Source organism: Marinigracilibium pacificum (assembly GCF_012926615.1).
GTDB lineage: Bacteria > Bacteroidota > Bacteroidia > Cytophagales > Cyclobacteriaceae > Mangrovivirga > Mangrovivirga pacifica.
Genome location: NZ_JABBNU010000010.1, coordinates 57672 through 115342, shown reverse-complemented (window position 1 = coordinate 115342; position 57671 = coordinate 57672). Strand labels below are relative to the sequence as shown.

Below are 57671 nucleotides of genomic sequence, written 5' to 3'. Positions count from 1 at the left end.
GATGGCATTCAAACTAAAGAAAAAGAGAATAATAAAAATTGAATTATGTATTATCATTGGTTGGTAGATATAAGCTAATAGAGTAATAGTCATCCAAATTATACATTATCGTAGACACTTGATTAATATAAATCGAATTTTTGCTGGTTGAATTTTAAATGAGTTTAAGAAAGATTGGATAAATTTTAATCCGGTAGAGTCTTTATTGCAATCCAAGGAAAATTTAATATACTAAGATGTAAAAATGTAAAACTAATAATCTGTTAATATTAGCTTTTTGTATTATAAGTGTAGGTTGAAATTAAATGTAAAGAAATTAATTGGTATTTTGCATTAAAAAATTTCCTTAACCAGGAGTAACTGATTTTTTTGGTATGTTTTTTTAGATTTATACTTTAGTTTATAAGTATTTAAGCTATGTATATAGTATATCACAATAGCATTTATTGGATACATGAAAACTTTTAGTATGAAATCAAAATTATTTCTTCGTCCGGATAAATTATTATTTAAGGGTTTACAAAATATTACGGGTATAGGTCAAGATTTCTACACTAATCAGAAATCAGAAGCGAAGGCAAAGGCAGAACTTACTTTTATAGGTAAAAAGAAAGTTCAAAAGGTAAATTCCCAGATATATACTTATTCATTAGAGAATTTTAATGTTAATAATGAATTGAATGATTATTCGTTACTAAAGGAAATAAACTCTAGTGAAAATATTTGGTTGAACTTTCATGGGCTTCATGAGGTTTCAAAAATTGAAAAGATAGGAGAAGTATATGGGCTGGAAAGGTTAGTTATACGCCAGATATTAGATACCACACAACGACCTAAAATTGAGATCGATGATAACTATTTGTTTCTCAATGTTAAATCGCCCTTAAAAGGTGAAAATGGCGAGGTATTAATTGAACATATGTCATTTGTAATGGGAGATAAATATCTTATTTCATTTCAGGAGGAAAAAAGTGATCATTTTGGAAGTATTAGAAATAAGATTATAGAAGGGGTAGGCTATATTCGAAAGCGGAGTATAGACTATTTGCTCGTCCAGATGCTTGATGCTATTCTTGATCACTATTTTATTACTATAGATGAAATGAATAAAGAATGCTCTTTATTAGAAAAGGAGATATTAAGAAAGCCTTCAGAAGAAACAACTTTGGCATTGGAAAATCTCAAAGGGGTTGCTCAAATTATTAAAAAAGCCCTAGGGCCATTAAAAGAGGTATTACTAAATATTCTTAATGAAGAAACCGAATTGATACGTCGGGAAAATGTAAGGTATTTTAAAGACCTTATTAATACAGCATCTTCCGCAATTGATGAGATTGACAATACTCAAAAGACACTTGAGAGTCTTACAAATATATATTTTGCTTCCTTAAGTCAAAAGATGAATGAGATAATGAAAGTATTGACTACAGTGGCAACAATATTTATTCCCTTAACATTTGTTGCTGGAATTTATGGAATGAATTTCGAAAACATGCCTGAGCTGAGTTATAAAAACGGGTATTTTATCATTTTGGGGATTATGTTGTTCATTTCAATTCTTATGGTTATTTACTTTAAGAGGAAAAGATGGATATGAAAAACGCATTTAAAAATCAATTTAGACTTAGACTTAGAAATAATTCTAACTGATATAAAGTACTTGAATCAAAAAACAATAAATATGACTAATCGTTTATTAATGTCGATACTTGTTTTATTGTTCGTAACTGCCTGTTTCAAAAATGAAAAGACTATTTATCTTAAAACAAGTAAGGTAAATGGATTAACCACAGAATCTATTGTTACGGTTAAGGACTTTCAAATTGGAGAGGTTGATGATATAAGCATGAATAATGAGGGAGAGATCATTATCAAGTTAAACCTGGACGAAACTCCTAGATTAGCAACAGATACCAGGTTTAATGTTGAGAGCAGGGATTTATTGGGTACCAAAGGAATTTCGGTAACATTGGGAAAAGGCGATGAATACTATCAATCCGGTGATACAATTAATCTTATTGAAACAGAAAATAGCTTTCAACTAGATTCAATGATTGAAAAAGGGAAGAATTACATTAAGGATTTGATTGGTGAATAAATTTTGTTGCGAGGGTACAATTTGAACAGTGTATTAATATAGATAATGAATCCACATTTTTATTGAAATAATAATATAAATAACTTATAAAAATTTAAAATGCCTAAGCTTGGGAATTGAGTGGCACACTTTTTAAGCCTATATTATAAATACAAAATTTGTCAGTATTTAAAATTTTATGGTCATGGCTACTCCAATCGAAAATTTCATTATTCACAAGGAAAGAGCGGGTAAAATGAATATCCAGTTTGACTATGCAAGCGTAGCTGAATCTTTTGATACAGCTATGGTTTTATTAGTAGAACAAGATCACCATCCGGATCATTGGTCATTGCGTTACAGAAATTCCAAAATCTGGACCAGTGGAGGCTGGATGGATTTCCTGGAACTTGATTTCTATAATGAATCATATCATAAATGGTGGAATGAAGGAAGTTCTGCAGGAAATGAAGATGATACCGGAAACAGAAAAAGAATTCGGAAATTACCAACTCCACTTGGTTATAGTACTGTTTCTTTCGGTATTATGTATTATCAATATCAAATTGATGAAAACAATACTTCAACAACACCTGAAGGATTAGAGTTTTATGCAATGGCAGGTATAGTCTCCACTGTTGCAGGAAGACCAGTATCACTACTCGGTGAAATAACTCATTCTAACCAAATTGCCGGAGCCTAACTATAAAGTTTTATAAAACCCATTTCATTATTTCATTTCTAAAAAGCCATAAATAGCCTTGTTGATGTCTTTATCAGGAATGAAAGAAGACTATTATATATTTTTCACATTTAGTTTACCAGTAATTTTACTAATAATCATTATTTTTTTATATTGTATTAGAGCCATTGAAAGCCAGATACATAAATGCAAATAGTCATTTTTAGTTGAGATGAGTATGAGTTTATTAAACTTGTTAGACCTGATAATAGGTCTGGTATTTATATTTTTTATACTAAGTATAGTTGTTTCTTCAATTCAGGAGTTTCTATCCTCAGCCCTTAAATTTAGATCCGAAAATTTGGAATCCTGGGTAAAGGATACCCTAAATAATAAGGGAAAAGGCATTGATTTAGGGGATAAGATACTTAAGCATTCCTTAATTGAACGACTGGTCAAAAAGAGTAGAAAACCTTCCTACATTCCTACAAAGCATTTTGTCGAAGCATTTCTTGAGAATATCCAAATGGAGACTCATGGATTCTCACCCTACACTCATCATTCTTTAAAGACCGCGGTAGAAAAATCTCAACAGCTTCCTGATGATTTAAAGTTTAGTCTTTTACAAAGCATTTCTGAATCTAAAGGCGAGCTTCAAAAGGTTAGGAGTGATATCGGAAACTGGTTTGATAACTGTATGGAACGTGTTTCTGGCACGTATAAAAGTAAGTTACGTCCATGGATAATTGGAATATCTGTAGGAGTTTGTTTAGTAGCAAATGCAGATCTATTTATGGTTTCAAAATATCTATATGAGAATGATACTCTTAGAGAAAGGTTAGTGCTGGCGGCAGAAAGATCAGTAGAAAACGAGTCTTATATTTCACTTGTTAATAAATTAAAATCTCTCCCTAATGAAAATGGTGATTCAACTAATGTTGATATTAAAGAATTGGAGACAAAGCTTAATGCTATTAAGGCATATACTGATTCAGTAAATGTTTATCAACTACCTCTGGGATGGGAGTTTAATAATTCCAAACATGTAAATTCAATATCTTCAGTATATAGTTTTGGAGGCTTTATTATTAAACTAATAGGCATACTATTAAGTGGATTTGCTGTTTCTTTAGGAGCCCCATTTTGGTTTGACTTACTTAATAAACTGGTGAATATCAGAGGAGTAGGGAAACGGCCTGGAGCAAATGAATAAGAAAATATGAATAATTAAAAATATTATATAACCTGATTTGGTCTTCAAAATATTACTCTTATGGACATAACTTCAAAATTACCGGAACTGCCTGATATTGGTCATCCACTTAATAATCAGGACCTTGATTTTCAACTTGTTACTGTTGAGATGAAAAGTAAAGATTTGAGTCTACCAATGGGTAGTGATGTGATTTTCAATGTGAGCGCCACAGGAGGTATAAAAATTCATTTATACAATCATATTGAAGACCATGAAATTGATGATGATAAAATTGATAATCCGGGGAAAAACCTATTCAAGCATTGGCCTGATCATGAAAAGATTTATTTAGATAAAGCCTTATTAGCATACACTCTTGAAGGTAAGTTAAAAGCTAACTTACCAACTGTTGAACTAGGTAGTTTGGGGTTTGGTGTTGATGTTTCAAGATATTTTCAATTTCAAAGTTATCGACTGCATTCTTCTGATAAAAAAGTTTCTGAGTCAATAATAGATGATTTAAAAAATTTCAGACATCTGTTTAGTAAAGAACATCTGGATAAACTTGAAGTAAACGAAGCAATGGTTATGAAGGTAGGAGGCAGCCTTTCATTGGATGCTAAGGTGACCTACGCACAAGCTCTTACAGGATCTGTAGATGTAATTTCGAAGATTCTGAATGTTACAGGGCAGTTAAATATTAAAGCGGATGTTGGTGCTTCTGTAAAATTGGGAGTAGATCTTAAAGATGATTTTGAATTGTTTATTATCAAAATTAGCAAGGATAAGTACAAAGTTTGCCTCACAAAAAGTATCAATAGAAGTGTCGAGTTAGGGATAAAGGCTGGAATTGAAGCTTCTATTGATGATAATAGTCAAATTGACTCTTTAGTTAATCAGTTTTTTGTAGGGATTGATGATAAAGTATTTGAACCGTTAATTAAAAAGATTGATTCAGGATTATCAGATAAAGATCAGGAGTTAATTGCAAAAGCCTCTAATCTTTTAAAGTTCAAAACAGAATTAAGTATTGAAGGATTTACAAAAGAGTTTGAAAAGTTAAAGGAAAAGGCAAAATCCAAATTTGTTGAAATATTAAAGCAAAAACTGGCATTAGGAATTGCATATGATTATAGCAGAATTAACAATGGCGAAGCAATTCTTCAGATTGAAATAGACTCAAAAAATCTTCAAAAACATCATAGACATCTTATTGGACTTAAAATTAATAAGTTAATCGAAGCTTATGAGAAGGATAATAAGTCTTTTAACGTATTAGAGTATTTAAAAAGAGATGTTAAAAAGGAAAACATTTCTTTGGGAATACAATTGAGTTTTGGCGATTTTAATATTGGTAGTAGAATAACCCGGGAGTTTAATGAAGAGAAAATTGAAACTATTAAGAATACAAAAAGGCAATTTAAAGTCAATGCGTATGGTAATAAAGTGACTAAGAAGACAACATTTGGAGGGAATTCTGATTTATACCGCATAAATTTTGATGCCTCAATGCCCAATTTTCTAAATAATGAGGCCGATCTTAAGGTTAAGGAGTTTGATTATACGCTAGGCTTATTTTTTGAATCTGTAGAAAGAAAAACCAGAGAAGAAGAGCTGTACGATATGCTAGATTGGGCTGCAACCTGGGATATAATTCCTTTTAGTTCAATTGAACAAAACTTTAAACGTATTTCAGATGAGGTATTAAAAGGTAATGGCAAAGATGTAAAATATTCTCTAAGTCTAAATGTTGGTATGGGTGATTTTGATGAATTCATTCCATATTTTAAAAACGCATTAAATAATCTGGTACCTCTTGCTTTAGCAGGTGCAATGCATCAAATTAGACATAAAGGCTCTGAATTTGATACTAGAAATCAAATTGAAAAAAGAAGAATATTATACAAATTATTCTGGATGACATACCTTAAAAATGATTGGAGGTCTGAAGTTTTTGCTGCAGAACAATTAATGGATATGTTAATAAAGAATGGTTTTGAAGATTTAGCCGATTTTGAAGACCCAAAAACTAATTATGAATATTATTCCAGGTATAAAGTGTCGAAAATATTGGGAATCAGTAATTTGAATAAGACAATTCATAGTTTAGTTGCTGATTTCGAAGATATTATAAAGTTTTCTGATACCTATTATGATAAAGCTAAGTTTAAAAGAATCATGAAAGGAATAGCCCAGACTCCTTTAAAAACCCCGTTTGGGTTACGATTTTTTGGCAGATTACTTCTTGACATGGAGTCGCTAATGACATTTGATGAAAAGGTAATTCAGAAAAGTTTTAGTATTGATTACAAAGAAGGTGGGAAGGATAAGAAGTTAATCATTGGGTAAATTTTAATTAGAATTATTATAAAAATATATAATAATTTGAAGCGAATTCATAATTGAAAGATCTATTATAAGTGGTATAATATAATGTCCATGATAATGATTATGGACTTTTTTTATTTGAATAATTGGAATTGGTAATTAAGTTTAGATTTATTTTTTAAAGTTTTTATGGAATTTATTTTTTTCTGCATCATCTAAAAAAAGAATCTTTTATGAAAAAACATTTTAATATATCCATCTCAAATCCATGTGCAGAGAAATTTGAAAACTTTACACCAACTAATAATGGTGGTTTTTGCCAGTCCTGTCAAAAAAATGTAATCGACTTTACCAATATGTCTGATACAGAGATTGTTCGGTATTTTAAATCAAATTCAACTAAGACATGTGGTCGATTTTCATCAAAACAATTAAGAACTTATGAAAATCCTTCTAAGCAGTTTCGGTTTCCTGATATTGGATTTTTGAAAACTGGTTTTCTGGGACTTTCACTTATGCTCCTGAGTAAACCATTAACTGCAAATGAAAATAATAAGCTAAAATCTAAGATTGAACTTATTCAAAGTAACAATCTTGAAATTAAAAGTACTGTAGATTGTTCAGAACAAGAATTTATCGTTTATGGTATTGTAAAGGATAATAGTGGTGAGGGTATACCTGCAGTTAATGTTCTTATTAAAGGAACGAGTAGGGGTACAGTGACCGATATAGAAGGTAAGTTTGAGTTATCAGGAGTTAAAGAAGGAGATGTTTTGGTTTTTAGTACCGTCGGTTATTTATCCAGTGAACGCAAAATTGATAATCCTTCCAATTCATCTTCTATAGAAATTGAAATAAAGGAGATGGAATATGATATAACAGGTGAAGTGGATGTAAATATGGTGTATGAATCAAAAGCATCTTTTTGGGATAGAGTTAAAAACTTATTTTAATGCTGAGAATAGGATTATTATTTGCCGTTATTATTTGCGGGCATCATTTATTTGCTCAGAATTTTGAGTCTTCTAAATTTGATTATACTAAAGCTGACAGCATTGCAGCTATATATAACGGGGATGATATCGATAATTTACCTTTGTTGGCATTCAATTTGACAAATCATTTATCTGAAGAACATGAAAAATTCAGATCTATATATACCTGGGTTTGTCAGAATATCGAGAATGATTATGGATATTATCTTTTAAATAAAAGAAAGCGGGAAAAATTAATAAGTAAGCCAGGTGAATTAGAAGTTTGGAATGATGAATTCAGGGTGAAAGTCCTGAAAAGACTTCAAAAAGATAAAATAACTGTTTGTACCGGTTATGCATATCTTGTTAGTGAATTAGCAAAATTAGCAGATATTGACTGTAGAGTCATAAATGGATTTGGCCGAACTGTAGGTGCAAATATTGGGGGAGAAGGCATTCCGAATCACTCATGGAATGCTGTAAAATTAAATGGCAATTGGTATCTCTGTGATGCAACCTGGTCAAGCGGAAGTATTAATCCTCAGAAAAAAGAATTTATAAAAGAATATAATGACGGTTATTTTCTTGCCGATCCGGATTTGTTTGCAAAGAGTCATTTTCCACTAGATTCAACGTGGCTTCTAACTGACAATTATCTCACTTTGGAATCATTTTTAAATGGTCCGCTGGTTTACAAAAATGCTTTTAGTTATAAAATAAAGCCTGTGAATCCCTCCAGATTTGAAAACAGTTGTGAAAAGGGGGAGAAGTTCTCAGTTTCAATTAAATGGGAGTCAAACAAAAAGCTTGATGATCTAAGTATTGAGTTAGTTAGAGGAAGTAAGATAATATCTGTAACACCTGTAATATCAGATCATGGGAATGACAATTTTACTTTATCAGTGCCATTGAAAAGTAAAGGAAAGTATGATTTTCATTTGAAAGCAGGAAAAGATTATATTGTCACCTGGGTGGTTGATGTAATTTAAGATTAGTAGAAACTTATGATTATGTATCATATATAGCTGTACATCGTTAAGTATATTTCCTGATTTAAATTAAAACCATTGGAAAAACTCATCCATATATTTAAAGTAGATGAATCTGATGCAGATAAAATATCTTCTTCACCTGATGACCCTCATAACCACGATTTCGAGGAATTACTGATTGGCATTGAGGGAGAACTTGAGCACTTCATTGATTTTCAATCAGAAGTTATTAAAGCACCGTATGTGAGCTTTGTAACCAAAGGGAAAGTACATAGAGTGGTACCTCGAAAAGTTAATGGCAAATGTTTGCTTTGGGGAATACGCTTCAAAAGTGAACTACTTCCTGACCTTACATTTTATTTATATTCTCTTTTTCATAATTCGGCAAATATTGAAGTAAATGACACTCGTTGTTTTAAAAGATTCGTCAATATTTGTGAGTTGATCGATGAAGAATTAAAGCAGGAAAACCCTGAATTAAGCATTGTTCAGCATTTGCTCAGAGCTTTATTTATGATGGTAGAGACAGAAAAGAATAAATCTCAGGATATAAATCAGAATGATTCTGATCATAATGTCACATTTTCAAATTTTTTACAAATACTTGAAGAGAATTATCGTAGGCAGGAAGGGGTTGAGTTTTATGCTGAAAAACTCTTTATGTCATCAAGAAATCTAAACATTATAAGCCAGAAAATTCTGCAACAAAGCGTTTCTGAAATAATTGAAACCCGAAAGTTAATAGAAGCCAAAAACCTGTTGGCTAGTACAGATATGAATATTTCAGAAATAGCTTATGAAATTGGTTATAATGAAAAAGCGTACTTCTCTAAAGTATTTAAGAAGAAATCGGGGCAGACCCCATCAGAATTTAGAAAGGAAATGAGGAAACTTATTTAAATGATCGTTCCTCTGATGTTAATAAGCATTTCATAATTTCTTAAAAGTACAATTACTCTTCCGATTTGTATTACCGGGACTCTATGGTTTTAATAGACCTTTGTAATATCAAAAAATCAATAAGAGATAATTGAACTAAAATTTAGAAAATGAAAAAGTTAATGACTTTAACGGGAGTATTGATCTTTACTATTGGATCATTTGCTCAAACACAGTGGAAGGTTGATCCTTACCATTCTTCAATAAATTTTAATATAGAACATTCTGGAATTAGCATTGTAAATGGAAAATTTACTGAATATTCCGGAAGCTTAGTGAAAGATGATGATAAATTAAATGGTGCCAAGTTCGATTTTACTGTAAATGCAGCAAGTATCAACACCAGTGTTGAGCCTAGAGATAATCATTTGAAGAGCCCGGATTTCTTCGATACTGAGAAATTTCCGGAGATAAAATTTAAAAGCACCAAAATATTAGCCACGGGAAATCCAGATCACTACCTATTGTATGAAAGCTGACTATAAAAGATGTTACTAAGGATGTAATAGTTGATGCATATTATGGAGGAGAGGTCGAAACTAAACAGGGTACAAAGTTGGGACTAAAAGCTCAAACTACCATTAATAGATTCGACTATAATGTGGATTATGATCCGACTTCATCAACAATAGCCGAAAATGTTAATTTAATAGTTCATTTACAATTTGCAAAACAATAATAATATGTTGACAATTTCAAAAGATTAAAGTATTGATAATGGCTTATTGATTCTTCGATTAGCTTTAGGTGTTATGATGCTATTGCATGGTATTGCGAAACTACAACATGGAGTAGATGGTCTTCAAGGATTGCTGACTCAATTTAGTATACCTGTTTTTTTTGCATACGGTGTCTATTTAGGGGAAGTCGTTGCTCCAATAATGCTTATAATAGGATATCGTACACGTATTGCCTCTTTACTGTTTATTTCTACTATGATCGTGGCCATTTTGACCGCTCATTCAAGTGATATAGCCAGCCTGACAAAAAGTGGAGGGTGGGCCATCGAACTTCCTGCATTGTATTTATTTGGAGCATTATCATTGTTTTTTACCGGAGGTGGAAATAGAGCTTTGTCTACCGGCAATAAGTGGGATTAAAATTAAAGTTGTTTATAAACTATAATTGATGATCTTATGAGAATCGGAATAACAGGTGCTACCGGTCAACTAGGTCAATTGGTGGTACAAAAATTAAAAGAAAAGAAGGTGAATGCTGATTTTGTTGCTTTAGTCCGCAATCCTGAAAAGGCTAAGTCATTAGGTATTGAGGCAAGACAGTTTGATTACGATCAACCTGAAAACCTTTCCAAAGCATTGATTGGAATTGACAGACTGTTGTTGATTTCAGGAAATGAAATTGGTAAGAGGGCAGAGCAACATGCTAATGTAATCGATGCGGCAAAAGAAGCAGGTGTAAAATGGATTATATATACCAGCTTACTTCATGCAGATCAATCTTCAATTAGTCTGGCAACTGAGCACCTTGCAACTGAACAGAAGTTACATGAATCAGGTATTCCATTTACATTGTTGAGAAATGGTTGGTATACAGAGAATTATACAGGTAATCTAAAACTATCAGTTGAAGCCGGAGGATTAATAGGTAGTGCCGGAAATGGTAAAATTTCTTCCGCTAGTAGAGAAGATTATGCAGAAGCTGCAGCGGTAGTAATTTCTGATGATAGCCATAAAGGTAAAACTTATGAATTAGCTGGTGATCAATCGTTTACTCTAAACGATTTAGCTGAAGAGGTATCAAAAGTTACTGGTAAGCAGATTAGTTATACCAATTTGTCTGAATCGGAATATACTGAGGAACTTAAAAAAATGGGTTTACCTGAAGAATTAGCCAAAGTGTATGCTGGTTTTGATGTTAGTGCTTCAAAAAATGATCTTTTTGATGATAAAATGGATTTATCAAAAATTATAGGAAGACCAACAACTCCTTTATTCAAGAATGTAGATGCAGCATTAGCTTAATAGCTAATTAATTTATTTGATAGTATGGTATCATTTAATTTTGATGCCATACTTTATTCTGATTCATAGGTATGTTTTGGCCAATGTAGATAGAAATTTTATTAATTAATGGATCGCAAAAATTTTCTGAAATTATTGGCTCTGATGCCATTTACGGGGGTAGCAATGAAATTAAAAAATTTAAATAGACTGACTGAATCATTTGATCCGACTGATAAAATGCCGGTGTTGTTTTTAGGACATGGAAGCCCGATGAATGCTATTGAAGAAAATGAATTTGTCAGGGGATTCAGACGGGTTTCTAATGAAATTCAAAAGCCGACTGCAATATTATGCGTATCAGCTCATTGGGAAACACGTGGTACAATGGTCACAGCAATGCAGAATCCACCAACCATTCATGATTTTGGAGGGTTTCCCAGAGAATTATTTGAAGTTCAGTATCCGGCTCCTGGTAATCCGGATTTAGCCAGGGAAACAAGAGAAATGATTAAAACTACTAAGGTAGAATTAGATCATAACTGGGGACTAGACCACGGTGCCTGGTCAGTGATAAGGCATATGTACCCAGATGCAAATATACCGGTAATTCAAATGAGCCTTGATTACACTAAAGATGCTCAATACCATTATAATTTAGCTAAAGAATTAGCAAAACTCCGGGAAAAAGGTGTTTTGATTGTTGGTAGTGGTAATATGGTTCATAATCTTAGGCAAGTCGACTGGAGAAGGTTAAATGATAATTTTGGCTATGACTGGGCTATTGAAGCAAATGAGAAAATGAAAAGATATATCCTGGATGGAGATCACGAAAAACTGATTAACTACCATAAACAGGGAGGTTCTTTTAATCTGTCAATACCTTCACCAGATCATTATTTACCATTGCTGTATTCTTTAGCCCTGGCAGATAAAAATGAGTCAATAGATATCTTCAATGATGCACCTGTGGGAGGTTCATTGACAATGACATCTGTAAGGATCGGGAGCAATTAATGTTTGAATTAATAGTAAACTCAATACACATTTAAATCAGATCTAAGCATTTTATATAGTAGAAAACACATAAATATTCCTGGCATTAAAGAATGAATATTGTCACTATGAACAGATAAATAAAAGGAAATGTATTTTCTTTATCATCAATTAATCATGGATGATTATATTTGATTTAAGATTTTTTACTTTTAGCCAGACATTTATGTATTTACTTTTTCCGGGAAGACACCATTTATTAACAACATTTCAATACAAATACGTTTCAAATATTCTGATTTCACAACTCAAAGGCCTAAAAGATGTCAATGGGGGCGAATTAGAAATGGTCGAGAAAATAGAAGGTGTTGTGTTTGCTGTTACATCTGCAAATCATTCAGGTACAAAAAGAAACCCGATACCATTTTATTTAAGAGCTATGATGATCCAGGAGTTTAGTAAAGACCTGAACCTGCCTGTTTACGTCTATGGAATTGATGATGTTGGTATTCTTGAAAACTTTGCTGAATACACATTAAAGCAAATAAAGCATCAAAGCGATCAGCAATTGATCTTAACTCCTGAAAATACAGCAGTTATCTGTTCAACACCGGTATTGGATATGTATTTGAAACTAGGGTTTACTGTATTGCCTGCAGAACTGGAAGATTATTCTAAACAATCATATAGCCATAAATTGCCATGGGATTTAATCGAGGAATTGTCAAACTCGGAAACCGAACTTCAATCTGATGTTATTCATACATCATCAAGAAAGATCTGGTTAACATATTCATTAGCTGATAAAGTGAAAACAATTCTTTTAGATCCAATTATCGGAGAAGACGGAGATATCACAGAGTCAAGAGATTACAATACCTATGTGCGGCAAATGGACGAAATCGCAGAGATAAAATTCAAAGATACCAGTCCGTTTATAGTAGCTGGAAGAATAGGTGATATTGGTTGTGCCGTCGGATCCTGGATTAAGCAAGCTAGCGAAGAACAAGCATTAAGAGAATCTGATTTTTATGGAATAGAGGTTGCACGGCAGCTGTTTGATATTTGTACTCAGCGAAAACATAATGGTGAGTTTAAAAATCCAAACGTGTTTTTTGCACAAAAGAATGCTGTCACTTCATTGGTATTTGAAAAAGAATCAATGAATACAATACATACGTCCTCGTTAACTCATGAGATTGAGTCGTATGGAAGCCGGGAAGATTTATTGAAGTTTATCAAAAATCGGTATGAAGAACTTGCTCCTGGTGGTGTTTGGATAAATCGGGATGTGGTTGGTCCTGTTGATGGCGATCAGGAAGTTTTAATGCTTTTAAATAAAGAAGATGGCATAAATGATGATTTTGATAAGGAGTTTTCTAATCACACAGAGTTGACTGAATACTTAAATCAATTGTCAACATATTCTAGATTTTTGCGATTTGCCAAGGATTTTAGGAAGCAGGAGAATGATCAAATTCAATATTCTGTAATTAATGCCAAGGGCAAGAAGTATATCAAATTGAGGTATATGGATGCTGCTGATTTCATGCTTACCAAAGATTATACGGATAACTGGATGAGTGAAATGCATGAACGGTTTTGTTTCTGGAGTATTAATGATTGGAAGGAGGCCTTAGAGGACGTCGGATTTACAATAGGGAAGGAGACTCATGCTTACACCAATCAGTGGATTGTTGATAATCGATTTGATAATAAGGTTCAGCTTTTTAATTCTTCATTTGAAAAAGTTGATAACCCACCAACTAACGTATTGATCGTGGCCAGAAAGATATCATAATTAGCGTATTATTTACGTAAATTATTATCTTTGTTTTTATGGCAACATCTCAAAATATTAAGGTCGCAGTTGATGCGGTTGTTTTTGGTTATACATCTAATGAAGGACTTTCCGTATTGTTAATTAAAAGAAAGGGCAATACATTTAAAGGGAAATGGGCATTACCAGGTGGTCTTGTTAAGGATGATGAATCGTTAGAAGAAGCGGTGAGCCGGGAACTTAATGAAGAAACCGGAGTAAAAATAAACTATCTGGAACAGCTTTATACCTTTGGAGAGTTAGATAGAGATCCCAGAAACAGGGTAGTATCAGTTGCTTATTATGGATTAGTTAAGCCTGATGTATTTGAACTTGATGCCGATACAGATGCCAGTGATGCGGCATGGTTTAATATAAAGTCACTACCGGAACTTGCTTTCGATCATAATCATATCTTAGAGGTGGCAATTCAACGCCTTAAAGGAAAGATAACTTACGAACCAATCGGGTTTGAATTGCTAGATATGAAATTTCCGTTTTCTGAACTGGAAAAGTTATATCAAACTGTGTTAGATCGTCCTATTGATAGAAGGAATTTTAAGAAAAAGATTATGAAATTTGGTTTTCTTGAAGAAACCGATGAAAAACAGCAATTATCAGGAGCCGGGAGGCCAGGAAATCTGTTTAAATTCAATAAACCAAAATACGATAAACTAAAAAAAGAAGGAATTAACTTCGAAATCTAGGCTCTTTGAGCCTTTTTTTATGTTTTTACTGCTATTAGTGTAAAAATAACACAAATTATTTTGTGTTTTAATTACGCATATTTATATTTGCGTATAAGTAACGCAATTATTGATGAAAACAGCAGTAATAATCGCCCGATTTCAAAGTCCATATTTACATGATGGACATACAACCTTAATTGAAAAGGTAAAGTCAGCCCATTCTAAGTTGGTAATAATTTTAGGAGTCGCTCCGGTTTGCGGTAGCAGGAGAAACCCTCTTGATTATCATTCCAGAGAGAAGATGATCAAATCAATCTATCCGGATATCGTGGTATTACCATTACGAGATCAACCTAATGATCAAAATTGGTCAGAGCTATTGGATGAGTTATTATCTACCACATTTCCTACAGAACAATTTTTACTATATGGCAGCAGAGACAGTTTTATTCCTTACTACAGTGGTAGGTTTGAGACTATAGAACTTCCAGAACATGGTAAAATAAATGCTACTGAATTGCGAGGGGAGTATGGAGATCGGGCATTATGCTCAGAAGATTTTAGGGCTGGTATAATTTACGCTTACCATAATCAATATCCTAAAACGTATGCCACAGTAGATATTGCAATTTTCAGAAATAATAAAACAGAAATACTACTCGGCTGGAAAGCCAGTGAGAAGAAGTGGTGTTTTGTCGGGGGTTTTTCTGATCCTTCAGATGATAGTTTTGAAGAAACAGCTAAAAGAGAATTACAGGAAGAGTGCGGTCAGATTGAAGTTGGACCTATGAAATATGAGACATCATCAAAAATCAATGACTGGAGGTACAAAAATGAGACAGATAAAATTATAACCACGCTTTTTAGCTGTGATTACATGTTTGGAAAGCCTGTACCACAAGATGATATAGATCGACTTAAGTGGTTCTCTATCAGTGATATACCGCAAATGATTATTAGCAATGAAATAAGTAAAGAGCATGAACATTTATTTAAGCTGCTTTTGAATAAATATTTCCAGGTTGAAACCTTAAAACTAAATGGATATGAGACAAAATAACCTAATATTACTCGCCGATGCTTATAAATATTCTCACCACAAACTTTACTATCCAGGAACTACCAAAGTGTATAGTTACCTGGAGAGCAGAGGGGGGAAGTTTGATAATACAGTTTTTTATGGTCTTCAGTATTTTTTGAAAGAATATTTGGAAGGTATGGCATTTACTCAGCAAGATCTTGATGAAGCTGAGCCATTTCTAAAAGATGTCTTTGGAAGAGATGATGTGTTTGATAAAGATAAGTTTCAATATATTTTAGATAAGCACAATGGAAAGCTTCCTGTCCGTATAAAGGCAGTTCCGGAAGGCACAGCTGTTGGTGTAAAAAATGTGTTGATGACCATTGAAAATACAGACCCAAACTGTTATTGGTTAACAAATTTTCTAGAGACTATATTAATGCAGGTTTGGTATCCAAGTACTGTAGCAACCATTAGTCGCGAAGTAAAAAAAGTCATCTCTCAGTTTTTCAATGATACAGCATCTGAAGGTTCAGAAGCGGGGATTGAGTATGTGCTTAATGACTTTGGGTTTAGAGGGGTTAGTAGTGTTGAAAGCGCAGGACTGGGAGGTAGTGCCCACCTGATAAATTTCAGAGGTAGCGATACCCTTGCTGGTTCTGTTTTGGCCAGGCGATTTTATAATACAGATCAGGTTTATGGAAATAGTATTCCGGCTACAGAGCATAGTATTTGTACACTTTTAGGAGAATCTGGTGAACTGGAATTGTTTAAGCATGTTTTAAACACCTTTCCAACCGGATTGGTGGCTTGTGTATCAGATAGTTATGATATTTTTAGGGCTTGTGATCAATATTGGGGAGAAAACCTGAAAGCGGAAATATTGGATAGGGAAGGGGTATTGGTTATTCGACCTGACAGTGGTGATCCTATTATGACCTTGTTGCGAATTTTTGATATCCTGTTTGAAAAATTCGGATTTACAGTAAATGAGAAAGGATACAAAGTGCTCCCATCACAAATTCGTGTTATCCAGGGCGATGGTGTAAACTATGAGGCTATTATTGACATATATGCTGCGCTTAAAAATAATGGGATTAGTGCTGAAAATCTTGTTCTTGGAATGGGAGGAGCACTTCTTCAAAAGCTGGATCGGGACACACAAAAATATGCCTTAAAATGTAGTTATGCTGAAATAAATGGAGAAGAGGTAATTGTACAGAAAAGGCCTGTTGAAATGGATGAGAACGGGAAGATTACCTCTAGTTTTAAACGAAGTAAAGGAGGCCGGTTGAAACTGATCAAACAAGGTGATGAATTCATTACAGTTTCTTCAGAAGATTATCCATTAATAAAAGACGAACTGGTGACAGTTTTCGAGGATGGCCAGGTTGTGAAAGAATATACTTTCGAAGAAGTCAGGGAAAATGCCAAAGTTTTAAATAAAGCCTTAGTACTATGATAACAAAAGCAATAATCAAGGCATTTGATAATGCTAAAAAGAAAAACTGGGATAAAACATTTTGGGCATTTGATATTCATGAAACAATCATAAAGCCCAATTGGTCAGCTGATGAAATTCCAACCGAATTTTATCCACGAGCAAAAGAAGCAATGCAAATGATTACACATCGGTCAGATGTGACGAGTATCCTTTTTACTTGTTCTCATCCACATGAAATAAGTAAATACCTTGCCTATTTTGAACAAAACGGAATTCATTTTGACCATGTAAATGAAAATCCGGAGGTAAAGAGTAAGAAGTATGGCTATTATGAAAAGAAGCCCTATTTCAATGTGCTATTTGAGGATAAGGCAGGTTTCGACCCAAATTCAGACTGGGATCAGGTAATTGAATTGTTAAGTAAAAATTAAAGGGATCATGTTCGGTATAAATTATATAAAATTCGATTCGATGACCTATGTCATTCAGTATAAAAATGGGATTAAACTCAAGGAGGGAAGAGGATTATCATTTTTTTACTTTGCTCCGAATACTTCTATCGTGGCAATTCCATTAGGTAGTAGCGATGTGAATTTCATCTTTACTGAAACAACCAATGATTTTCAGGAAATATCTATTCAAGGTCAAATCACTTATAAAATTAAAGACCCTATACAACTGGCCGAGTTACTCGATTTTACAGTTGATGATAAAGGAAAATATAAAAAGGATGATTTTGAAAAACTTAATGAACGCATAATAAATGAGGCCCAAACGGCTACAGCCGGATTTATCAGGGAAATTGGGCTTGTGAAATCAATAAGTAGTTCAAAAGAAATAGAAAATGTGATCACTCAAGGTTTAAATCAATCAAATACTATTAATCAGTTGGGCATTCAACCGTTGAGTGTTAGCATCTTGGCGATAAAGCCCAGTCCGGAAACAAAGCGGGCATTAGAAGCTAAAACCAGAGAATCTTTACTAAAAGAAGCAGATTCGGCGATATACGAGCGAAGAAATTTTTCTGTAGAGCAAGAGAGAATGATAAAGCAAAGTGAACTTAATACAGAAATTGCAGTCGAGGAGAAGAAAAAAGAAATCGCTGAGAAGCAAATGGAAAGAGCAGTTGCCGAGGCGAAAAATGAACGTCAAATCAGGGAGATGAAAGTGGATGCTGATATTTCGGTGGAAACTAAAAAGCAAGACCTGATAGACAAACAGGTTAGTAATGAAAAGAAAACTGCTGAAGCAAATGGCTATGCCATTGAGGCGATGGTAAAGCCATACAAAGATATGGATTGGAGATTGATTAATGCCTTGACGAGTAATTCTACTGATTCAGGTTCACAAATTGCCTTGGCATTTCGGGAATTGGCAGAGAATGCAGGCAAAATCGGTACATTAAATATTAGTCCGGAATTATTAGAAACCCTTGTAAATAATGGAGTTCGAAAGAATAGTAGTCGTAAGTGATAAAACCAGGCTTGATGCTTTAGTAGAACGCTTTAATTCTAAAGCACAGGCCATGTTTTATATTATTCACAACGGAGGTGATTTCAGCGATTTTGAAGAAGAGCATAAAACCTATTATGAATGTCTTTCTCAGATTCAAAAATCAGCGACAAAGATGCTTAAAACTATGGTTTTGAGTAAAAGGTATATACCATCGTTTATATTTAACGCATCAGATATTATTGTTGTAGTGGGTCGTGATGGATTGGTCGCCAATGTTGCAAAATATGTAGGAACATGTCCTATAATAGCAGTGAATCCGGATACAGATCGATATTCTGGAGTTTTGCTTTCATTTGATAACAATACATTTCAAAGTGCCTTAACCATGATGTTGAAAAATGAAAAGAAAATTAACAAGGTGACCTTGGCGAAGGCATTATTAAATGATGGTCAGGAACTACTAGCGTTTAATGATTTCTTTATCGGGAAGAAAGATCATACGTCTGCTGGTTATGTTATAAACTATTGTGGAAAATCAGAATTTCAATCATCAAGTGGACTGATTATTTCTACCGGAGCTGGTTCTTCTGGATGGCTAAGTTCTGTTTTTAACGAGTTGAATGGGCTTAATAAGTTATTTGGAGGTAATCAATCAGAATTGAGCTATCAAATGAATTGGGATGATGATGATTTGTGTTTTGTTGTTCGAGAACCATATAAAAGCCCAAAATCACCGGCTAATATTGTCGCAGGGATAGTTAATAAAGAAAATCAATTGTTGATTGAGTCAGCGATGCCTGAAAATGGGGTGATTTTTAGTGATGGGATGCTGGATGATTATATCTCATTTAATGCCGGAAGTACGATTGAAGTTTCTACATCAGTCATTAAAGCACATTTGGTAGCGGAATAGTTCAATAAATGTTTTATAGTTGTATTGCGATAAATTAATGTTGCGTTTCGCTATTCTATTATGCCATTGCTAAATAAATGATTATCTTAAATTATGATAGAAACAATTAGCATTAAAGATGATTAAAATAGTAGCATTTGCCGGAAGTAATAGTTCAACATCGATAAATATGCAGCTTGTGAATTGTGTTTTAAGCATGTTGGATAGGGATCAATATGAAATTATACGGCTGAATCTCAATGATTTTGAAATGCCTTTGTATTCAATTGATCGAGAGAAGGCAAATGGCATTCCTGATGAAGCCCATGAGTTTAGGGCTTACTTTGCTGATGCAGATGCAATCATTTGTTCGATGGCAGAGCATAACCGGAGCTATACGGTAGCTTTTAAAAATATTTTTGATTGGTCATCCAGGGTCGATCTGAATATTTTCGGTGGAAAGAAAATGTTATTAATGAGTACCTCCCCCGGAGGATATGGCGGTGGAAATGTGATGAGTGCAGCAAGTGGATTCTTTCCAAAGTGTGGAGCCGAAGTGGTGGATACTTTTTCACTTCCTAAGTTCTATGATAATTTTAAAGAAGGAAAGGTTGTTAACGAAGAGCTTGATAGTGAATTGAAGGGAAAAGTTGATGCGTTTTTAAAGCATATAAAATAACGCAAGTAAAATTCATGTTGAATAATTAATAATCTTAATTTACATCCAAATGCTTGATATAATCATTGAAGCTCGAAAAGCCGAAATTACCTCTGGTTTTACGGTCAGGCGAATATTGCCATACCGAATAAGAAGAATGATCGGTCCATTTATTTTTATGGATCATGGTGGGCCTGTCAGTATGCCAAAAAACGAAGCTTCAAAGTATGATGTATTACCACATCCTCATATTGGATTATCTACGGTGAGCTATTTATTTAGTGGAAAGATCACACACCGGGATAGCCTGGGAATAGAACAGATCATCAAACCCGGAGAGGTAAACTGGATGACTGCCGGAAAAGGTATTGTGCATAGCGAGCGGTTCGAAGACCCGGCAATTCGCGCAGGAGGGAAGCTCGAAATGTTACAGACCTGGGTAGCATTACCCGAAAAAGATGAGGAAGGAGATCCGTCTTTCATTAATTATACATCAGATCAATTACCAATATTTAATGACAAGGGTATCTGGATGCGACTTATTGCTGGTGAGGCATATGGATTAAAGAGTAACCTGAAGACAACTTCACCATTATTTTATATTCATGTCGAACTAGAGCCGGGTGCTCATTTTGGAATACCAACTGGTTATAGCGAGCGTGGTGTTTATATAGTGAAAGGAAGTGTAGATATCAAGGGGGTATCTTATCCTGAGGGAAACCTTCTAGTATTTTCTAAAGGTAAAGATCCTGTAATTAAAGCGAATGAAGTGACCACATTAATGATGCTGGGCGGCGAGCATCTTGGAGATAGGTACATCTGGTGGAATTTTGTTTCGAGTAGTAAAGACCGGATAGAACAGGCAAAAGAAGACTGGAAACAAGGGCGAATATTAATGCCACCAAATGATAACAAGGAATTCGTTCCATTGCCCGAAGACCGATCAAGACCTGCCGGAGGACCACAACCGGAAGCACTTTCTTAATATATTATTTGAAAAACCATGACCACTTTGACTAAAATTGAATCAACCGGACAAAAAAGGTTAATTTTTGTCATTTAATGATTCATTTATGTTTTTGATCAACTGCTGATTAAGATTCATTGTTTTTGATAACATATTGTTTTGGTAATCCAGGATATATAATATTCCATGTAAATTCGAAAATAGGCGTTGATTTTTATGAATTTCCAAATCTTTAATTTCAGGTAATTCAGTGCTCAATTTTAATGATCTTTGAACCATTTCTCTAGTGGTGAATTCAGGGAAAAATTCATCTACTACATAACGATTCATCATTATTATTCTTTCCTGTACACCATGCTTATAATCATGACCATAGTATTCAGAAAGAAGCTTTTTCAAATCATTATCTCTAATTATTGCGATTGATTCAGCAGATAGCATGTTTGAATATGTAGTACTAATTGGTTCAAATACCCTGTAATCTGTAAATACCTGAGTGTTTTGAGCAAATATTTGAATTCTATCATAATTTGTTAGTGTGTCATTAAATATTTGTAATAAAGAGTAGATAGATTTTTTTTTGATTTTATTAAAATTTTTTACTTCTGTTAATGAAAGTGAATCTTGGATCAGGTTAGCTTTTAATTCGAGTAAATAAGCTTGTTCCTTTTCACGGTCTATTCGTTGAGAATTCATGTTGTTGATCTGTAAAGCGATAAGAATTCCAATCACAACAAGAATAATCTCACCAAGAGCATATATCAGGTACCTTGTAAAACGGTTTTCATGTAGAAGCTTCTGTCTGATTTTTCTAAATACTGTAATCATAATTTAATAGAAGGGAAGACATAAATAATATAAGCCATTAATCTATAAATCTAAAAATTAATTGTAAAGGTAATCTTAGGCTTTTTGTGTTAAAGAATGATCCAAACAGGAAAAGCCAATAATATTAGAGGTTTAGAGATGACAGAATTAATATGAAATGATGGATTGAAAATATTAATAGAACTTATCATAAATGTTGGAAAGGCAGTAATGTTTTGCTGACTTTTAAAGAATTATATTATATTTTATAAGTTTAAATACATATTTTCAACTTGGATTTTGTAATTTTTAACTTTTAAAATATTTTGAGAATTTTATAATTTAACTATGAGAGCTTTTAGAAATAATTTTTTGATTCTTGTATTTGTAACAGTATTGTGTTTTTCATGCGATGAAGATGATTCTCTTGAACTCCAAGAAAAACCTGATACTTTTAATTCAATTGGGATAGGCGAACAATTATTTAATATTAATTCAGTAATACTAAAAAATAATGGTGTAGATGATTCTGAATCACCTGAATATTTTGGTAATGAATTTGAGTTAATTTTGTTAACTGATGATTTAAAAGTAGATTCTTTAGATGGATTTTCAATTGAAGGGGAAGGTTTATATATGTCATTAAAAATTTATGCTAATGAATTAGCTGAAAGTGACTACAGTAGTTTGAATGGTGAGACACCAATTTCTACAGGTAGATTTAAAGCAAGTTATTCAAAGCAGTGGAATGCTGATGGCAATGAAATATCATGGAGTGATACATATGGTGGCTATATTCGGTATAAAAAATTTGATGACGGGAAACATTCGTTAACCTTTTACGGGTTTGATAGTCCGACAGATACAGTTAGGGCTTCATATTTTGGATCAGTGATTTATCTGGATTAGAAATACAGAATTTAAGGAGCTTTAATGGCTCCTTTTCAATTTTACCATTTATTTACATAATTTACATTATGTTAATTAAAAAAGAATTGATTACCCTCTTATGCGCTATTTTCAACAAACAAGATTAACCCTGTTTCCTGTGGTTTGATTAATTACCAGTAATATTTATTCTGTGGACTTATGGCGATCCCTGAATTTGATAGATAAGAAAATTGTATTAGTCTTGTAGTTGTGTAAAAACTGAGATATTAAATGAGACAACGGATACATTGGGTTTTATTAACTCTGATTTTATTGTGCTATAGCTGTTCGGAAAACTTTTCAATTAATAGTGAAATTTGTAATGAGCAGCATTATATATCCGAATTCGTGATGAATCCTGAAATTTATATCTCTAATAAAAAATTCACATTTAAAGTTGATCATTTTGATAGCTTGAATGAAAAGTATTTAACAGATACCATTCAACTGATCACTTCAAATAAAAAATGGACTTTTGATAGTTTACAATATCGAATTGAATGGGTTATTGACAATATGTCTTCTTCTACTGGTGTTTCAGTAAATGATTCAGCTATTTGGTTACATCCTCCCAGGTCAAATAAACTTTATAAAAAATTAGAATTTAGCCCATTCCCCTATGTTGTTTTTTCAAAAGACAGTTCTTTTACCTGGTCATTTGCTTTTGATGTTCCATCTTCATATTCAATTAAGGAAATTGCTGAATGGCAGGGAATTAGAACATTCTCAAGTCATTACAAAATTTCAGATACGGTCCTTTTGCCAACTCCTTTAGGTGATTTACAATGCTTGAAAATTGTAGGAGAATGTGATAATACACTTAATACCACTATCCTAACCTCCTATTTCAATCATAAATATGTATTTGTCAGGATGGAATACTCAACTGTTGATAATCAAAAGATAGTATTTGATTTGATTGAAATGAGTGATTATGAGGATAAATCAAATATATCTTTATTCCCTGAATTATTAAATGAATGATATAATAAATTTCTTTAAAATTGATTCAAGCAAAAAGCTACCTAAAAGTTAGATAGCTTTATGAATTAAATTAGTTTATACCAAGCCTATAATTCATAGCTTAATATCAAGTTCATTTTTTGGATATTTGAATCGAGGTCTTTTATTACTGAAGGTCCAATACTTCGAAGATATCGAGCTTCAATGTTTACATTTTTGATAGAAAGTCCAAGTCCACCGGTAAATCCTCTCTCTCCTGTTCTTATAGGGTTAATTGCTACTCCTTCGGTCGTTTGAACAGGAATATAAAAGGTGTCTTCTGTAATACTGAAATTTTCATTTTTAATAGAAAGACCTGCCGAAAATCCTCCATTTATAAATATATCAACATTACCTACAGGGATTTTATGTCTTAACAATACATTAAGTGCTAAAGATGTATTTCCGATAGTTGATTTATTTGTAATGGTTCTATTTTCATTCATTACATTTTCATGTTCAAATGAAACAGAATATGTTGATAATAAAAGCTCATTATGAATTATCCAACGTTGATTGTTTCTGGGAAGTAATATGTCAGCTGCAAATCCAAAGATAAAATCAATTGAGTTTTGTTTTCCAGGCTCAACTAAATAAGCATAGTTATCAAGGCTTGAATTAAAAGTTAAGGTAGTTTGGCTCAACCCGGAAAGTATTGAGAATTTGGTAATAATTTTTTCTTCTTTTGAAAAGACTATTACCTCCTGATTATGACACTCATTGTATTTAATAAATAATTTGGTTAGACTTTTTAAAGTATAACTGGAATTAACTATTGAACCATGAATGTCGTCACAGTCATTAAAGTATAATGATAATTGATTCTTGTATTTTGAGTTTTCTATTACTTGTTTACTTCCATTATTACTGTAGTAATACTTTTTTCTTTCCAGCCATTCAATTTTGCCACCATTATCAATATATAGGTTGATTATTCCTGATTTTGTCTTGAAATAAAACAAGTCCCTTTTCCCTTCGATTATTTTTCTTACAAAAACTGTATCTGTAACCGAGACTGGATTTGGACTATCCGAAAGATTTCCGAGATCGTAAGTGCTATTATCTACCTGAACAATTGCACTTTGATAAAGTTCATCATTTACCAAAAATGATTTAATCTCGAAAGGTTTATAAATCGTCCTTTTGTTTTCATTATAAAAATTGATTTTATCAGGATTGCTTCCCCAGTTTTTATAATCAATTTTGCCCGAAATTGTATCTCCTTGAAGGCTTACAATTACAGCCGGAAGGTAGTTATCCTGAGCATTAGCATAGGAAAATGTTAATATAGATATAATAACAATAAAAAAATGTTTATTCATAGTTTTAAAAATTGAAGGGGCAAATATGGGAATCAATTATTATAATCAAAAGCTAATAATTGAATAATTGCTAAACTGATTTACACTTAATCTAAACCTAGTAAAGTTCAATTATTAAAAGACAATACCTTAATATTTAGTAACTATTCGATGCTTTAGTACCCAGCTGCCTGACCATCTTTACGTGATTCCGATGCTCCATAATATACTTTATTATTTTTATCGTACATTATCGCCTGGTAACCACCATACCCTCCATTACTAAATCTTATTCTATGTCCTTTTAAAAGTAATTGTTTGATTTCATCATATTCAATCCCGCTTTCTAAACTTACTTCCCCTCCGTCAGTCATTTCACCTCCGGTCGGTTGAGAAGAACCATCATGCCTAATTCTTGGAGCATCTCCGGCTTCCTGTAAATTCATATCGAAATCAACCAGGTTTACAATAATCTGTGCGTGCCCCTGAGGTTGCATGCTACCTCCCATTAATCCAAAACTGATATATGGTTGACCATCTTTTGTTACAAATGCAGGTATAATTGTATGAAAGGGTCTTTTCATAGGTTCATAAACATTTGCATGCCCTTCTTCCAATGTAAATAGCTCTCCCCTGTCCTGAAGCATAAAACCACATCCTTCAGGAATCAGTCCTGAACCCATTCCTCTAAAGTTACTTTGGATCAACGAAACCATATTTCCATCCTTATCTGCAACAGTTAAATATATTGTATCACCATCTTTTAATTTACCGGCTTCAACACTTGGTTGTGATTTATTAGGATCAATTATTTTTCTTCGTTCTTCTGCATAGCGATCTGAAAGTAATTCTTCTACAGGTATTTTTGTGAAATTTGGATCGGCATAATATTTTGCTCTGTCTGCAAAGGCTAATTTTTTTGCTTCTACAAATGTGTGGATATATTCAGCTGAACCGAAACCCATGGACCTAATATCATATCCCTCTAATATTTGAAGAATTTGCAGTGCAGCGATTCCCTGGCCATTTGGAGGTAATTCCCAAACATCGTAACCTCTATAATTAACTGAAACTGGTTTTACCCATTCAGATTCATGAGCTTTCAGATCATCAAGACTTAAAAAACCTCCCTGGTCTTGTACTATTTCGACGATTTTTTTAGCTATTTCACCTTCATAAAAGGCTTTTTTGCCCTTTTTGGCAATTATCTCATAGGTATTTGCCAGATCAGGGTTCTTAAAGATATCACCTTTCTTTAATGGCTCTCCATTAATCATATAAGTCTCTTCGAAACCAGGATACTTGCTAAAATATGCAGCACTTCTTGTCAGGTAATACCCAATTAATTCAGTTACAGGAAAACCTGATCTCGCATAATTGATCGCTGGCTGAAGAATTTCATTCATTGGTTTACTTCCAAATTTGTCATGAAGTTCATACCACCCATCGACAGCTCCGGGTACTGATACAGGTAATGCTCCTAAAGCCGGGATTTTTTCATAATTATTAGTTTTGAAATATTCAAAAGTCAAGTTTTTTGGAGATCTGCCACTGGCATTTAAACCATGGAGCTTTTGAGTTTTTGAATCCCAAACAATTGCAAAGAGATCACCTCCTATTCCGTTTCCTGTAGGTTCCATTAATCCTAATGTTGCATTCGCTGCAATAGCTGCATCTATGGCATTTCCTCCAGATTTTAATATATCCAATGCAACTTGTGTAGCAAGAGGATGGCTTGTTGCTGCCATACCATTTTGAGCTATTACCTCTGAACGGGTAGCGAAATTCTTGCTACCTATTCTATCCTGGGAAAACCCGGTAAACGTAATAAAGAAAATATAAATAAGGAATGATATCTTTTTCATTGGTGCATTGGTTTGGGTTTGATAATCAGTTATTTCTGGTGTTATGTCATTCACTTAACTTAAAGTGATTCAATAAATTACAAAAGGCTTGTTAATAGTTAAAGTAGGGCTAATTTGGTTGATTTCAAAAACATACCTTTATCTGCTTAAACATTTTTGTTTATAAATGCCTTCTTTCAAATGAGGATATACAATTTTAATTCAACAAAAAAACACAGCCTTTTCTGACTGTGTTTTTAATTAAAGTAATATTTTTTTTAAGCATTTAGTATTATGTATTTAATGCATTTCCATAATATTTCTTCCTGAATCTGAAAGCTACATTTACCAATGCAATCAATGCAGGTACTTCAACCAGTGGCCCAATTACTCCGGCGAATGCCTGTCCACTGTTTAATCCGAAAACCGCTATACCTACTGCAATGGCTAGCTCAAAATTGTTACCTGCTGCTGTAAACGCAATGGCTGCATTTTCATCATACTTCGCTCCCATTGCCTTACTAATGAAAAATCCAATAACGAACATCAATACAAAGTATATCAATAAAGGAACTGCGATCTTAAACACATCCATCGGAATTTCAACTATTAATTCTCCCTTAAGGCTGAACATTAACACGATAGTGGCAAGTAAAGCAATTAATGTAATCGGTGATATCGTTGGAATGAAAACTGTATTGTACCACTCCTCTCCTTTTAGTTTAACTAATATCACTCTTGATAAAATACCAGCTAGAAACGGAATTCCCAGGTAAATCGCCACGCTTTCAGCGACTGTCGCAATTGATATATCAATGACCGCTGAGTCAAAACCAAAGTATGGAGGAAGAACAGTAATGAATATCCAGGCATAAAAACTATATGCAAACACCTGGAAGATACTATTCAATGCGACTAGTCCTGCGCCATACTCTTTTGATCCTTCTGCCAGATCATTCCATACCAAAACCATAGCGATGCATCTTGCAAGTCCGATCAAAATTACTCCCGTCATATACTCAGGACTATCATGAAGGAAGATCAGTGCTAGCACAAACATTAATACCGGTCCAATGATCCAGTTTAATATTAGTGATATAGATAATATTTTAACGTTTTTAAATACTTTAGGCAACAACTTATAGTTGACTTTAGCCAAAGGAGGGTACATCATTAATATTAGTCCTATAGCTAATGGTACGTTGGTTGTACCACTATTCATTGAATTAACATTTTCAGCAAACCCAGGGAAAAAATATCCTAACCCTACCCCAATAATCATCGCTGAAAGTATCCAGGTAGTTAGATTTTTATCTAAAAAATTAAGCTTCTTTTTAGTCATTATTTTCTTATGAAAAAGTTAATGGTGTCTTTTCTACGTTTGAAAACAGATATACCATTTCAAGTGCAATTTGGTCTGACCGTTCAGCATAAACCTGCTTTTGATTATTCGTTCCATCTGAAATTTTCGGATCCTCATATCTTAATGGTATTCTACAAGTTGTACCCGGGATGAACGGGCAGTCATTATCAGCTGAACTACAAGTCATGATTGCAGCAAATTCCTCTTTTGGGTTTGCTTCATCATCATATACCTTACTAAAGCAGATCAAAGGTTGTTCATTTTTGTCATAATAAACCTGATAAATTTCAGGTTCTTCATCTCCTTCAGGAATATGATCTATTTCAAATCCTATATCTTTCAGGGTATTCACTGCGGCAGGATAAAAAGCAGTTACTTCGGTTCCACCTGAAAATGCAGGTATTCTGTCTGCCATGCCTCTATCTGCAGCGGCTACACTTGCCCATACCTGAGCTAGCTGACTGCGACGGCTATTGTGTGTACATACAAAAAGTAATTTTGGCTTCATGCCGGTTATTTCTGTATGATTAATGTAAGCAGATATTTTATTCAATATCTGCTTTCTTTCATCACTGATTTCATCAAACCTTCCTTTCAGGTTATCGATGTAATCTTGAAGTTTTTTATACATAAAGAATGATCTAAATTCGTATTAACAACATCCTGATCCAGGCTCGCAACATGCTTCATTATTTTCTGAAACATCTTTTACATGGAGATTTTGCAATGATCTTTTAATCTTTTTTCCTCCTTTTTCGCCATAAACAGTGATACTGTAAATACCTTTCGTTTTATTAAAGGCTGCAATTTCGTCAGCAGATAAGTATTTTTCAAGAATGTCTCCGGGAATGTTAATAGGCTTTTGTTTTTGTAATGTAATATTTCTGAATCCAGCATTTTTTATCATCTCCAGGTAATCATTTTTTTGAATTGCTCCGGAAACACAGCCCGCATACATTTCCGCATCTTCCTTTAATGCCTCAGGTAAATCTCCATCAAGAACAATATCCGAAATACTAAAGTGCCCGGTATCTTTTAATACCCTGAATATTTCACTAAACACTTTTTGCTTGTCTGGGACTAGATTTAGAACACAGTTACTTACTATCACATCGGCAACACCATCAGATACTGGCATATCTTCAATATCACCTTGTCTGAATTCTACATTATTGAAACTTAACTTTTCAGCATTTATTCTTGCCTTTTCTATCATCTTTGGGGTAAAATCAATACCAATAACTTTTCCTGACTCACCTGTTTCATGTCTTGCTACAAAACAGTCATTACCAGCACCAGAGCCCAGGTCGATAACAGTATCGCCTTTTTGGATGTTTGCAAATTGAGTAGGTAATCCACACCCTAGTCCAAGGTCTGCATCATTATTATAGCCTTCTAATTCAGAATAATCATCAGTCATTATATTATAGACTTCCTTTGAGGCATCTGTGGCACCGCAGCATGATGCCGCATTAAGCATTTGATCATTTTCTGCGATCTCACTATATTTCTCTCTAACGATTTGTTTTAATTCTTCCGGAGTTTTCATAATCTTTCTTGTTAACAACAGTTATTGTGATTGTATTTGTCGAAGAAAGTAGAAAGCATTTCACTTATTACTTTCCACTTTGTAGGGTTTATACAGTAATTCATTGATGTTCCTTCAACGGTTCCCTGAATTATTTCTGCATTTTTTAATTCTTTTAAGTGTTGGCTAATTGAAGCCTGTGCCATACCTAATTCTTTAACCAAATCACTATTTATACAGGCATTAGATTGTAATAAGTGATCTATGATAGCTATCCGGGCCGGATGAGCAAATACCTTCATTAAAGAAGCTATTTCGTTTTGACGTTCGGTAAACAGATCTGTTCTAGTAATCCCCATAATAAAATCATTATATAACAATAATACGATGTTATGATGATAGGGTTTACATTTTAGAATAATATTTTATTTTTTCTTACAGTGGGGTGCTATTGTGAAAAGAATAGAGCTTATTTGCACCAAATTTATTCTGCATGCAGAATTATTATTAAAACAATTAACTCAATATGAAAGTAAAAAACATTTTTAATGGATTCCTTTTAGCGGGATTAATGTTTGCGGGTGTATTTAGTGCAAACGCACAGGATTCTTATGTTAGAGTTGGTGGTGGTTACACTTTTAAAAGTGGAAGCAGCCCTTACAATAATACTGATCCAGTTGGTTTATTACCTGAGTCAGAGGCTTCTATAGGAGTAACTGTAAACAATCAGGGAGAGCAATCTGTTGAATTTTTAAGTGGTACTTTAGGTGTTGGATTCAAAGGTTTCATTGCATACGGCTATATGTTTAATGAGCATATTGGTGTTGATCTTGGAATTAATTACTTCCATGGTAGCGAAACTGAAACTGCATTTATAGATGCTCCAACTTACAAAGAAAGTGCAAAATCATATATAAGAGGTGTTGATGTTATTCCAGCATTAGTTTTATCATTAGGAAAAGAAGGTTTAAATCCTTACTCTAGATTAGGTGTAATTGTACCTGTTGCAGGAAAGATGACAGTAAAAGGTTATGCACTTGATATAGAAAACCAAGAGCGTTATGATCTTGAAGGAGAGGTTAACCCTACTTTCTCATTAGGTTTTTCTGGAGTATTTGGTGTGAGCTATCCAGTATCAAGTAAAATGAAAGTTTTCGTTGAGACTGAAATCAAGGCACTTAGCTTAAAAAGTAAAGATGCTTCAGTTACAAAATATGATTATACTGATATGAGTGCTAACCAGACTCAATCATTAATGGGATTTCTTCCAACAGCTGCAAAAGAGTATGTTTTTGAAGATGTTGCTCCAAATCCTGAAGATCAGAACTTTAATGAGCCACTAGTTCTTCCTACACAATACGTAAATGCATCAGGAATCGGATTTAGTGCCGGAATTATTTTAGGACTTTAATATCCTATATTTTATATAATAAAAAGACCATCACATTAATGTGATGGTCTTTTTCATTATGAACGGTTTTACATTTCAGACATTTCGTCTTTTAAATCTTCCCATCCTTTTTCAATATCACTCATAAGTTCACGGGTTTCATTTTTAAATTCTTCCCATCCTTCCTCAGTAGTATCAGCTAATTTGTCCATAGATTTATCAATCTTGGATCTTTCATCCTTTAGTTCATTTAATTCTTCTTCCAATTCTGCTTTAGTGTCTTCTGAAGCATTCTCAATATCAGCCTCAAGTTTTTCTATTTTACTGTCAATTTCATCTCCCATTTCCTGAAGATCTTTTTTCAGTTCTGCTTTATTAGCTTCGAATTCTTTTTTGGCTTCATTTAAAGCTTCTTCTGTTTGTTCTTGAACAGATTCGCTATTTTCACTGCTTGAACCACATCCCCACATAAACATTGTGGCAATGCATACCATAATAAATGTTTTTTTAATTAACATATCATTAAAATTATTTGGTTCTAAATTTTATTAATTACTTAAGAAAGCGCTCCACATCCAATGATCTTTTTCAAGATCTGCTATATACGTTTTCAGCATATCTTCAAGTGCTGAATCACCTGCTTCAATTGAAGCGTCTACAGCATCATACATGAAGCTATCTAGGATCTCCATATCCTTTTTGATTTCCATTACCATGTCATGAGCTTTCAGATCCGATCCTGTTTCTTTAATTTCACTAATTTCAAGAAATTGTTTCATTGTCGATACAGGTGTCGCTCCATAAACTCTGACCCTTTCCGCTATCTCATCAATGTTTTCTTTAGCTTTGTTATATTGGACTTCAAATTTTTCATGGATATCGAAGAAATCCTCACCTTTAACATTCCAGTGATAGTTTCTTAATTTTTGATAGTGAACATGATAGTTCGCTAGTAATTTGTTTAGTGTAGCCACTAATGGTTTAACATCACTTTCTTTAAATCCTAAATTTTTATATTCTTTTGTGTTTGAAGTTTCCATACCTTATATACAGCAAAAAGCATGACAAAAGCCTCAAAACTAATTTTGAGGCTTTATTTACTGTTTAATAATCAAATTTGTAGAATATATTCCACGTAATTGTGTAGAATATGTAACCGAAACACTAGTGATTTACTGCTGTTTGGTGCTTTTTATTTTGTAGTAACTTTTTGGCTTGAGCTTTATGTCTTAAATAATCAACAGAATATTTACCAGACCCGATAAATAAAAAGATTAATAAGAATACTAATGTAATGATACTCACTTCAAGTTCACTTGAATTTCCAAATAGTTCATTTCTATGCGGGTTATTAACTAAAAATACAGCCCCTAATAAAATTGGGATTTGGATGGCAGCTGCAAATCTGGTAAATAAGCCACAAGCAAGTAAAGGTCCACCAATTAAATGTGCGAATACAATATAGTGTGCTAAAGTAACTCCTGCGAAGCTTAAATCGAGGTTACCTGTTAAGTTTTGGAGTTGATCGATATTAACCATGAATTGAAAACCTTTATAAGTTATAAAGATTCCCAATAGCATGCGAATAAATGATAGCCAGGATGGGCGATGGTCATCTGCCCATTGCTCAAGTTTTTCAAGGGTTGTCATGGCAGAAGGGTTTGATAGTTCTACCACTATATACGAAGTTGGTTTTCAAAAGGTTAAGAGATCAATGATGTCCCGTTTGAAATCCGGGCCTTGTATGCAATCAGTTTCTTACCGAATTTCTTTCGATATGCTTTTTTCATATCGTTAATCATTTCTTCAATATTACTGATTTTGACAAGGGCGATGACACATCCTCCAAAACCTGTACCCATTAATCGGGCACCTTTAATATTATCAAACTTTTTGGAATGCTCTACAAGAAAGTCCAGTTCAGGACAGCTTACTTTATACATGTCTCTCAGTCCATCGTGGGAAGCATACATCTTTCTTCCAAAGGCATCCCAGTTCTTCTTTCTGATATCTCTGGCAGCTTCTTCTACCCTGTCAATTTCATTAACAATAAAGGAAGCTTTTTCATAAAGCGGAGGATACATCTTATTCTTGATCTTGTCAAGTGTTTCCGGTGTCAGGTCTCTTAATGATTTAGCCTGTGGAAGGTATTTTTGTACTGTTTCAAGAGCATCTTCACATGCTTTTCTCCTGGCATTATATTCAGAACTATTAAGGTCTAATTTTATCTGAGTATCAAACAATACAAACCTGAATGAAGACATCTCTAATTCGAGATGTTCATGGTATAAGTTTTTACAATCCAGGTAAATAATATGATTAGCTACACTAAATAGGTTTGCAAATTGATCCATGTAGGTCCGATTAAGCCCCATGAATTCTTTATCTGCTTTGTGAGCCATTATTAAATGATCTCTTTTACTTAATCCTAGGTCAAAAATTTTGTCAAGGCCAAAAGATAACCCACATTCTAAAGCAGTACTTGAAGAAAGTCCGGCACAAACAGGTAAATCACCACCGAATACGAGGTCAAATCCACCGATTTTTTCACCACTTCTCTTAAATTGCTCAATAACTCCCAGCAGGAAATTTGCCCACTCTTTATCTTTACTTTTTTCAACTTTATTTATGTTGAAAGAGATTCTTTCGTTGCGGTCAGCAGCAAAAATATTAACCTCATCTGAATTGTTTTTCCCTATTCCAAACGTAATTCCGAAATCGATTGCAGCAGGCATTACTAAACCTGAATTATAATCAGTGTGGTCACCTAAAAGATTTATTCTGCCTGGTGAGTATAAAAAAATAGCTTTCGATTCGAAATGCTGATAATATAAGTTTCTAATTCTGGAAAGATCTGCCATTTTACCTCTTTAAAAATTTTGGAGCACTAATATATATTAGACCAAGCAATTAAAAAAGGGTGACGAACATTCGCCACCCTCTTTTGAAATATTTATTATGAATGAATTACTGAAGGCTATCAATTTTGCTTTGTATTTTCTCAGCTTTATCATTCTCACCTGTTCTAACGTAGATAGTTTTTAGAGTTTCCAGAGTTGTTAACTCATCCGGATTTAATTCTAACACTTTCTCAAAGTATGGTGCAGCCTTTTCAAACTCAGTTTTTGCCTGAGCTTCAACTTTTGCACCTTCTTTTTGGTAAGTTTTGATGTCCATTTTGTTTGCTTCGTTCAACATTGCAACAGCATCGTTGTAATGTAGTACACCTGCATTATAATAACCTTCAACAAACTCAGGATTAACCTCAACAGCTTTTTCGTAAGCGGCAATTGCTTCAGCTTTACTTCCTTCTTTGTCATAGATATCACCTAAAACATAGTGAAGGATATAGTTGTCTGGCTCTTTTTCTATCGCTTTGATAAGACTTTGCTTTGCTTCTTCTGTCTTACCCATTTTTTTGTAAACATCAATCTGAGTTTTTAACAGATCTAAGTTTTCAGGGTATTTTTCTAAACCTTTGTTGATAACAGCCATTGCAGCTTCATTATCTTCATTGTTAGTCATGTTGATGTTAGCAGCGTAGATATAAACATCTGGCTGTGCATGACCCGTAGCAATTAAACCTGTATATGATTCTAGTGCTTTGTCAAACTGCTGGCTATTTTGTGCAGCATAACCTGAGTAAAGTAATGCTAAGGTATCACCAGGATTTACCAATTCAGCAGTTGAGAAATTATAATATGCAGAATCATAATTGTTAGATTCGAAATTTTTGATTCCTTTATTTATGTAATCTCCATAGATACCTTGTACTTTTTGCTGAGTAACAAAGTAAGTAGGACTTCCTTCTTTCTCTATTTCAAAAACTTTATTGTATGAATCCAAAGCAGTTTGAAATGCAGGACTAGCAGCACCATTCTCAGCTTTAGCAATAGCCATGTAAACTTCACCTCTTACGAACCAAGTTTGTCCATCTTCTTTACTTTTTTCGTCAGTTATAGCCTGATCGATTAAAGTTTTTGCTTCAGATAGATTACCACTTTGTAATTCAGATTCCGCTTTTCTGACGTTTTTCTTTTGAGCAACACCTAGGGAAGCTATTAGAGCAAAAGAAATTAAGAATATTACTTTTTTCATCACTTTTGTTTTTATTCTTTCTGTTCAGTTATTCATTATTTGATTCTTCGTTTGAGTCTTCCTCGGTTGATGAATCTTCATTTGAGTTATTTTCGTTTTCAGTATTTTCAGTTTCATTAACCACCTCTGCATCGGTTAATTCCTCTTCGTCATCCTCAATGTGTTCAATCTTTTCTACTGAAGAGATTTCATCTCCATCGTTTAGTCTGATTAGTTTAACACCTTGAGTAGCTCTACCCATAACTCTTAAATCTTCAACAGCCATACGGATAGTTATACCTGATCTGTTGATAATCATAAGATCATCGGTATCGATTACTTCTTTAATTGCAACTAAAGAACCTGTTTTTTCTGTGACATTTAAGGTTTTTACACCTTTTCCACCACGTTTTGTAATTCTGTATTCATCAATGGAAGATCTTTTTCCATATCCTTTTTCAGAAACAACTAACAGGTTACTCTCTGGTCTATTTACACAAACCATGCCAACAACCAGATCCTTTTTATCCGAATCCAGTGAAATTGCCTTCACACCAGCAGCATTTCTACCCATACTTCTAACATTGCTTTCATGGAAGTGAATTGCCCTTCCACTTTGTGATGCTATAATAATATGGTCATCACCGCTAGTCATTTTCACTTCAAGAAGTCTGTCTCCCTCATTTACTGTTATCGCATTGATACCATTTTGACGAGGTCTTGAATAAGCTTCAAGAGCAGTTTTCTTGATCATTCCTTTTTCTGTACAGAAAATTAGGAATTGATTGTTGATATAATCTTCATCAGTAAGTGTTTTAGCATTAATAACCGCTCTTACTGAATCATCAGGTGTAATTTGAATAAGGTTTTGAATTGCTCTACCTCTTGAGTTTTTACTTCCTTCAGGAATTTCATAAACCTTAATCCAGAATACTTTTCCTTCCTTAGTGAAGATTAATAAGTAATTATGTGTACTGGCAATAAACAAGTGCTCAGTAAAATCTTCATCTTTAGAAACAGCACCACGAGATCCGACTCCTCCCCTGCTTTGAGTTCTATACTCTGTTAAAGGAGTTCTTTTGATGTAACCCTGATGTGAAATAGTTATAACCATTTCTTCATCCGGAATCATATCTTCAACTGTCAGGTCTCCGGCAGCATGGATGATTTCAGTTCTTCGCTCATCACCATATCTTTCTTTTAGTTCAAGCGCTTCATCTTTAATCATCTGCATTCTCTTCTCCTCGCTTGCTAATAATGACTGCAATTCTTCAATTGTCGCCATTACCTCTTTGTATTCAGCTTCGATCTTTTCTCTTTCAAGACCAGTCAAACGCTGAAGTCTCATCTCAAGGATAGCTTTTGCTTGAATTTCAGAAAGCTCGAATCGCTCAATTAATTTTGCTTTTGCAATTTCCGGATCTCTTGAAGCCCTGATTATTTCAATAATCTCATCAATATTATCAAGGGCAATAAGGTATCCTTCAAGAATATGAGCTCTTCTTTCAGCTTCTTTTAATTCATACTCAGCTCGTCTGACTATTACTTCGTGTCTATGCTCGACGTAGTATTTGATCAGTTCCTTAAGGTTAAGCGTATGAGGACGTCCCTTTACAAGAGCAACGTTATTAATACCAAAGCTGCTTTGTAACTGGGTATATTTGTAAAGGTTATTTAATACGATATTTGGAATCGCATCTTTTTTCAGATCATAAACTACTCTAAGACCTGTTCTGTCAGATTCATCTCTGATATCTGCGATACCTTCAATTTTTTTATCATTAACAAGTTGAGCTGTTTTTTCAATCATTGAAGCCTTATTTACCATATAAGGTATTTCGGTAACAATGATTTGCTCTCTTCCTGTTTTAGAAGTTTCAAACGTTGCTTTCGCACGCATGATTACCCTACCTCGACCTGTCTCATAGGCATTCATAACTCCTTGATAACCATAAATCATTCCTCCCGTTGGGAAGTCAGGAGCAGTAACATACTTCATCAACTCACTAATCTCGATATCGTTGTTGTCAATGTATGCACATATACCATCGATTACTTCCGTTAGGTTATGAGGGGCCATGTTGGTAGCCATACCTACTGCAATACCTGATGCTCCGTTTAAAAGGAGGTTAGGGAGTTTTGCAGGAAGAACGATTGGTTCCTTTAATGAATCATCAAAGTTTGGAGCGAAGTCAACAGTGTCTTTGTTAAGGTCGTTAAGTAATTCTTCAGAAATTCTCTTAAGACGAGCCTCAGTATAACGCATTGCTGCCGGAGAGTCACCATCAATTGATCCGAAGTTACCCTGACCATCTACCAATGGATATCGTAACGACCAGTTTTGGGCCATACGAACCATGGTGTCATAGACAGAGGAATCTCCGTGAGGGTGATACTTACCCAGAACTTCTCCAACGATCCTTGCTGATTTTTTATAGGGTCTATTGTAGGATACCCCTAATTCCTGCATTCCATAAAGTACCCGTCTGTGAACAGGCTTTAATCCATCTCTTACATCAGGTAATGCACGACTAATAATAACCGACATCGAATAATCGATGTAGGCTCCACGCATTTCCTCTTCAATGGTTACAGGTATGATTTGCTCATTAGCACCTTCTGCCATAAATATTACATTTCAATGCTTTAAAACTGTTGCGCAAGATAAATAAAATATTCATTAAATGATACCTATTTACGCATTATGAACGCATTAAATAGTTGAAGCATGAGGCTCAACCATTTAACATCTTAATAATCAGTTTTTTTGCAGTCGTTTTTTGTTTTTTCCTTTAAGTCTTGTTGGTTTTCTATGGTTTTGACCATAGTTTGGATTTTGGTATTTGTGAAAAGGATGCCTGTTGCTTCGGTATTCCACACCATTAAGAATATGATTCACCTGAACATGGTCTGCCTTCATCGGAGACTTCTTTAACTCTGGTATCCGGTAACTGATTCCTATGGTTGTGTATAAACCATGTTGGTTAACTCTTACATCATTCCCGTTAATAGCCATTTTATAGCTTTTGAAATCAATCTGAGGTCTCAATATGACTTTAAAATATTCAGAAAGGTTTCTTTCAATATTAAATCCTACGTTTACAAAGAATTTACCCTTTGCATAACTTTTATCAATTATTTTTCCGCGATTAAGAATTCCAACTCTTAAACTAGCAGCCCAGGTATAGTCTAAGAATTCTTTAAATGCATATTCTCCAGAAATATAAAATCGCTTATAAAAACTTGATTTCTTATCTGATTCATAAATCCAGATATCATCATCGGAGAATTTTGGCCTCATTTTAGGGTAAAAATGTAACCCCAAATCAGCACCAAGTCCAAGTCGTAGCCTTTTCCAATTATAATGTATGGTTAATGACATTGGAATAGCGCTACCAACCCCTCTGTATTTAAGGTCTGCGGTGTCAGATGAAACACTTTCTGTACCACCGGTAGCAGTAAAGTCAGGAGTAGTCATCCATGTGCCTATATTTCCAACTGTATCTTCAGGGTTGTTAGAATAAATATAAGGACCTATTGAAGAACCGCTATTTACGGTATAACCGTCAAGTGGATTTTTGTATATATCTACACCATAACCTAAAGAATAGCCAAATGAAAATTTACTGATGAATCTTCTGAAACCAGTGGCGCTACTTTTTATTTCATCCTTTTTATACTTACGGTATAACTGAGCCTCAGGCGGTTCATCAGAAGGTATAGTATCTGCCTGACCGTATGTATTTAATACGGGTAATAATACAAATAAAATGATGATAAATAATTTGTTTGGCATGCCTGGCATTTACTTATCTAACCTCAAAAAGTTGCAATTTATTTTATATTTCTTATTTAAAAGTATTCAATCAATAGATTTGAATTATTCAGGTAAGATTATCCCTGTTATTGTCTGATAATTTGTACTTTTTGAAGCTCTGTCATATTCGGAAAACTGAAAAATTTCTGGTTGACTAAAAACAAATATCCTTATAAACGATTAATACTAATTTGAATTGTACAATCTGATTATTTTTTTAATAAAATCATATCAATTTGCTTATTTCAAATTGTCAGTAAATAAATAATTTACTAAACCTGGATGCAAAATAGTTATTATAAAGAAATAAAAAAAGGGAACATATCTGTTCCCTCTTATTTTTTACAAATTCAGATTAGTTAGACGCAGTTGGCTCTTCTGCAGCTTCTTCTGTTTTTGTAGCATTTTCAATATTAGCAAGGATAGTTGCATATTGTGCCTTGATAGCTTCGTCGCTAGATAACGCAGCTTTGACAGCTTTATATTTTTTACCTCTGTCTCCCATCATTTTTGTGGCAAGAATCTGATTAACTTCTTTTATTGCATCAATTCTTTCAGATTTTTCCTTTTCAAGAAGTTCAATAAACTGAATTTCAAAGTCTTTTGCTCCAACTTCTGCTAATTTAGCCTCATCTCCATAAGCTCCAGCAAGTTCTTTGTACCTTTTACCGTCGATACCTTCCTGATTTTTGATCATTTCATTAATAACATTGCTGATCTCTGCTTTCATTTGATCAACAGTTGTATTTAATAATGCATACTGATAAAGATCTTCAGTTGTAACTTCTTCATCTTGGGCAATCGCACCAAATCCAAAAAATAACGTTAACAATCCAACCGATAAGAAAGTTCTAATATTCATAATTTTAACAGTTAAATAATTTAAACAAGTCTTAAATTTAAGCAAAATTTTATGCCAATATAAATAAATTTTCAATTTTAATAGTTAAAAAATACAAAATGGAGTTACGTAAGGTATATTATTTGGGTACTTGCGATACCTGTAAAAAAATATTTCGTGAACTTGGCTTGGAAAAAGAGTCTGGGAAATTTTTTGATCTGAAAAAATCGATGCCAGATGAAAAAGAAATTGCTAATTGGTTTGAATTATCTGGTCAGGATGCTCAAGATTTTATCAATAAGCGATCTCAGCAATTAAAGGGGAAAGGGATTGAATTTGAAAAATTAAATGATAATCAAATTATTGAATTGATTAAAAGTCATTATTCAATTTTGGCTCGTCCGGTTTTTATCTTTGAAGATGATGTGTTAGCCGGTAATTCAAAATCAATAATTGAAAAAGTGAAAGAAAAATTGGGTTAATTTAATTCAATTCATTCGGTGGAATTCTAATTAGTATTCCACCGAATGAACCGCTTTCAAAGATTCATTAAATTTCTTTTGATAATTCAGTTTACAAACCTCATTAATATTTGTTGGAGAGGTTTTCTGAAGATTAAAACTCTTGTTATTCCACACTCTTGGTTTATACATGATTACACCCTTTAAAATTAAACTCATATTATAGACCCACATTGTTTCAAAAAGGTTGCAATTGATATAAAAAAAAGTCCCGCCTGTGGAAGGCGAGACTAATCTATCAACCAAAACCAATCTGTTGGTAGTAAGGCACCACCCTTACTTCTGCAATGTTAACACGAATTTGGAATCTATGAAAATCTGGTGGCAGAAATTTTGTTTCAATGTAAGATAAATACTGATTTTACAATTTATTGCACCTTAAAATCGTTAAAATGCAGGGTTGTATTAAATTAATGCTATTTTATTGATACGTGATATCCATCGATATCGATAGATTTACTATTCTTCCTGGGAGGTTTTCCGGAACGCCAATATATGACCTGTCTATTTGCTGCACCCATTGATAGTTTATGGTGTTTTGCCTTCCAAAAAGGTTAATAATTTCCAGCATTACTTGCCAGGTCTTTTTATCAGAATCTGTTTTTCCATAAAATTCTTTACCTATTCCTATGTCAGTTCTAATAAAATAGTCTCCAGTAAAAGTGTTTGTACCAAAGGGGTCTCCCGGAGGTCTGAATGGTAAACCAGTTGTGAAATTACCTTTAACGGCAATTTTAAATGAATTATCAAAAGGCATATGGTCCTCAAGGTAAAAGGCCATATTTAATCGTTGATCTGTTGCTCTTCTGCCATAAGACGATTCGCCTTCTTTGCTTCTTTCACGTGTACTTAGTAAACTTATGCTTAACCATGATTCTGTTCCTGGTACAAACTCTCCACTAATTCGACTTTCAATACCTGTCGAATACCCTTCACTAATTCTATCTGCATCATATACTAGCCTGATATCATCAATCACAAATGGCGTAAGAGTGGGCAAATGTTTATAAAAGAATTCGTTTTTTAGTTTGAATAGCTTATCTCCTACTATCAAACGATGATTTGAACCAATAATGAAATGCCAAGATTCCTGTGCAACAACATTGGTTCCCAGGTTTCCTTCCGGATTAAAGTAGGCTCTATATGATGGTGGTTGAACATACCTCCCCGTATTAAAAAAGATGCTGTTTTTTCGATCTATATTATATGAGAATTGTGCCCTTGGCATAATGAAAAAATCATTGCCAAAATCCCAATACAATCCTCTTATACCTATATTATAACTAAACTTCTTATTTTGTCTTCTATAGTCTGCATATAGTGCAACCTTAGAATCTTTTATATCAATATCGCTATTTACAGTCTGAATGTTATTTACATACCCTGCAGAATCTAAAAAGTAATATTCATCTGTATACCCTGAGTAAGATTCAGTTTTATAAGATAAGCCAGTCTTGAAAATGAAATTGTTTTTACTAAATAAATGATTAGTTGTAAATCTGACCTTATCATAAATTAACTTGTTACGGGCATATTCAAACTCTGTACCCAAGCCTCTTATCGCAGTACACTGATTAAATGAATTACTAGCCGGGTTATTGTCAATATCACATAAACGATATCCACTTTCGAGATTAATGAATTCCTGTTCACCTGTATACTGTCCCTCTGCCGTAAAATCATGATACCAATACTCAGTATTCATCGATATTCGATATCCTAATCCAGCAGCTGATGCTTCATATTTTGAGCTGCCATCGAAAGCAACATCAAATCTTACCGGATTACTGAAAGTACCAAATTCAACTTCTTTTTGAGTTGGCTCGGAATTAAAACTGTTATCATAAATATACGGATATAATGTCATCCGATAATTATTATCATTTTTTTTCCATTTATAGTCTATCGATGCTTGCCAGTCTATACTATTAGCTGAGAAATCACCAGCAGTACCAAATCCGGAAATTACAGGTACATTGTTTTTATATCTGAAACCAGTTCTGATTCCAAGTTTGTCGTTTATTAATTCCTTACTTACTGCACCGGAAAAGCCAAGAAAAGATATGTCACCTTTAATAAATTCAGATTCGAATGGGTCGTATCTGGCAATTAATAAGCTTGACAATTTATCGCCATATTTAGCGTTCCATCCACCGGTGCTAAAGTCAACTTGAGATAATAATTGTTGATTGATAGCTCCAAGTCCCTCCTGCTGTCCCTGTCGAGTAATTTGTGGTCTGACTATTTCAAAATCATTGATATATATTAAATTCTCGTCATAATTACCTCCCCTTACTGCATATTGATTACTCAAATCATTATTAACAATAACCCCAGGAATTGTTTGTAGGAATTGACTAAACGATTGGTTAATCAGTGTAAACTGACTGCCTGCAGAGGTTGATAATTCTTCTAGCGATTGATCTTCTTTTTCTTTGTTTGCTCTTATCTCGAACTCTTTCAGATTGGTGTTTTTTGCTTTTAAAAAAATAGTTGACTCCGGAACACGATTAAAGAAGGTGGTGTCAATTAAAATATGCTTAAGATAGGTTCTATTGGGCGGACCAAACCATTTTTCCTTAACGAGCATATCTCCTTTTTCATCAGAGATAGATAATGGAATATCGTTAACAATAAGGACAGCCCCCACCAATGGTAGGCTGTCCTCTTCTAGTAATATTTTAATAACCAGGCGTTCATCCTGAGAAATGGCCTGGAAGCAAAAAATTAGTAAAAAATATAATATTAATGATGCTTTATTTATCAAGAAACCAGGGTGTTATTAATTGATTTTAGTTTTTTTATTGTGTTTTCAGGATCTTCTGAGTTAAAAACAAATGATCCAGCAACCAAGACATCAGCACCAGCTTTAATTAAATCCGGAGCATTTTGTTCGTTTACTCCACCATCTATTTCTATTAAAGCCGAGCTACCACTTTCTTTTATCATTTTAGCTAATTTTTCAATCTTAGCATAAGTATTTGGAATGAATTTTTGTCCACCAAACCCTGGGTTGACAGACATGATGCATACAAGGTCAAGATCAGCAATAATATCTTCAAGAACAGAAACTGGGGTATGAGGATTTAAAGCTACTCCTGCTTTACAACCTAATTCTTTAATTTGACCGATTGTTCTATGTAAATGTGTACAAGCTTCATAGTGTACAGTCAAAATTTCTGCTCCTGCATTTTTAAAATCTTCAAGATATTTTTCAGGCTCAACAATCATCAGGTGTACATCAAGTGGCTTATCTGCATGTTTGTTAATTGCAGCAGTAACCGGTATACCAAATGAAATATTCGGCACAAATCTTCCGTCCATAATATCTATATGAAACCAATCTGCTTCACTTCTGTTGAGCATTTTTGATTCAGACTCCAGATTGGCAAAGTCTGATGCAAGTACTGATGGAGCTATTATTGTATTTTTCATGATACAAAGATAGTGCAATCGATTTATATAGCTAAACTATTGATCTGTAAGAATGACTTTACCTTTAAGATCACCTTTTTTTGTTCTTACTATTATAAAATAATTTCCAGTTGAAAGTCCGGTTAAATCAATTTCACCTTTTCCATCTTGAAGTTTTACAAAAATGTTGATTAGTTCAGAACCAGAATTACTATAAATTAATGTACGAACTTCATTATCTGTCGGAGTATCAAAGATTTGAAATGTCAGGTTACCGGGATTAGAAGGATTTGGATAGATTAATAATCCATTATTCAAGTTTTGATCAGGTACGGAAAGATATTCACCAAGCATGATTGCGAGGTTTGGAATTCCATAGCCTAATTGATTATCAGGTGCTGTGGATTTTGTTCCAGCATTGTGAAAGCTCTTTAATAAATCCTCAGGAGATAAATCAGGAGATTTTTCAAGTACAAGAGCAGCCATTCCTGTAGCTATTGGAGCACTAAAAGAAGTTCCATTCGATGTTGTTACTGTTCCAGAGGAACCAACTAAAACTACCTGAGATCCAGGAGTTGCAATATCAGGTTTTATATAGTTAAGATCAGGATGTCCAATTGAGCTAAAGTTTGATTTTATGCCATTTGGAGTAACAGCTCCAACTGTTAACACTGTTTCTTCATCAGCAGGAAAGGAAGTATATGGCCATGATGAAGACTGTCCGCTATTTCCGGCAGAGACAACTGTAAAGATACCTCTTGAAACTGCAATTTTGGCCCCTTGACTTGCTATCGATCTGTTTTTTCCAATGTCTGAAGTTTGATAATCCATTGTAGCATCTTCAAAAGTTGTGTAGCCAAGAGAACTTGTTATAATGTCAACACCGGCACTATCTGCTCTTTCTGCTGCAATTACCCAATTATACTCTTCTATTCTAAACTCATTACTAAAAGGATAATCTTCTGTGACATATAAACATATTTCAGCATCAGGAGCCAAACCTTGATAAGTGTTTTCCTTTAAACCTGATATTAAAGACAATACTTTTGTTCCATGATCATTGTTATGGTAATATGGGTTGTTTTCATTTTCAATAAAATCATATTTATCTATGATCTGGCCGTTCTGAAAAAGGTGTGAAAAAATTTCAAGCTGATCTACATTATTAAACCCCCCGTCAAGCACTGCAATTCTAACACCCCTACCCGTCTGATTAACATTATCAGGATTGAAATTAATAAGGTTGTTTTGATTATTTTGATTAAGGTTGTTGGGATTGGAAATACTAACTGTGGAATTACCAAATGGATAATTATCTTTTGAAGTTGTTAATCTAAAACCAGGTGCTATATAAATAATGGTATCTATATATATTTTATCCCTTAGATTATTAACTGTAGCTTCAGCTTCCTGGACAACTACTCCATTAAGCCATTTTGATTTATAGTAAACAGTGATATTTTCTTTAGAAAGGCTGTCTAAATAGGCCTTACTAACCGGAAGATCAAGGCTGTCAATTGCGATTCCAAAATTTAATCTTCTATCTATTGATCTCTGAGAAAGAAACTCTTCAGGAGCATTAAAGCTAAACTCTGAATTGCCCTTATCTTTAAATTGAATGAAATAACGATCACTTTGAGCATTCAATAGATTGCCTGAAAAGATCATAATTAAAAATAAAAAGAGAAATCTATTCATACCCAAATGTTACTAATTTTTGTTCCAATAATACGCCTTGTGAGATCACCTGATTACCTACTTCCTGATCCTGTTTGTAATCAACATCTTCAATATATTTGCTTACAAGTCCAATTTTGGGCGCATAAACTTCATATCCGATATCATTACCTATAATTGGATCAATAATATTATCTAATTCAACTACAACCACCTGTTCATATAAGTTATCTGATATTAAAGTATCCTTACTGAAATATACATATTCACTTATTCTCTCTTCTCGAGCATTAAACCCATTTCTATCCCAGGTTGTTTTAGATTTTATAGGGGTAATTAATTTTACTAAAGGAATATTATTTTCATATACTACAACATTAGTATTGTTATAGTAAATATTCCAAAGAGAATCTAATTGCCATTCATTGTTTCTGAACCGATATCTTTCGATTACTTGAAATTCTTCTTCAGCAGAGAATTTAGTAGCAACCTTTTCTTTTAGCCTGTATTTGGAGGTATCTCGGTCTCCATTAGCAAAAAAATCTATTCTGTTTACTTCGTAAACTCTAAACAATGATTCATCATCAGGAAAATAAACTTTTCTTTCATCAAATTGGTCAGGATCCAGAGTAGTTGGATTACAGCCAAAAATTAATGGCGCTAAAAGTAGTCCGATGATTTTAAAAGTATTTATTTTGAAACACATTATCGCTAAGATAATCTAAAACATTAATAAAATAATAGTAAAGATGGCATTACGATGTAAAGTGATAGTCAGGAATATATCAAATCTCAGTGATGCAAGATATTGTGCAGGTATGGGAGTTGATTTTTATGGGTTTTCTACCGATCCTGAATATGATGAACATTTATCACCCGAATCATTTAAAGAAATCAATGAATGGTTAAGTGGTATAGAACCGGTTGCAGAAGCTCCTGGAAGTGATATTGAGGAAGTTAATAATAACTATGGGGTTGATAAATTTCTATTATTGAATCCAAGTAGTGAGGATCTGAAAAAGATGAATTCTTATCAGTTTTTCCTTATCATGGATAGTAAATCTGATCTTACTTCGATACTAACAGCTATAAACCTGGCAGAGTTAAAAGATAATTTATTGGGTGTGATTGTTGAATCTGGTATTGATGATCTACCGGACGTATTGAATAATGAAGCGGTAAAGAAATTTGAAGTTGATATTTATTATGGTGGGGATATAGCTCCTGATCAGGTAAACGAATTAATCGATAGCCATTCGATAGCTGGTATAAGTATGAAGGGTTCACAGGAAATCAGACCCGGATTTAAGGATTACGATCATCTGGCTGACGTATTAGAGGAAATTGAAATAGATTAAAACAAAAAAAAACCGCCTATTGGCGGTTTTTTTTATGAATTGATTAAGATTTTACTCATCGATTCCAACTACCTCAACATCAAAAACTAATGTTTTCCCTGCAAGTGGGTGGTTTGCATCAACAGTAATTTCCTCTTCTGTAACTTTAGTTACTACCACAGGAATTACCTGACCAGTTGATGTTTGAGACTGAAGCTGCTGACCCTCATGTGGGTTAAGGTCTTCAGGTAATTGAGATTTCGGTACAGATTGGATCAAATCATCACGACGCTCACCATAAGCATCTTTTGATTCTATAGTTATAGTCTTTTTTTCGTTCAATTCCATTCCCAAAACACCGTTTTCAAAACCTGGAATCATCTGGCCAGCACCAACAGTAAAGCTCAATGGCTCTCTTCCTTCAGAAGAATCAAAGACTTCACCACTTTCCAATTTTCCAGTGTAATGAACTTTTACTTTGTTGTTTTGTTCTACTTTTTTCATCAGAATTAATTTTGTTTTGAGCATTTGCTCATGTTATTAAACAAGATGTTGAAGTGTTTTATCCTTCAACAATTTAAATTTCAGATGCAAAGGTAAGGATAATCAAAGGCAATGCCTTGAAAATTCTAAACAATTAGGCTAGAGCATTTAATGTGCTTAACCTTGAATAGTGATTAGCTATTATTTTAACTAATACTTTACATGATTAGGAATCAATCATAAAATATTTATATATTTATCCGTGTAAGCTTATATTTTTTAACCATGAGAATGACGATTAAACGGAAGTTACTTTTTATTATTCTGGGTATTTTTTTATTAGCTTTTGTTGGTTCTGTTGCCTATATAATTACCACACTTAGAACAGAAACCGTTAAAGAAGCCAAGAATTTAGCCCGAAGTTATACCAATCAAAATGCCAATGAGATTAAGGCAATATTTAATAAAGATTTTGGAGTTGTAAGAACAGCTGCCGGAACACTTGAAAAGTTTTCTGGTGAAGACCTGTCTTTTTTTCTGGAAGTTAAAGATAAAGTCTTGCGTTCCATGGTAGAAAAAGATAAGAGGTATTATAGTTCCTGGGTTAGTTTTGAGTTATCTCATTACGATACTACTCACTTTACTGATTATGGCCGGGCAAGAAGAACTGCCTACCAAACTGGTGGATGGAAACTAGATACATTAAATACTGAGGGTGATGATAAAGAAAGTGATTATTACTGGTTAAAGGTAAACGGAGTTGAAGAGCTAGCTAACCCATATGTTGATGATGGCTTTTTAATGACTTCTGTTAGTGTGCCTTTAAAAGATGAAAACAAAAAGTTTATTGGTCTTGCCGGTCTTGATATTGGTCTTGATGATTTACAGTTTATTTCAGAATTAAAACCTTATGATGAAGCTCAAACCATTCTGTTTTCAAGTGATGGGACAATCGTTGCTCACGAAAATAATGAGTTTGTAGGAGTAAATGTTGATACTTTGTTTGGAAAATGGTTTACTGAAAATAAAATTCTGGATCATGTTCGTAAAAACGGAATAAGTTCTTATGAGAGAAGGTTAGAAAGTCTAAATGATGATGTTCTGATTAATTTTCAAAGTATTGGATTTGGAGGTACTACTCAACCATGGTATATCGCTACAATTATTCCCGAGTCTGTTATTATTAAAGAAATTAATATTGCAACCAGAAATGGAATTATCATTGCATTATTAGGTTTTTCAGTACTGGCTGTCGTATTATACTATCTTTCAGATAAAATTTCTTCTTCATTAAAAATTGCGTCAAGGACTTTAAATGACTTGTCTAAAGGTAAAGTTTCTTCAGAAGATAAAATGGTGGTTAAAACCAATGATGAATTAAAAGAAATTTCCAATAGCATAAATACATTAATAGACAACTTAAATGACAAGTCTGAATATGCGAGAGCAATTGGAGAAGGAAACCTTGATTATGAATTAGAGAATCTTGATGACGATGACGTGCTTGGAAAGGCATTGGTTGAAATGAAGTATAATCTTAGGAAGGCCCGTGAGGAAGAAGAAAAACGAAACTGGGTTACTAAAGGACAAGCTCATTTCTCTGATATGCTTAGAATTCAAAGTGGTACTGATTTAAAAGAGTTTTTTGCCGGTTTATTGAAGGATTTGGTTGATTATGTAGAGATAAATCAGGTGGGAATATTTCTCTTAAATGATGATGATCCTGATAACAATTATCTTGAATTGGTTAGCGCTTATGCTTTTGATAGAAGAAAGTATTTAAATAAAAAAGTTGAGATAGGCGAAGGGCTTGTAGGTCAGTGCTTTCTGGAACATAAAAAAATATTTATCACTGATGTTCCTGAAGATTATGTAACAATTAAAAGTGGACTTGGTGATGCACCTCCTAGATGTATATTGATCATGCCTCTTGTTGAAAATGAAAAGGTTGTAGGTGTATTGGAAATGGCAAGTTTTACTGTTCTACCTGAACATTACATGGAATTAATTGACAAATTATGTCAAAGTATGGCAGCGACAATTGGTGCTCTTAAGATGAATGAACGTACCAAGCAACTACTTGAGCAAACCAAAGAACAGGCAGAAATGATGAGATCTCAGGAAGAAGAGATGAGACAAAATATGGAAGAACTGCAGGCAACTCAAGAGGAAATGTCTAGAAGACAAAGAGAATCAGACGAACAAAACAAGCAGCTTAAAAAGAAGTTAGAGGAGCAAGAGATGATTTTAAAATCAATGAGTTAGCAGATTTTTAAATAAAAAAAATAAGTAGCCCCGAAAGATTTTTTCAGGGCTACTTTTTTTTTACTGACTATTGTCCCCTTCCCCCTCTAATTGTTAATAGGTAATTTTGAATTGCCCTTTCTATATTGATTAAGTTCATGGTAGGACTATATTAAAATATAAAATTTGGATTACTGGCTAATTAACCTAATAATCTATTTTAATTATAATCTAACATCAGCATTTATATAAAAATGAAAGTTTTTATCTTCGTGGGTTATTAATGACAATTTTTTTAACCTGATGACCCGAATTTTTTAATCATGAGAATGACAATTAAACGAAAGTTACTTTTCGTAATACTTGGGATTTTTTTATTGGCATTTGCAGGGAGTGTGTCCTATATAATTAGTTCCTTAAGGAGTGAGACAGTTGAAGACGCAAAAAATCTTGCAAGAAGCTATACAAAGCAAAATGCAAACGAAATAGAATCTATTTTTAATAAGGATCTTGGCGCATTAAGGGCAGCAGCTGGCACCTTACAGAGCTATGATAAGTATACTCTTAAGGAATTTCTTCCTGTTAGGGATAAAGTATTAACAGCGATTGTTAAGTCAGACCAAAGATATGCAAATGCATGGGCTAATTTTGAATTATTTCATTATGATACGGCCTATTTTAAAGATCATGGTAATGCCTGGAAATATGTTTTTCAATCTGGTGAAGTCAAGGCAGATACGATTAATACAGAGGGTGATAGAGGTGCATATCTTGAAATGAAGCTAAAGAACAAAGAGGAACTTGCTGATCCTTATATAGACCCGGTTTTTGGAGAAGATGTTTTAATTACATCTGTTATTGTACCTCTTAATGATGAGTCTAAAAAATTCATTGGTATTGTAGGTGTAGATGTGGTTTTGTCAGATCTTCAGTTTATTTCAAATTTAAAGCCTTATAAAGAAGCAAGAACGATTTTGTATTCTCATGACGGAACAATAATTGCTCACGAAGATGAATCATATGTAGGTACAAAAGTAGATTCTCTTTTCGGTGAATGGTATGATAGAAATGAGGTTATTCAAAATTTATCCAAAAAAGGAGATCACTCATACGAAAAGTATTTGAGTTCTTTTGACGAAGAAGTGCTAATAGACTTTCAAAAAATTCAGTTAGGATCATCTGATAAAATGTGGTTTATGGCAACATTAATACCTAGATCAGTAATCATTAAAGAAATTAACATAGCAACAAGAAATGGTGTAATTATTGCCTTATTAGGTTTTATTGTTTTGGCAATTCTGGTGTATTATTTATCAAATAGAATCTCAATAGCTTTAAAAAAGGCATCTGATACATTAGATGATTTATCCAGAGGGAAAATTGCAGGTGATGAAAAGTTAATTATTAATACTAATGATGAATTATATGATATTTCTATCAGTATTAATAAACTAATAGAAAATTTAAGTTATAAATCAGATTATGCAAGAGCTATTGGCGAAGGAAATCTTGATTATGAACTGGAGAACCTGGATGAAGATGATGTTCTTGGAAAAGCATTAGTAGAAATGAAATATAACCTTCGTTCAGCTCGTAGTGAGGAAGAAAAGCGAAATTGGGTTACAAAAGGTCAGGCTCACTTTTCTGATATGCTGAGAATTCAAAGTGGAACAGATCTGAAAGAATTTTTTGCCAAATTACTGAAGGATTTTGTTGACTATGTCCAAGTGAATCAAGCGGGAATATTTCTCTTAAATGATGATGATACTGATAACTTGCATTTGGAACTTGTTAGTGCTTATGCTTTTGATAGAAGAAAGTATTTAAATCAAAAGATCGAGCTTGGGGAAGGTCTGGTGGGGCAATGTTTTCTGGAAAAGAAAAACATATATTTAACTGATGTTCCGGATAACTATATAACAATCAAAAGCGGTTTAGGTGATGCTCCCCCACGTTGCATTTTGATAATGCCTTTAATAGAAAATGAAAAGGTAGTTGGGGTATTGGAAATGGCAAGTTTTACAGTTCTTCCTGAACATTACATGGAGTTGATTGACAAATTATGTCAAAGTATGGCGGCTACAATTGGTGCGCTAAAGATGAATGAGCGTACTAAACAGCTTCTTGAACAAACCAAAGAACAGGCTGAAATGATGAGGTCTCAAGAGGAAGAGATGAGGCAAAATATGGAAGAATTACAAGCTACTCAAGAAGAAATGGCTAGGCGTCAAAGGGAGTCTGATGAATTAAATGAAGAACTTATGAGGAAGCTAAATGAAAAAGAAATGCAATAAATAATTAAAATAATAAGTCATTTAATTTAATAATATATAAAGCTCTGGAGTCAAACTCCGGAGCTTTTTTTATTCATAACAACATTAGCTTTGAATGATTAAAGTTAAAAAATAGGCTGTTTAAAATAGGTTACGAATTCCCTTTGAAATGATATTAAATTGTATTTAATAAATGATTTTGAGCATTAGGCAAAATATCATTTTCATAGAAAAATTATAAAAATTGATTTTAGTTTAGAATCTAACATTGGTAGGTAAGACTAATAGAAAGTTAATACCTTTGCGCCGAGCTGTATAATATTTTTTTAACATGAGAATAACAATTAAACGCAAGTTACTTTTTGTAATCCTGGGTATTTTTCTGTTAGCATTTACAAGTAGTGTTACATACATAATTACCACACTTAGGACAGAGACAATTAAAGAAGCTAAGAATTTGGCTCGTAGTTATACTAATCAGAATGCTAATGAAATCAAGGCCATTTTTAATAGTGACTTTGGTGTGGCAAGGACAGCAGCTAGAACTTTGGAGCGTTATTCAAAATATGACTTAGATGTATTACCGGATATTAGAGATAAAATGCTGCTTGGGATGTTACAAAATAATCCAGGATATTATGATTCTTGGGTAAGTTTTGAATTATCACATTATGATACAGCCCATTACTATGATTACGGTAGAGTAAGGACTATTGCATTTCAAGCAGGAGGCTGGCAGGTCGATACGCTCGAATTAGACGGTGATAACAAAGAAAGTGACTATTACTGGCTCAAAACCAATGTAGTTGAAGAACTTTCGAATCCTTATATCGATCAGGGAATATTGATGACATCAGTTTGTATCCCATTAAAAGACCCAAGTGGTAAATTTATTGGGTTGGCAGGTGTAGATGTTGATTTAACAGATCTACAGTTTATTTCTGAATTGAAGCCATATGATGAATCACAAACGATCTTATTCTCAGACAACGGTACAATTGTAGCTCATGAAAACCATGATTATGTAGGTACTAGTGTAGATACTCTGTTTGGTGACTGGTTTAGTAAAAGTAAAGTATTGGATAAAATTGAGGAGAACAAAAACAATACTTTTGAAAAATACATGGCCAGCTTTGATGAAGAAGTTTTAATCAACTTCCAGAAAATAGACTTTGGAGGAACTGCCCAACCATGGTTTTTGGTTACATTGATTCCTAAGTCTGTAATTGTTAAAGAAGTTAATATTGCCACAAGAAATGGTATAATGATAGCTTTGCTAGGCTTTTGTATTTTGGCTGTGGTATTATACTTCTTATCAGATCGAATCTCATCTTCATTGATTAAGGCATCGCAAACATTATTTGATTTATCTAAAGGGATGATTTCCGAGAAAGGCAAATTAAGACTGAATACCAACGATGAACTAAATGAAATATCAACAAGTATCAACACTTTAATTGATAACCTTGCTGAGAAGTCTGATTATGCTAGAGCTATTGGTGAAGGCAATCTTGATTATGAGTTAGATAATCTGGACGAAAATGATGTTTTGGGTAAGGCTCTTGTAGAGATGAAATATAACCTTCGGAAATCAAAAGAAGACGAAGAGAAAAGGAATTGGGTTACTAAAGGTCAGGCACATTTTTCAGATATGCTTAGAATAAAAAGTGGAACTGATTTAAAGGAATTTTTTGCTGGTTTATTAAAAGATCTTGTGAACTATGTGGAAATAAATCAGGCTGGTATATTCCTTCTTAATGATGACGATAATGAAGACCATTATCTGGAGCTAATTAGTGCTTATGCATTTGACAGAAGAAAATATATTAGTAAAAAAGTTGAGCTTGGTGAAGGTTTGGTTGGACAGTGCTATCTGGAAAAAAAGAAAATTTATATCACTGAGGTGCCTGAAAACTATATCAATATTAAGAGTGGTCTTGGTGATGCAACGCCTAGATGTGTATTGATTATGCCATTGGTTGAGAATGAAAAAGTTGTTGGAGTTCTAGAAATGGCAAGCTTTAAGCAATTGCCAGATCATTATATGGAACTAATAGATAAGCTGTGTGAAAGTTTAGCTGCAACAATAGGTGCTCTAAAAATGAATGAAAGAACCAAGGAGTTACTTGAGCAAACAAAAGAACAAGCTGAAATGATGAGGTCTCAGGAAGAAGAAATGAGACAAAATATGGAAGAGCTTCAGGCAACGCAAGAGGAAATGGCCAGAAGACAGCGAGAATCTGACGAACAAAATAAGGTTTTAATGGCCAAACTTAAAGAAAGAGAAATGGAGTTAAACCTCAACTGAAAATATAAATAATCATTTGTATATAGATACCTCGGACTAATTTTTCCGGGGTATTTTTTTTGTAATTTTTTAAGAATTGAATTATTGGGTTAAAATTTTTTAATCCAATAATAAATATTACAAAAGGCTTATTTTTCTTATTGTTTACATAGTCTGAAAGTTGATTAGTTTAATTTAATGGTAGAAAATTCATATTTTAAGTATTAAAATTCTAGTTTTTATAATCTTCATTTTGAATTAAAATCTGACATAATTATGATAGCATCATAAAAAGATAATATCTTTATATGCCTTATAATATTTTTTAATATGAGAATGACGATTAAACGTAAGCTACTTTTTATTATTCTTGGGATATTTCTTTTAGCTTTTGTAGGGAGTGTGACATATATAATTAGCACACTGAGAACTGAAACTATAAAGGAAGCAAAAAATCTTGCCAGAAGTTATACATCTCAAAATGCTAAAGAGATTGAGTCTATTTTTAACACAGACTTGGGGATTTTAAGATCAGCATCAGGAATACTTCAGAAATATGATAAAACAGAGCTTCATGAACTGTTACCTGTTCGGGATAAGGCATTACAATCTATTGTAGATTCGGATATCAGATATGCGAATGCATGGATTAATTTCGAATTATCTCATTATGATACAGCTTACTATAAAGATTATGGTAGAGCTAGAAAAATTGTTTTTCAGTCAGGTGAAGTCTTATATGATACTTTAAGTCTGGATGGAGATCAGGAAGGAAGTTTATACAAAACACTTAAGACTACAGGTAAGGAAGAGTTATCAAATCCGTATATAGATGCAAATGTTGGTGATGACATATTAATTACCTCTGTATGCGTACCGCTCAAAAATGACGCTGAGAAATTTATCGGAGTAATTGGGATTGACGTTATTCTTTCAGATTTACAATTCATATCTGAACTTAAACCTTATGATGAAGCCAGAACTGTTTTGTTTTCTAATGATGGGACTATTATTGCACATGAAGATATTGGATTAGTTGGAACCAAGGTAGATTCGCTTTTGGGTAATTGGTATAATAAAAATGAGGTGTTGGAAATGCTTTCTAAGGATAACAACCACTCATATGAAGAATATCTAAATAGTTTCGATGATGAAGTCTTGATTAATTTTCAAACTATACAACTTGGTACATCTGATAAACCGTGGTTTGTGGCAACATTAATTCCTCGTTCGGTTATTATCAAGGAAATTAATATAGCTACCAGGAATGGTATTATAATAGCCCTTTTAGGATTTGCAATATTAGCTGGAGTTCTTTATTTCCTCGCTGATAGAATCTCTCATTCTTTGGCTAAAGCTTCTAATACATTAGATGACCTTTCAAGAGGGAAAATTTCTGATGATGATAAACTGGATATTCAGACAAATGATGAACTGAACGATATTTCTAATAGTGTTAATAAGTTGATAGATAATTTAAGTCATAAGTCAGAATATGCCAGAGCAATTGGTGAAGGAAATCTTGATTATGAATTGAGTGATCTTGATGATGAAGATGTTCTTGGAAAGGCATTAGTTGAAATGAAATATAATCTTCGCAAGGCTAAAGAGGAAGAAGAGAAGCGAAATTGGGTAACTAAAGGTCAGGCGCATTTTTCTGATATGCTGCGAATCCAAAGTGGTACAGATCTTAAGGAGTTTTTTGCTAAGCTTTTAAAAGACTTTGTTAATTATGTTGAGGTAAATCAAGCTGGTATTTTCTTATTGAATGATGACGATGCTGATAATCCATACCTTGAGTTAGTTAGTGCTTATGCATTTGACAGAAGAAAATACATCAATAAGCAAGTTGAAATAGGTGAAGGACTGGTTGGGCAATGTTATTTGGAAAAAAAATCAATTCACCTTACCCATGTTCCTGATAATTATGTTAATATTAAAAGTGGTCTTGGTGATTCTACTCCACGATGTGTGTTGATTATGCCATTGGTAGAAAATGAAAAAGTTGTTGGAGTACTGGAAATGGCAAGCTTTAAAGAATTACCAGAACATTATTTAGAGTTAATTATAAAGCTCAGTGAAAGTATGGCCGCAACTATTGGTGCATTAAAGATGAATGAACGCACGAAGGAGTTGTTAGAGCAAACGAAAGAACAAGCTGAAATGATGAGGTCTCAGGAAGAAGAGATGAGGCAAAATATGGAAGAGCTTCAGGCTACGCAGGAAGAGATGGCGAGAAGACAAAAAGAGTCTGATATTCAAAATGAAGAGTTGAGACGGAAACTGGCTGAAAAAGAAGAAGAATTAAAGTCAATAAAATAATACGTCAATGATTAATTCATATAGAAAAATATTAACCTTAACCCTGATTTTTACGATCGGGGTTAATTTTTTATATGCCCAGAACGATCGGGATGTTGAAATACCTATAAATTGGAGCTACCTAGCTACCCCTTTTGAAGAATCAATTAGAGGAATTGCTACAAGCGAAGATGGTGTGTTATGGGTTTCAGGAACTAATAATCTTGTAGCAAAGTATGATACTACAATTGGTAAATGGGAAGTATTCAGACCAGGGGTCGAAAGTCACACTTATGATTTCAGGGATATTGAAGTAATTGGAGAAACTAAAATCATAGCAATGGCGGCTGGAGAAGATAAGGCTTCAGCTGTCTATTTATCTGAAGATGGAGGTAAATCATGGGCAAAAGTGTATGATAACCCTGAAAAGCAAGGTTTTTTTGATGCTATAGCTTTCTATGATTCAAATAGAGGTATTTTGGTTGGAGATCCGATTAATGGAAGGTTTTTTATTTCAGAAACTCAAGATGGAGGTAAAACCTGGAATGAATTACCTATGGATTCAAAACCTCAAACTCAAAAAGGTGAATATCAGTTTGCTGCCAGCGGAACTCAGTTAAGAGCATTCTCCAACGGAATGGCAATTATAGTATCAGGGGGGCAATTTGCACGGTCTTTCATATCCAATAATTATGGTTTGAACTGGGAAAGTTACCCTACGCCTGCTTTACAAGGAGATCAATCTAGTGGCTTATTTAGTGTATGTAAATTATCTAATGGGAGCTTTATTGCTGTAGGAGGAGATTATGCACAGCCCTTTCATGCAGAGAACAATGTTATAACCAGTATGGATGGTAAACAGTGGAGAATTGTTCCTCATAGAAAATTTCCAGGGTATTTGTCCTCAGTTCAAAATTTTGGTGATTATATAATCGCAGTTGGTGCTGTAAATTCCTATCTTTCAGATTTAAATAAAGTATCGTTCAAATTATTTAGTGCCGATGGTTTTCACTGCTTATCAGCTACTTCAGATCGCATGTATGCTGCCGGAAGTGATGGCCTTGTTGCTTATATAACTCTAAAACAAGTCGAAAATGCAATACAGAGAGAGAAGAACTAAACTTGCAAACATCATTGGTGAAGGC

The 57671-nt window shown here is 33.6% G+C and carries 54 protein-coding genes (2 of these 54 cut by a window edge); 33 read left to right on the top strand and 21 right to left on the bottom strand.

Translation table 11 applies throughout. From position 1 onward, the window contains the following. Window positions 1-57, bottom strand: the 5' end (the start) of a protein-coding gene (locus HH304_RS16040; RefSeq protein WP_169683500.1) for an alpha/beta hydrolase. It extends 1116 nt beyond the left edge of the window; 57 of the gene's 1173 nt are visible here — the first part of the coding sequence; it begins with the start codon at window positions 55-57; its stop codon lies beyond the left edge, outside the window. Window positions 58-469: 412 nt separating this feature from the next. Here HH304_RS16040 and corA point away from each other — a divergent pair, with 412 nt between their 5' ends. From corA to HH304_RS15935, 22 genes are all read left to right on the top strand, one after another. After that, on the top strand, window positions 470-1597 hold the full coding sequence (gene corA / locus HH304_RS16035; protein ID WP_169683498.1) for a magnesium/cobalt transporter CorA: 1128 nt from the start codon (window positions 470-472) through the stop codon (window positions 1595-1597). A gap of 84 nt (window positions 1598-1681) precedes the next feature. Continuing rightward, entirely contained in the window at window positions 1682-2098 is a 417-nt protein-coding gene (locus tag HH304_RS16030) for an MlaD family protein (RefSeq protein WP_169683496.1), read from the top strand. A 184-nt stretch (window positions 2099-2282) separates the two neighbouring features. Further along, the gene (locus HH304_RS16025; RefSeq protein WP_169683494.1) at window positions 2283-2780 is read left to right on the top strand and encodes a hypothetical protein; all 498 of its coding nucleotides are present in this window, start codon (window positions 2283-2285) and stop codon (window positions 2778-2780) included. A 217-nt stretch (window positions 2781-2997) separates the two neighbouring features. Next, window positions 2998-3972 (top strand): hypothetical protein, encoded by a 975-nt coding sequence (locus tag HH304_RS16020; RefSeq protein ID WP_169683492.1) that lies wholly within the window; start codon window positions 2998-3000, stop codon window positions 3970-3972. Window positions 3973-4032: 60 nt separating this feature from the next. Beyond that, a complete protein-coding gene (locus tag HH304_RS16015) occupies window positions 4033-6303 on the top strand; it encodes a hypothetical protein (protein WP_169683490.1) in 2271 nt (756 codons plus the stop codon). Between the two features lie 212 nt (window positions 6304-6515). Then, entirely contained in the window at window positions 6516-7235 is a 720-nt protein-coding gene (locus HH304_RS16010) for a carboxypeptidase-like regulatory domain-containing protein (protein WP_169683488.1), read from the top strand. Then, window positions 7235-8245, top strand: coding sequence for a transglutaminase domain-containing protein (locus HH304_RS16005; protein ID WP_169683486.1), 1011 nt, complete (start codon window positions 7235-7237; stop codon window positions 8243-8245). The genes HH304_RS16010 and HH304_RS16005 overlap by 1 nt, the downstream gene beginning before the upstream one ends. Window positions 8246-8323: 78 nt before the next feature. Continuing rightward, complete coding sequence (locus HH304_RS16000; RefSeq protein ID WP_169683484.1) at window positions 8324-9148, top strand: helix-turn-helix domain-containing protein; 825 nt, start codon at window positions 8324-8326, stop codon at window positions 9146-9148. A 149-nt stretch (window positions 9149-9297) separates the two neighbouring features. Next, on the top strand, window positions 9298-9666 hold the full coding sequence (locus HH304_RS21285; protein WP_271711660.1) for a YceI family protein: 369 nt from the start codon (window positions 9298-9300) through the stop codon (window positions 9664-9666). Continuing rightward, on the top strand, window positions 9663-9866 hold the full coding sequence (locus tag HH304_RS21450; RefSeq protein ID WP_408631356.1) for a YceI family protein: 204 nt from the start codon (window positions 9663-9665) through the stop codon (window positions 9864-9866). Before HH304_RS21285 ends, HH304_RS21450 begins: the two co-directional genes overlap by 4 nt. Before the next feature lie 46 nt (window positions 9867-9912). Beyond that, entirely contained in the window at window positions 9913-10287 is a 375-nt protein-coding gene (locus HH304_RS15990; RefSeq protein WP_271711659.1) for a DoxX family protein, read from the top strand. Window positions 10288-10323: 36 nt separating this feature from the next. After that, on the top strand, window positions 10324-11169 hold the full coding sequence (locus HH304_RS15985) for an SDR family oxidoreductase (RefSeq protein WP_169683482.1): 846 nt from the start codon (window positions 10324-10326) through the stop codon (window positions 11167-11169). Window positions 11170-11334: 165 nt separating this feature from the next. Beyond that, entirely contained in the window at window positions 11335-12165 is an 831-nt protein-coding gene (ygiD, locus tag HH304_RS15980) for a 4,5-DOPA-extradiol-dioxygenase (RefSeq protein ID WP_271711665.1), read from the top strand. 205 nt (window positions 12166-12370) lie between these two features. Next, window positions 12371-13945, top strand: a complete 1575-nt coding sequence (locus HH304_RS15975) for a class I SAM-dependent methyltransferase (RefSeq protein ID WP_169683477.1) — start codon at window positions 12371-12373, stop codon at window positions 13943-13945. Window positions 13946-13983: 38 nt separating this feature from the next. Next, window positions 13984-14670 carry an NUDIX hydrolase gene (locus HH304_RS15970; RefSeq protein WP_169683475.1) on the top strand — a complete coding sequence of 229 codons (687 nt, stop codon included), beginning with the start codon at window positions 13984-13986 and terminating at the stop codon, window positions 14668-14670. A 112-nt stretch (window positions 14671-14782) separates the two neighbouring features. Next, window positions 14783-15712 carry an NUDIX domain-containing protein gene (locus tag HH304_RS15965; RefSeq protein WP_169683473.1) on the top strand — a complete coding sequence of 310 codons (930 nt, stop codon included), beginning with the start codon at window positions 14783-14785 and terminating at the stop codon, window positions 15710-15712. Beyond that, window positions 15699-17135, top strand: a complete 1437-nt coding sequence (locus tag HH304_RS15960) for a nicotinate phosphoribosyltransferase (protein WP_169683471.1) — start codon at window positions 15699-15701, stop codon at window positions 17133-17135. The genes HH304_RS15965 and HH304_RS15960 overlap by 14 nt, the downstream gene beginning before the upstream one ends. Then, window positions 17132-17548: a hypothetical protein gene (locus HH304_RS15955; RefSeq protein ID WP_169683469.1), complete on the top strand. Its 417-nt coding sequence runs from the start codon at window positions 17132-17134 to the stop codon at window positions 17546-17548. The genes HH304_RS15960 and HH304_RS15955 overlap by 4 nt, the downstream gene beginning before the upstream one ends. A gap of 7 nt (window positions 17549-17555) precedes the next feature. Further along, window positions 17556-18590, top strand: coding sequence for an SPFH domain-containing protein (locus tag HH304_RS15950; protein ID WP_169683466.1), 1035 nt, complete (start codon window positions 17556-17558; stop codon window positions 18588-18590). Then, window positions 18559-19485: a diacylglycerol kinase catalytic domain-containing protein gene (locus tag HH304_RS15945; RefSeq protein ID WP_169683464.1), complete on the top strand. Its 927-nt coding sequence runs from the start codon at window positions 18559-18561 to the stop codon at window positions 19483-19485. Before HH304_RS15950 ends, HH304_RS15945 begins: the two co-directional genes overlap by 32 nt. A gap of 118 nt (window positions 19486-19603) precedes the next feature. After that, window positions 19604-20143 (top strand): NADPH-dependent FMN reductase, encoded by a 540-nt coding sequence (locus HH304_RS15940; RefSeq protein ID WP_271711658.1) that lies wholly within the window; start codon window positions 19604-19606, stop codon window positions 20141-20143. A 49-nt stretch (window positions 20144-20192) separates the two neighbouring features. Then, on the top strand, window positions 20193-21107 hold the full coding sequence (locus tag HH304_RS15935) for a pirin family protein (protein WP_169683462.1): 915 nt from the start codon (window positions 20193-20195) through the stop codon (window positions 21105-21107). A gap of 60 nt (window positions 21108-21167) precedes the next feature. Here HH304_RS15935 and HH304_RS15930 read toward each other — a convergent pair whose 3' ends face one another. After that, window positions 21168-21917 (bottom strand): DUF6090 family protein, encoded by a 750-nt coding sequence (locus HH304_RS15930; protein ID WP_169683460.1) that lies wholly within the window; start codon window positions 21915-21917, stop codon window positions 21168-21170. Window positions 21918-22244: 327 nt separating this feature from the next. On the opposite strand from HH304_RS15930, the gene HH304_RS15925 reads away from it, so the two are divergent. Both HH304_RS15925 and HH304_RS15920 read left to right on the top strand, forming a co-directional pair. After that, a complete protein-coding gene (locus HH304_RS15925; protein WP_169683458.1) occupies window positions 22245-22805 on the top strand; it encodes a hypothetical protein in 561 nt (186 codons plus the stop codon). Window positions 22806-23057: 252 nt separating this feature from the next. Further along, entirely contained in the window at window positions 23058-23810 is a 753-nt protein-coding gene (locus HH304_RS15920) for a hypothetical protein (protein WP_169683455.1), read from the top strand. 86 nt (window positions 23811-23896) lie between these two features. On the opposite strand, the gene HH304_RS15915 is transcribed toward HH304_RS15920, so the two are convergent. The 6 genes from HH304_RS15915 to HH304_RS15890 all read right to left on the bottom strand — a co-directional run bounded on the left by HH304_RS15915 (window position 23897) and on the right by HH304_RS15890 (window position 30223). Next, complete coding sequence (locus tag HH304_RS15915; RefSeq protein WP_169683453.1) at window positions 23897-25150, bottom strand: outer membrane beta-barrel protein; 1254 nt, start codon at window positions 25148-25150, stop codon at window positions 23897-23899. Between the two features lie 155 nt (window positions 25151-25305). Further along, on the bottom strand, window positions 25306-26994 hold the full coding sequence (ggt, locus tag HH304_RS15910; protein WP_169683451.1) for a gamma-glutamyltransferase: 1689 nt from the start codon (window positions 26992-26994) through the stop codon (window positions 25306-25308). Between the two features lie 271 nt (window positions 26995-27265). Continuing rightward, window positions 27266-28315, bottom strand: a complete 1050-nt coding sequence (gene arsB, locus HH304_RS15905; protein WP_169683448.1) for an ACR3 family arsenite efflux transporter — start codon at window positions 28313-28315, stop codon at window positions 27266-27268. A gap of 7 nt (window positions 28316-28322) precedes the next feature. Then, window positions 28323-28967, bottom strand: a complete 645-nt coding sequence (locus HH304_RS15900; protein ID WP_169683446.1) for an arsenate reductase/protein-tyrosine-phosphatase family protein — start codon at window positions 28965-28967, stop codon at window positions 28323-28325. A gap of 21 nt (window positions 28968-28988) precedes the next feature. Next, complete coding sequence (locus tag HH304_RS15895; RefSeq protein WP_169683444.1) at window positions 28989-29885, bottom strand: arsenite methyltransferase; 897 nt, start codon at window positions 29883-29885, stop codon at window positions 28989-28991. 11 nt (window positions 29886-29896) lie between these two features. After that, complete coding sequence (locus HH304_RS15890; protein ID WP_169683442.1) at window positions 29897-30223, bottom strand: ArsR/SmtB family transcription factor; 327 nt, start codon at window positions 30221-30223, stop codon at window positions 29897-29899. 167 nt (window positions 30224-30390) lie between these two features. Here HH304_RS15890 and HH304_RS15885 point away from each other — a divergent pair, with 167 nt between their 5' ends. After that, window positions 30391-31275, top strand: a complete 885-nt coding sequence (locus tag HH304_RS15885) for an outer membrane beta-barrel protein (RefSeq protein ID WP_169683439.1) — start codon at window positions 30391-30393, stop codon at window positions 31273-31275. 68 nt (window positions 31276-31343) lie between these two features. Here HH304_RS15885 and HH304_RS15880 read toward each other — a convergent pair whose 3' ends face one another. From HH304_RS15880 to HH304_RS15845, 8 genes are all read right to left on the bottom strand, one after another. Continuing rightward, the gene (locus HH304_RS15880; protein ID WP_169683437.1) at window positions 31344-31772 is read right to left on the bottom strand and encodes a sll1863 family stress response protein; all 429 of its coding nucleotides are present in this window, start codon (window positions 31770-31772) and stop codon (window positions 31344-31346) included. A gap of 30 nt (window positions 31773-31802) precedes the next feature. Further along, window positions 31803-32294 (bottom strand): Dps family protein, encoded by a 492-nt coding sequence (locus tag HH304_RS15875; protein WP_169683435.1) that lies wholly within the window; start codon window positions 32292-32294, stop codon window positions 31803-31805. A 124-nt stretch (window positions 32295-32418) separates the two neighbouring features. Then, complete coding sequence (locus HH304_RS15870) at window positions 32419-32931, bottom strand: DoxX family protein (RefSeq protein ID WP_333908763.1); 513 nt, start codon at window positions 32929-32931, stop codon at window positions 32419-32421. A 26-nt stretch (window positions 32932-32957) separates the two neighbouring features. Then, window positions 32958-34115: a galactokinase gene (galK, locus tag HH304_RS15865; protein ID WP_169683433.1), complete on the bottom strand. Its 1158-nt coding sequence runs from the start codon at window positions 34113-34115 to the stop codon at window positions 32958-32960. A 106-nt stretch (window positions 34116-34221) separates the two neighbouring features. Then, window positions 34222-35352, bottom strand: a complete 1131-nt coding sequence (locus tag HH304_RS15860) for a tetratricopeptide repeat protein (RefSeq protein ID WP_169683431.1) — start codon at window positions 35350-35352, stop codon at window positions 34222-34224. A gap of 28 nt (window positions 35353-35380) precedes the next feature. Further along, a complete protein-coding gene (gene gyrA / locus HH304_RS15855) occupies window positions 35381-37957 on the bottom strand; it encodes a DNA gyrase subunit A (RefSeq protein WP_169683429.1) in 2577 nt (858 codons plus the stop codon). A gap of 132 nt (window positions 37958-38089) precedes the next feature. Next, window positions 38090-39127 carry a hypothetical protein gene (locus HH304_RS15850; protein ID WP_169683427.1) on the bottom strand — a complete coding sequence of 346 codons (1038 nt, stop codon included), beginning with the start codon at window positions 39125-39127 and terminating at the stop codon, window positions 38090-38092. Between the two features lie 376 nt (window positions 39128-39503). Further along, complete coding sequence (locus tag HH304_RS15845) at window positions 39504-40010, bottom strand: hypothetical protein (RefSeq protein ID WP_169683426.1); 507 nt, start codon at window positions 40008-40010, stop codon at window positions 39504-39506. Between the two features lie 98 nt (window positions 40011-40108). Here HH304_RS15845 and HH304_RS15840 point away from each other — a divergent pair, with 98 nt between their 5' ends. Beyond that, the gene (locus HH304_RS15840) at window positions 40109-40471 is read left to right on the top strand and encodes an arsenate reductase family protein (RefSeq protein WP_169683424.1); all 363 of its coding nucleotides are present in this window, start codon (window positions 40109-40111) and stop codon (window positions 40469-40471) included. Window positions 40472-40931: 460 nt separating this feature from the next. Here the strand turns inward: HH304_RS15840 and HH304_RS15835 are convergent, their stop codons facing one another. Genes HH304_RS15835 through HH304_RS15820 form a run of 4 tightly spaced genes read right to left on the bottom strand, consistent with a single transcriptional unit; the run spans window position 40932 to window position 46307 of the window. Continuing rightward, a complete protein-coding gene (locus HH304_RS15835; RefSeq protein ID WP_169683422.1) occupies window positions 40932-43277 on the bottom strand; it encodes a TonB-dependent receptor plug domain-containing protein in 2346 nt (781 codons plus the stop codon). Next, entirely contained in the window at window positions 43274-43945 is a 672-nt protein-coding gene (rpe, locus tag HH304_RS15830) for a ribulose-phosphate 3-epimerase (RefSeq protein ID WP_169683421.1), read from the bottom strand. The genes HH304_RS15835 and rpe overlap by 4 nt, the downstream gene beginning before the upstream one ends. 36 nt (window positions 43946-43981) lie before the next feature. Beyond that, window positions 43982-45592, bottom strand: coding sequence for a S8 family serine peptidase (locus HH304_RS15825; protein ID WP_271711657.1), 1611 nt, complete (start codon window positions 45590-45592; stop codon window positions 43982-43984). 22 nt (window positions 45593-45614) lie between these two features. Beyond that, complete coding sequence (locus HH304_RS15820) at window positions 45615-46307, bottom strand: hypothetical protein (RefSeq protein WP_169683417.1); 693 nt, start codon at window positions 46305-46307, stop codon at window positions 45615-45617. A 43-nt stretch (window positions 46308-46350) separates the two neighbouring features. On the opposite strand from HH304_RS15820, the gene HH304_RS15815 reads away from it, so the two are divergent. Continuing rightward, window positions 46351-46959: a hypothetical protein gene (locus HH304_RS15815; protein WP_169683415.1), complete on the top strand. Its 609-nt coding sequence runs from the start codon at window positions 46351-46353 to the stop codon at window positions 46957-46959. Between the two features lie 51 nt (window positions 46960-47010). On the opposite strand, the gene HH304_RS15810 is transcribed toward HH304_RS15815, so the two are convergent. Then, a complete protein-coding gene (locus tag HH304_RS15810) occupies window positions 47011-47442 on the bottom strand; it encodes an FKBP-type peptidyl-prolyl cis-trans isomerase (protein WP_169683413.1) in 432 nt (143 codons plus the stop codon). 264 nt (window positions 47443-47706) lie between these two features. On the opposite strand from HH304_RS15810, the gene HH304_RS15805 reads away from it, so the two are divergent. The 6 genes from HH304_RS15805 to HH304_RS15780 all read left to right on the top strand — a co-directional run. After that, entirely contained in the window at window positions 47707-49686 is a 1980-nt protein-coding gene (locus tag HH304_RS15805) for a GAF domain-containing protein (protein WP_169683410.1), read from the top strand. A gap of 302 nt (window positions 49687-49988) precedes the next feature. Further along, entirely contained in the window at window positions 49989-51959 is a 1971-nt protein-coding gene (locus tag HH304_RS15800; RefSeq protein WP_169683409.1) for a GAF domain-containing protein, read from the top strand. A 310-nt stretch (window positions 51960-52269) separates the two neighbouring features. Then, window positions 52270-54246, top strand: coding sequence for a GAF domain-containing protein (locus HH304_RS15795; protein WP_169683407.1), 1977 nt, complete (start codon window positions 52270-52272; stop codon window positions 54244-54246). Window positions 54247-54555: 309 nt separating this feature from the next. Then, on the top strand, window positions 54556-56547 hold the full coding sequence (locus tag HH304_RS15790; protein WP_169683405.1) for a GAF domain-containing protein: 1992 nt from the start codon (window positions 54556-54558) through the stop codon (window positions 56545-56547). Between the two features lie 7 nt (window positions 56548-56554). Next, the gene (locus HH304_RS15785) at window positions 56555-57646 is read left to right on the top strand and encodes a WD40/YVTN/BNR-like repeat-containing protein (RefSeq protein WP_169683403.1); all 1092 of its coding nucleotides are present in this window, start codon (window positions 56555-56557) and stop codon (window positions 57644-57646) included. Beyond that, window positions 57621-57671 carry the 5' end (the start) of an aminopeptidase P family protein gene (locus tag HH304_RS15780; RefSeq protein ID WP_169683401.1) on the top strand. It continues 1311 nt past the right edge of the window, so 51 of the gene's 1362 nt are visible here — the first part of the coding sequence; its start codon is at window positions 57621-57623; its stop codon lies off the right edge, out of view. The genes HH304_RS15785 and HH304_RS15780 overlap by 26 nt, the downstream gene beginning before the upstream one ends.

Coding starts and splice junctions, on each gene's coding strand:
- corA (WP_169683498.1), top strand. CDS start 470: ATGAAATCAAAATTATTTCTTCGTCCGGATAAATTATTATTTAAGGGT.
- HH304_RS16030 (WP_169683496.1), top strand. CDS start 1,682: ATGACTAATCGTTTATTAATGTCGATACTTGTTTTATTGTTCGTAACT.
- HH304_RS16025 (WP_169683494.1), top strand. CDS start 2,283: ATGGCTACTCCAATCGAAAATTTCATTATTCACAAGGAAAGAGCGGGT.
- HH304_RS16020 (WP_169683492.1), top strand. CDS start 2,998: ATGAGTTTATTAAACTTGTTAGACCTGATAATAGGTCTGGTATTTATA.
- HH304_RS16015 (WP_169683490.1), top strand. CDS start 4,033: ATGGACATAACTTCAAAATTACCGGAACTGCCTGATATTGGTCATCCA.
- HH304_RS16010 (WP_169683488.1), top strand. CDS start 6,516: ATGAAAAAACATTTTAATATATCCATCTCAAATCCATGTGCAGAGAAA.
- HH304_RS16005 (WP_169683486.1), top strand. CDS start 7,235: ATGCTGAGAATAGGATTATTATTTGCCGTTATTATTTGCGGGCATCAT.
- HH304_RS21285 (WP_271711660.1), top strand. CDS start 9,298: ATGAAAAAGTTAATGACTTTAACGGGAGTATTGATCTTTACTATTGGA.
- HH304_RS15985 (WP_169683482.1), top strand. CDS start 10,324: ATGAGAATCGGAATAACAGGTGCTACCGGTCAACTAGGTCAATTGGTG.
- ygiD (WP_271711665.1), top strand. CDS start 11,335: ATGAAATTAAAAAATTTAAATAGACTGACTGAATCATTTGATCCGACT.
- HH304_RS15975 (WP_169683477.1), top strand. CDS start 12,371: ATGTATTTACTTTTTCCGGGAAGACACCATTTATTAACAACATTTCAA.
- HH304_RS15970 (WP_169683475.1), top strand. CDS start 13,984: ATGGCAACATCTCAAAATATTAAGGTCGCAGTTGATGCGGTTGTTTTT.
- HH304_RS15965 (WP_169683473.1), top strand. CDS start 14,783: ATGAAAACAGCAGTAATAATCGCCCGATTTCAAAGTCCATATTTACAT.
- HH304_RS15960 (WP_169683471.1), top strand. CDS start 15,699: ATGAGACAAAATAACCTAATATTACTCGCCGATGCTTATAAATATTCT.
- HH304_RS15955 (WP_169683469.1), top strand. CDS start 17,132: ATGATAACAAAAGCAATAATCAAGGCATTTGATAATGCTAAAAAGAAA.
- HH304_RS15950 (WP_169683466.1), top strand. CDS start 17,556: ATGTTCGGTATAAATTATATAAAATTCGATTCGATGACCTATGTCATT.
- HH304_RS15945 (WP_169683464.1), top strand. CDS start 18,559: ATGGAGTTCGAAAGAATAGTAGTCGTAAGTGATAAAACCAGGCTTGAT.
- HH304_RS15940 (WP_271711658.1), top strand. CDS start 19,604: ATGATTAAAATAGTAGCATTTGCCGGAAGTAATAGTTCAACATCGATA.
- HH304_RS15935 (WP_169683462.1), top strand. CDS start 20,193: ATGCTTGATATAATCATTGAAGCTCGAAAAGCCGAAATTACCTCTGGT.
- HH304_RS15930 (WP_169683460.1), bottom strand. CDS start 21,917: ATGATTACAGTATTTAGAAAAATCAGACAGAAGCTTCTACATGAAAAC.
- HH304_RS15925 (WP_169683458.1), top strand. CDS start 22,245: ATGAGAGCTTTTAGAAATAATTTTTTGATTCTTGTATTTGTAACAGTA.
- HH304_RS15920 (WP_169683455.1), top strand. CDS start 23,058: ATGAGACAACGGATACATTGGGTTTTATTAACTCTGATTTTATTGTGC.
- HH304_RS15915 (WP_169683453.1), bottom strand. CDS start 25,150: ATGAATAAACATTTTTTTATTGTTATTATATCTATATTAACATTTTCC.
- ggt (WP_169683451.1), bottom strand. CDS start 26,994: ATGAAAAAGATATCATTCCTTATTTATATTTTCTTTATTACGTTTACC.
- arsB (WP_169683448.1), bottom strand. CDS start 28,315: ATGACTAAAAAGAAGCTTAATTTTTTAGATAAAAATCTAACTACCTGG.
- HH304_RS15900 (WP_169683446.1), bottom strand. CDS start 28,967: ATGTATAAAAAACTTCAAGATTACATCGATAACCTGAAAGGAAGGTTT.
- HH304_RS15895 (WP_169683444.1), bottom strand. CDS start 29,885: ATGAAAACTCCGGAAGAATTAAAACAAATCGTTAGAGAGAAATATAGT.
- HH304_RS15890 (WP_169683442.1), bottom strand. CDS start 30,223: ATGGGGATTACTAGAACAGATCTGTTTACCGAACGTCAAAACGAAATA.
- HH304_RS15885 (WP_169683439.1), top strand. CDS start 30,391: ATGAAAGTAAAAAACATTTTTAATGGATTCCTTTTAGCGGGATTAATG.
- HH304_RS15880 (WP_169683437.1), bottom strand. CDS start 31,772: ATGTTAATTAAAAAAACATTTATTATGGTATGCATTGCCACAATGTTT.
- HH304_RS15875 (WP_169683435.1), bottom strand. CDS start 32,294: ATGGAAACTTCAAACACAAAAGAATATAAAAATTTAGGATTTAAAGAA.
- galK (WP_169683433.1), bottom strand. CDS start 34,115: ATGGCAGATCTTTCCAGAATTAGAAACTTATATTATCAGCATTTCGAA.
- HH304_RS15860 (WP_169683431.1), bottom strand. CDS start 35,352: ATGAAAAAAGTAATATTCTTAATTTCTTTTGCTCTAATAGCTTCCCTA.
- gyrA (WP_169683429.1), bottom strand. CDS start 37,957: ATGGCAGAAGGTGCTAATGAGCAAATCATACCTGTAACCATTGAAGAG.
- HH304_RS15850 (WP_169683427.1), bottom strand. CDS start 39,127: ATGCCAAACAAATTATTTATCATCATTTTATTTGTATTATTACCCGTA.
- HH304_RS15845 (WP_169683426.1), bottom strand. CDS start 40,010: ATGAATATTAGAACTTTCTTATCGGTTGGATTGTTAACGTTATTTTTT.
- HH304_RS15840 (WP_169683424.1), top strand. CDS start 40,109: ATGGAGTTACGTAAGGTATATTATTTGGGTACTTGCGATACCTGTAAA.
- rpe (WP_169683421.1), bottom strand. CDS start 43,945: ATGAAAAATACAATAATAGCTCCATCAGTACTTGCATCAGACTTTGCC.
- HH304_RS15825 (WP_271711657.1), bottom strand. CDS start 45,592: ATGATCTTTTCAGGCAATCTATTGAATGCTCAAAGTGATCGTTATTTC.
- HH304_RS15820 (WP_169683417.1), bottom strand. CDS start 46,307: ATGTGTTTCAAAATAAATACTTTTAAAATCATCGGACTACTTTTAGCG.
- HH304_RS15815 (WP_169683415.1), top strand. CDS start 46,351: ATGGCATTACGATGTAAAGTGATAGTCAGGAATATATCAAATCTCAGT.
- HH304_RS15810 (WP_169683413.1), bottom strand. CDS start 47,442: ATGAAAAAAGTAGAACAAAACAACAAAGTAAAAGTTCATTACACTGGA.
- HH304_RS15805 (WP_169683410.1), top strand. CDS start 47,707: ATGAGAATGACGATTAAACGGAAGTTACTTTTTATTATTCTGGGTATT.
- HH304_RS15800 (WP_169683409.1), top strand. CDS start 49,989: ATGAGAATGACAATTAAACGAAAGTTACTTTTCGTAATACTTGGGATT.
- HH304_RS15795 (WP_169683407.1), top strand. CDS start 52,270: ATGAGAATAACAATTAAACGCAAGTTACTTTTTGTAATCCTGGGTATT.
- HH304_RS15790 (WP_169683405.1), top strand. CDS start 54,556: ATGAGAATGACGATTAAACGTAAGCTACTTTTTATTATTCTTGGGATA.
- HH304_RS15785 (WP_169683403.1), top strand. CDS start 56,555: ATGATTAATTCATATAGAAAAATATTAACCTTAACCCTGATTTTTACG.